The sequence below is a fragment of the Pseudomonas sp. TE24901 genome, assembly GCF_054058375.1.
The window spans coordinates 55,053-110,733 of record NZ_JBSSAF010000004.1 but is presented as its reverse complement, the minus strand read 5'-3'; the positions used below and the strand labels follow the sequence as shown (position 1 = coordinate 110,733).

Genomic DNA, 55,681 nt, shown 5'->3' with positions numbered 1-55,681 from the left:
GGGGTTTGGCCTGTTGGCGTTGATGGTTTTCGCCTTGGGCGGCTTCGCCCTGTTGCAGATGGCCAATATGCGCCAGCAATCGGACCAGGTGGAAAACAACTGGCTGCCCAGCGTGATGGCCGTGGGCGAGATGAGCCAGGACCTGCTGCGGGTGCGTGCGCTGACCCTGCGCTTGCTGGTCAACCGTGACCCGCAGGCGCTGGCGCAGAATGAACAGAAGCTGGCCGACCTCAAAAGTGGCCTGCACCACGCCCAAACCCTCTATGAGGCGCTGATCGTGCTGCCCGAGGAGCATGCGCTGTTTGATCGCTTCAAGGCCCAGGAGCAGCAATACCTGCAGCGCCAGGAGCAGGTCATGGGGTTTTCCAAGGCCAATCAGTTGGAAGACGCGATCAAAGTGGTCAACGGTGAGATGAACCAGTTGGCCGACGAAATGGCCGGCACCTTGCACGATCTGGTCGAGTTGAACAAAACCAACGCCAACCACGCGGCCAATCTCGCGCAAAGCGTGTTCAGCCAGTCCCGTAGCTGGGTGGTCGGCATGATTGGGCTGACGGCGCTGATCACCATCGGCCTGGCCGTATGGCTGACCCGCAGCATTGTGCTGCCCCTGGCCCAGTCGCTGAAAGTCGCCCAGAGTGTGGCCAGTGGCGACCTGACCGGTGAGATCAGCGTCAGTGGCAACGATGAGCCGGCACGCTTGCAGCAGGCACTCAAGGGCATGCAGGCGAACCTGCGTGACACGATCCGGCGCATTGCCGAGTCTTCGAACCAGCTGGCGTCCGCCTCAGAGGAACTCAGTTGTGTGACCGAAGACGCCACCCGTGGCTTGCACCAGCAAAACCAGGAAATCGAGCAGGCGGCGACAGCGGTCAACCAGATGACGGCGGCGGTGGAAGAGGTGGCGAGCAATGCGGTGGCCACCTCCCAGGCGTCCCGTGAGTCCGACCGTATTGCCCAGCATGGGCGCCAGCAAGTGCATCAGACTGTGGTGTCGATTGAGGCGCTGGCCACCGATGTGACCGACAACGTGACCCAGGTCGAGGATTTGGCGCAGAAGGTCTACGGGATCAGTAAGGTGCTGGATGTGATCCGCGCGATTGCCGAGCAGACCAACCTGCTGGCGCTGAACGCGGCGATCGAGGCGGCACGCGCCGGGGATGCCGGGCGAGGTTTTGCGGTGGTGGCCGACGAGGTGCGCGCCCTGGCCCATCGCACCCAGCAGTCGACCCAGGAAATCGAGCTGATGATCAGCGGCATTCAGCAAGGCACCGATCAGGCGGTCAGCTCCATGCAGCAAAGCAACAGTCGCGCACGTTCGACCCTGGACATCGCCAAGTCGGCGGGCACGGCGCTGGAGGACATCGCCTCGGCCTTTACCCTGATCAATGAGCGCAACCTGGTGATTGCCAGTGCCTCTGAGCAGCAGGCGGCGGTGGCGCGGGAGGTGGATCGCAATTTGATGAACATTCGTGACCTGGCGCACCAGACGTCTACCGGGGCGAATCAGACCAGTGCGGCGAGCCAGGAGCTGTCGCGGTTGGCGGTGGATTTGAACACCATGGTGGCGCGGTTTTCGGTGTAGTGCGCAAGGTCTCGTTGGGCCGATCGCAGGCAAGCCAGCTCCCACACTGACCGCATTCCTTCAGGATGTACTCGGTCACTGTGGGAGCTGGCTTGCCTGCGATGCAGACGACTCGGTTTTGAATGCTGTCACCCATAAAAAAGCCCCGAACCAGTCGGGGCTTTTTCATGCGTTCAAGCGACAGGTCTTACTTGCCCTGCCAGCGTTTCAGCACCAGGGTGGCGTTAGTGCCACCAAAGCCGAAGCTGTTGCTCATCACGGTGTCGATTTTTGCGTTCTCGACGGTCTTGGTCAGGATCGGCATATCTGCCACCACCGGATCGATCTCGTCGATGTTGGCCGAGCCGGCCATGAAGTTGCCTTCCATCATCAGCAGGCAGTAGATCGCTTCGTGAACGCCAGCGGCGCCCAGGGAGTGACCCGACAGGCTCTTGGTGGAGCTGATGGCCGGGGCCTTGTCGCCGAATACCGCACGCACGCCTTCCATTTCCTTGGCGTCGCCGACCGGAGTCGAGGTGCCGTGGGTGTTCAGGTAGTCGATTGGCGTATCCACGGTGGACATTGCCATCTGCATGCAGCGGATGGCGCCTTCACCGCTCGGTGCAACCATGTCGTAGCCGTCGGAAGTGGCGCCGTAGCCGACGATTTCCGCGTAGATCTTGGCGCCACGGGCCAGAGCGTGTTCCAGCTCCTCGACCACCACCATGCCGCCGCCGCCGGCGATGACAAAACCGTCACGCTTGGCGTCGTAGGCGCGGGAGGCCTTTTCCGGGGTTTCGTTGTACTGGGTGGACAGTGCGCCCATGGCGTCGAACAGGAACGACTGGCTCCAATGTTCTTCTTCACCGCCGCCAGCGAATACGATGTCCTGCTTGCCCAGTTGGATCTGCTCAACCGCAGTACCGATGCAGTGAGCACTGGTGGCACACGCGGAGGAGATCGAGTAGTTCACGCCCTTGATCTGGAACGGCGTGGCCAGGCAGGCCGAAACGGTGCTGCCCATGGTCCGTGTGACACGGTACGGGCCAACGCGCTTCACGCCTTTTTCGCGCAGGATATCCAGCGCTTCCATCTGGTTCAGGGTCGATGCGCCGCCGGAACCGGCGATCAGGCCGGTGCGTACGTTCGATACCTGGTCATCGGTCAGGCCGGAGTCGGCGATCGCGTCTTTCATCGCCAGGTAGGCGTAGGCGGCAGCGTGGCCGACGAAGCGGTAGATCTTGCGATCGATCAGTTCTTCGAGGGGCAGGTCGATGGAGCCGGAAACCTGGCTACGCAGACCCATTTCGGCATATTCCGGGTTGAAGCGGATGCCAGGGCGACTTGCACGCAGGTTAGCGGTGACGGTCTCTTTGTCATTGCCCAGGCAAGAAACGATGCCCAGACCAGTGATAACGACGCGGCGCATGCGGATAACCCTTAAAAGTTGTCAGTGGAAGTGAATACGCCGACCCGAAGGCCTTCGGCAGTATAGATCTCGCGACCGTCGACAGTCACCGAACCGTCGGCGATGGCCAGGTTCAGCTTGCCCTTGAGGACGCGCTTGATTTGAATGTTGTAGGTGACTTTCTTGGCGCTCGGCAGAACCTGGCCAAAGAACTTCACTTCGCCCGAACCCAGGGCGCGACCGCGGCCCGGCAGGCCTTGCCAGCCCAGGTAGAAACCGACCAGCTGCCACATGGCGTCGAGGCCCAGGCAGCCTGGCATCACAGGGTCACCTTCGAAGTGGCAGGCGAAGAACCAGAGGTTCGGGGTGATATCCAGCTCGGCGACCAATTCACCTTTGCCGTACTTGCCACCCTCTTCGCTGATATGGGTGATGCGATCCACCATCAGCATGTTCGGGGCGGGCAGTTGCGCGTTACCTGGGCCGAACAGCTCACCGCGACTGCAGCGCAGCAGGTCTTCCCGAGTAAAGGCGTTTTGTTTGGTCATGCGAGCTCCTCAATAATCCCATGCGGCAGGGTAGGGCAAATCTTCCCGAACCGACTGAAGCGTTACGCCTCATTCCGGCAGCCTACACATAGACTATTGCGTTGTAGTGAAAGTCACAGCGTCAAGGCACTGAATGTACACTTGTTCACTGAAATTTTAAACCGGGCCTGTTTATCGGCCCGTTCGGGTGCCTAAGACTGCCGCACTTTCGTCTTTGATGCCAGTCGGAGTTGGCTGATGGCGCGGCGCTATTGCACCCAGCGCTGCAGGATTTGCTGCAAATCCGTGCGTTTGAACGGCTTGGCCAGGTAATCGTTCATTCCGGCGGCCAGGCAGGCTTCGCGGTCGCCCTGCAAGGCGTTGGCTGTCAAGGCGATGATGGGCAGGTCGGCGCAGCCGGGCAGTTGACGGATCTGCCGGGTGGCTTCGTAACCGTCGATCAGCGGCAAGCGACAGTCCATCAGGATCGCCGTGAAAATCAGGCTCTCGGCGCTGCGGATCGCTTCGGCGCCGTCGGTGGCCAGGCTCACTTCAAAGCCCAGGCTGCGCAGCATGGCCTCCACCACGGTGCGATTGACCGGGTTGTCCTCCACCAGCAACACATGCCGGCCATCCCCCGCACTGCCTTTGCCATCGGCGTCCAGCGCGATGGTGGGGGAGCTGTGCTGGTCGATCGCCAGCGGAATTTCCAGGGTAAACACCGAGCCCCGGCCTTCTTCGCTCTGGGCGCGCAGCGTGCCGCCCATGCGTTCGGCCAGCGTGCGGGCGATCGGCAAGCCCAGCCCGGTGCCGCCGTAACGTCTTGAAATGGAACTGTCGGCCTGCTGGAACGCATCGAACATCAGCTCCAGGCGTTCCGCGGAAATCCCGATGCCGCTGTCGCGCACGGTGCAGGTGAACCACACCAGTTCGTGGTCCAGGGTCTGCCACTGGGGTTCGACCGTGACGGTGCCGTGCTCGGTGAACTTCAGCGCGTTGCCGATCAGGTTCACCAGGATTTGGCGGATGCGCGTCGGGTCACCCTGCACGCGCAACGACGCCATGCCCGCCGGAATCGGCAGTTCCAGGGCCAGCCCGCGCTGCTGGGCACTGTGCTGGAACGCCTGGGCACAGCTGCTGATCAGGTCGGCGAGGTTGAACGGAATATGTTCCAGTTCCAGCGCGGCGCGCTCGATGCGGGAGAAGTCGAGGATGTCGTTGATCACTTTGAGCAGATGCTCGGTGGACTCGGAGGCCAGTGCCGCGTATTCGGTCTGCTCCTCGGTCATCTCGGTGGTTTCCAGCAACTGCAACATGCCCAGCACGCCGTTCATCGGCGTGCGCAGTTCGTGGCTCATCATCGCCAGGAAGTCCGACTTGGCATTGTTCGCCCGTTCCGCTTCTTCGCGGGTCTGGATCAGTTGCGCCATGGCCTGTTGCTGCTCGCGGCTGGCCTGGTTGAGGCCCTCGGCCAGGTTGTTGATATGCCGCGACAGGTCGCCCAGCTCCGAGTCATCCACAATCGGCAGGGGCGTCTGGTAGTCCCCTTGCTGGATCGCCTTCACCGCGTGGCCCATGGCGCTGATCGGCTGCGACAGGCTGGCCGCCAGGCGCCGGGCGAGCAGGAAGGTAAACAGCAGGGCGAACAGCGCCAGGATGCCGGCCTTGAACAGGATCTCCTGCTGGCGCTGGCTGAAGGCGTCGTTGGACATGCCGACGATCACGCGGCCCAGGTAGTCCGCACGGGGCGCCTTGGGTTCGTTCAGGTTGTCCTGGAAGAAGTCATTGCCCAATTGGATGTGCTGCAGGCGAATCGGCGCCTGGAAGACTTTGACCGACAACGAGCGGTCATGCTTCTCCGACGGCTGTTCGACGTACACCAGGATGTTCTCGGTGCTGTCCTGGATCTCCAGGAAACGCACGTGGGGCGTGGCCAGCGTGGCGCGCAGCAGGCTGTCGAGCACATCATTGTTGCCGGAAATCACCCCGTATTCGGTGGCCGGCGCCAGCTGGTTGGCGATCAGTTGGCCGGTGTGGTCCAGTTCCTGGCGCAGGTCCTGGATACGCACGAAGGTGAAGAAGCTGATCAACAGCAACGTCAGCAACAGCGCCGGGCCCAGAGTGATGAGCTGGGTGCGGGTGTTGATGTCCCAACGACGACGCAAGGTCATGGGCGTTTTTCTCCTTCGGCCAAGCGGGCGGCGACGGCGACTTCATCCACCTGTTCGATGCCCAGTGAGCGCGCGACTTGCGGGTTGCCCACGACTTTGAAGTGTTCCGGGTACAAGGTGCGCGGCCAGTTGGCGGGCGGGTGGTCCAGCAAGCGGTCGAGCACGGCCAGCCAATCCGCCTGGTCGCTGTAGGTGCTGGCCAGGCTGCCGGCCCGCACAAACCCTGCGTTGGGCCCCACCAGCGGCAATTGTTGGGCGTAGCTGCTGAGCAGCAGGTTCTTAGCGGTTTTCGGGTTGTACAGCTGCGGGTCATCGAGGCCCAGCAGCACGTCGCTGCTCTTGAACAGGGTTTGCAACGGCCGACTGTCGCTGATGTTGTCCCAGCGCTGCGGCACGATTTCCAGCCCTTTGGGCGTTGCGTACTGGCGCAGTTCTGGCAGCAGGAATTCACTGTCGGTGCCGTAGAGCACGCCGATGCGCCGGGCCTGGGGCAGGATGTTGGCGATCAGGTTCAACTGGCGCTCCAGCGGCGGGTCGCTCCACAGCAGGCTGATCTTGGCCGGGTGGGCGGTGCCCAGGCGTTGCCGGGCTTGCAGGCGGCTGATGCGCAGCACCAGGGTCGGCGGGCCCTGGGTGTCTTGCAGGCGCCAGTCGAGGCCGGGCAAGTCCAGCAGGATCAAGCGCGTAGTGGCGGGCAGTTGGTTCGGCGCGGGCAGGTCCTTGAGCGCGGTGAATGTGACGTGGTCTTCGGGGCGCTGCTGGGCGAGGGCCTGGGCAAAGGCCTGGACCCCGGCACTGTCTTCGGCGGCGGTCAGCAGGATGTCGGCGCTCCAGGCCGGTGCCGTCAGAAGCAGGCACGCCAGCAGCAGGCCGCGTCGCCACAGGCGTGAAACAAAGAGGAGGGTCATCCGTGACTGATCGCCCATGTCAGAACTCTAACTCCGCGCTGAAGTAGAGCACATGGCGATGGTCGTAATTGTTGTCGGCCCAGGTGGTGGGCTGGTTATCGAGGCGTTCTTGCAACATGCCGGCCAGCTCCACGTTGGCTTTGCCCAGGGCAATGCGCTTGGCCACCCGCAGGTCGACCCGTTCGAAGCGATACTGATTGAGTGCATCGTCGCCATAGTAGAACAGCGCGCTGGACCAGCCCTGGCCCCATTCCCGCAACCAACCGGCCGAGCCACTGTTGCGCGCTGTCTGCAGCTTGTCCAGTGGGTTGCTGGCGGTGGTGTCGACGTAAGCATAGGTCAGGCGCAGGCGGTCGGCGTTGCTCATGCGCCAGTCGAACTGGGTTTCAGCGCCGGTAAAGCGTGAGCTGTTGGCATTGCTGGCAATGTACTGGTTGTTGCGCAGGGGCGAGCTGATCATGTCGGTGATTTCGTCATAGAACAGCTTCACGTCCACATTCAGCCCGAGGTCGGCGAAGAACCCGTTGTAACCTAATTCCCGCGAACGCATCAGCTCTTTATCGAGGTTGCCGGGGCCGCGTGTCACTACAAAATATTGCCCGGAATTCTGCCCGTAGGCCGGCGAGCTGAGGTTGGTGACACGGTAGCTCCAGTTGACGTTGTTCTCGAACATGTCCGGCGAGCGGATAGCTTCGGAATACACCGCGCGCAGGCCATGGCGCGGGTTGATCAAGTAGTTGACCGCCACCCTCGGCGTCAGCGAGTTGCCGCTCAAGTGGGTGTCTTCGTACATCGCGCCGCCTTGCAGCAGCCAGTGTTCGCTGGCCCGCCATTCCAGGTGGGCGAACAGGCGCCAGGTGGTGTCGTCGAGGGTGCCATTGAAGTAGGTGTCGGAATCGGCGCGGTCGTAGCGGTAGTTCATGCCGCTGACCAGGCGCAGGCTGTCGGACAGGCTGAGGGTGTCCTGCACCTCGATGTCGTAGCGGCTTTCGCGGGTGCTCTGGTCGATGTCACCGCACACGCTCTGGCTGGCGCCGTTGCGCCACTGGTCCAGGACCTGATTTGCCAGGGCCTGCTCGGCAGCACTGCCAGGTGGCGCAGAACCCTGGCTGTAGGTGTCCATGTGCCGGGCCAATTGTTCGGCGTAGTTGGGGTTGAGCTGCCACAGGCGGGTCAACTCCGGGCTGAACGACACTTTGGCGTCGCAGGCTTTCCACACCTGCTGGCGATCCCACTGCTGCGCCGAACCCTGGATATACAGGCTGTGCTCCGGGTTGAAGTCGAAATTCCAGCGCAGGGAGCCGGCGTAGTCCTTGGCGGTCACGTCGGAATTGGTACCGCCTTCGGTAATCCCGGCGAAGACCGGTGTGTAGGTGTAGGGGCGCTGGTTGGTGCCTTCCTTCGCGTCCAGTTGCCAGTCGATGCTCTGCTGGGCGTTCAGCGTCTGGCTCACTGCCAGGCTGAAGCGGCTGAGGCGGCGACTGTCGCGGCGGTCGGCGCCGGTGGCATCGCTGTCAAAACCATCGTCCTGCTGGCCCGACAGGGACAGGCGCAAATCGCCGGTTTCCCAGCCCACACCCTGGCTGGCGTAGAAGTCGTTGATCCCACGCTCGCCACGGATAACCTTGACCCGCGTGCCCTGGCTGTTGGCCGGCGAACGCGTGAGGATGTTGACCACCGCCATCAACGCATTGGCGCCATAGCTGACGGTGTTGGGGCCACGGAACACTTCGATGCGCTCGATATCCTCCATGGCCACCGGGATATCGCTCCAGTCCACGGTTGCCAAACCGGCGCGGTACACCGAGCGCCCGTCAATCAGCACCTGCATGCGTCGGGCATCGCTGGCACTGGTGCCGTGGTAGTTCACCGCCGCCTGGTTGCCGGTGGTGTAGCCGACCATCATCCCCGGCACCAGGCGCAGCAGTTCGCTGATATCCCGTGCGCCGCTGGCCTTGATCAGCTCGCTGTCGATCACGGTCATGCTGCCCGGCACGGCGGCGGCCGATTGTTTCAGGCGGGTAGCGGTCAGCACTTGCGGCAGCGGCTGGCTGTCCAGGAACAGGTCATCAGCCAGCGCAGGTGCACTGCACAACAGCATCAACAACACAGATGAGCGGGGAGGAGGGCCCAAATACACGGCACGGCCTTGATAATTACGGATAGCCGCCCATGTTAACCGAGGCGGGGCCTTTTGCCAGTCGCCGCCCTTGCATTTACTTCACACAGGCATGGCATTTTCCGACAAGCGCGTGAATTGACACGGGGGCTGGCCGCAAGCGGGTCGCCCCGTATAATGCCGCCATCGCCACTGGTATGGATTAACGGATTGCATATGACTGAACAGCGCCCTATTGCGGTCCTGGGAGGCGGAAGTTTTGGTACCGCCGTGGCTAACCTGCTGGCTGAGAACGGCCACGCGGTACGCCAGTGGATGCGTGATCCCGAGCAGGCCGAGGCCATTCGCGTCCACCGGGAAAACCCCCGTTACCTTAAAGGCATCAAGGTGCACCCGGCCGTTGAGCCGGTTACCGACTTGCTCGAAACCCTCACCGCCTGCGACCTGTGCTTTGTGGCGCTGCCTTCCAGCGCCTTGCGCTCGGTGCTGGCGCCCCATGCCGAGCGCCTGGCGGGCAAGCTGCTGGTCAGCCTGACCAAGGGCATCGAGGCGCAGACCTTCAAGCTGATGAGCGAGATCCTCGAAGAGATCGCCCCCAAGGCGCGCATCGGCGTGCTGTCCGGGCCGAACCTGGCGCGGGAAGTGGCCGAGCACGCGCTGACCGCCACGGTCATCGCCAGTGAAGACGAGGCCCTGTGCGAGCGCGTCCAGGCCGTGCTGCATGGCCGCACCTTTCGTGTCTACGCCAGCAGCGACCGCTTTGGCGTCGAACTGGGCGGTGCGCTGAAAAACGTCTACGCAATCATTGCCGGCATGGCCGTCGCCCTCGGCATGGGCGAAAACACCAAGAGCATGCTGATCACCCGCGCCCTGGCCGAGATGACGCGCTTTGCGGTGAACCAGGGTGCCAACCCGATGACTTTCCTGGGGTTGGCCGGCGTGGGCGACTTGATCGTGACCTGTTCCTCGCCCAAGAGCCGTAACTATCAGGTCGGCTTCGCGCTCGGCCAGGGCCTGAGCCTGGAAGACGCGGTGACGCGCCTGGGCGAAGTGGCCGAAGGGGTCAACACCCTCAAGGTCCTGAAGGCCAAGGCCCAGGAAGTTGGGGTGTACATGCCGCTGGTCGCCGGGTTGCACGCGATCCTGTTTGAAGGGCGCACCTTGAACCAGGTCATCGAGCTGCTGATGCGGGCCGAGCCGAAAACCGATGTCGACTTTATTTCCACCAGTGGTTTCAACTGAGGAACGCGCCATGAACGACCCGAAAGACGCCCCTAAATACGAGTCCATCCTGCTGCGCATTCTATGGATGCTGGTGTTTGCCCTGGTGTGGCAAGTCGCGCAATTCCTGCTGGGTGCGCTGGTGGTGGTGCAACTGATTTATCGCCTGGTCTACAGCGCGCCCAACCTGGGCTTGATGAACTTTGGCGACAGCCTCAGCCAGTTCCTCGCGCAGATCGGCCGTTTCGGCAGCTTCCATACCGAGCAGAAACCTTGGCCGTTCGCCGATTGGCCGACCCCACGCGCACCTGAAGGCGAAGCTGCTCACAGCGTGCCGCCTGCGCCGCACCCGGCCCGCGATGAAGAGCCAAAACTGTGAAGCTGTGGATCTTGCGTCACGGTGAGGCCGAAGGGCACGCCCGCACCGACGCCGAACGCAACCTCACCGAGCATGGACGTGGCGAAGTCTTGCGCAGCGCTGCGCACCTGATCGGCCAGCCCATCGCCGCCATCATCGCCAGCCCGTATGTGCGGGCGCAGCAGACCGCACATTTAGTGCGCGATGCGTTGGGTTTCGAACCGCAGATCCGTACGGTGCCGTGGCTGACCCCCGAAGGCAACCCGTTGCAGGTGCTGGAAAAACTCGACACCGATGACAATGTGCTGCTGGTCAGCCACCAGCCCCTGGTGGGTAGCCTGATCAGCTTTTTGCAGCACGGCCACCAGCGCCAGCCGCAACCGATGCACACCGCCAGCCTGGCGGAACTGGAGGGCGACTTTCCGCTGGCGGGGCTGATGAGCCTGGTCAGCGTAAAGAATCCGTAGGAACGATCGCCGCTTTTTGTGTGCTATATAGTCAACCAAGCAAGTGCTTGGTTGGCTATCATCGGAACACAAAGGAGCGCGTCCCATGCCTGTCGCTTTTCGTTTGTCGTTGCAGGTCTTCTTCGAACGTGAAGCGCGGCACCCGCGCAAAACCTTTCTCGTGCAGCCCGTTGGCGGCGGGGAGGTGCAAACCCTCACCTGGGAAGAGGTCGGCCAGCAAGCCCGTCGCGCCGCCCACTGGCTGCGCGCCCGAGAGCTGCCCCAGGGCTCGCACATCGCCCTGATTTCCAAAAACTGCGCCCACTGGATCATCGCCGACCTGGCGATCTGGATGGCCGGGCACGTCTCGGTGCCGCTGTACCCCAACCTCACCGCCGACTCGGTGGCCCATGTGCTCACCCATTCCGAGGCGGCGCTGGCGCTGATCGGCAAGCTCGACGATTGGCCTGCCATGGCGCCCGGTATTCCACACGGTTTGCCGACCATCAGCCTGCCGTTGTGCCCGGCTGGCACTTTCGATTTCACTTGGGCCGACTTGCAAAAGTGTTCGCCCATCCAGGACAACCCCGCGCCTGACGCCTCCAGCCTCGCCACCATCATCTATACCTCCGGCACCACGGGCTTGCCCAAAGGCGTGATGCAAACCTTCGGCGCATTGGGTTTTGCCGCCACGCGCGGTACCGAATTATTCGGCCTGGGGGAGGGCGACCGGCTGTTGTCCTACCTGCCGCTGTGCCATGTGGCAGAGCGGATGTTTGTGGAAATGGCCGCGATCTATACCGGGCAAACGGTGTTTTTCGCCGAAAGCCTCGACACCTTCCTGGTCGACCTGCGCCGGGCGCGCCCGACCGCGTTGTTTGGCGTGCCGCGCATCTGGACCAAGTTCCAGATGGGCGTTTACGCCAAGGTCCCGGAAAAGCGCCTGGAAACCCTGCTGCGCCTGCCTTTTATCGGCAAGCGCGTCGGCCATAAGGTGTTGGCGGGCCTGGGGCTGGATGCGTTGCGCATTGCCCTGTCCGGCGCCGCGCCCGTGCCCGAGGCGTTGCTGCGCTGGTATCAGCGCCTGGGGCTGGACGTGCTGGAGGTGTACGGCATGACTGAAGCCTGCGGATATTCCCATGTGTCGCGCCCGGGCCTGCAGACCCTTGGCTGGATCGGCCAGCCATGCCCTGGCGTTGAGGTGCGCATCGACCCGTCGGGCGAGGTGCAGGTGCGCAGCGGCGCAACGATGCTGGGGTACTTCAAGGACCCGCAGAAAACCGCTGAAACCCTCACTGACGATGGCTACCTGCGCACCGGCGACAAGGGCGAGCAGGACGCCGAGGGCCGCCTGCGCCTGACCGGGCGCCTCAAGGAAATCTTCAAGACCAGCAAGGGCAAGTACGTGGCCCCGGCGCCGATTGAAAACCGCCTGGCCGAACATGCCCGCATCGAACAAGTGTGCGTGGTGGGGGATGGCCTGATTGCCCCGATGGGGTTGTGCGTGCTGTCGGCTGTTGGCCAGGCGGAGGCTCGTGAAGTGCTGCAGGGCGCCCTTGAGCGCTGGCTGGAACAAGTCAACCAGACGTTGGACAAGCATGAACGTCTGCAGCACCTGGTGGTGGTCAACGACAATTGGGCGGTGGAAAACGGTTTTATGACCCCTACATTGAAGATCAAGCGCAGCGTGATCGAGGCGACTTACGGTGAACAATTACCGACTTGGAGCGAGCGTTCCGAAACCGTTCTGTGGCAGGATTAGGGCCATCATAAAACCAAAAAGGATTGACCCATGAGTTTGTGGCGCACCCAACCCAACATCGAACAACTCAATGCCATCCAGAAAAACACCATCGGTGAATTGCTGGATATCCGTTTTGAAAGTTTTGATGAAGAGTCCCTGACCGCCAGCATGGTGGTCGATCACCGTACCCACCAGCCCTATGGTCTGCTGCACGGCGGCGCCTCGGTGGTGCTGGCTGAAAGCGTCGGCTCCATGGCGGCCTACCTGTGCATCGACCCCAAAAAATTCTATTGCGTGGGTCTGGAGGTCAATGCCAACCACCTGCGGGGTGTGCGCAGCGGGCGGGTGACGGCGGTGGCGCGAGCGATCCATATCGGCCGCACGACTCAGGTCTGGGACATCCGCCTGACCAGCGATGAGGGCAAGGCCAGCTGCGTTTCACGCCTGACCATGGCCGTGGTGCCGCTGGGCGAACAACCGCCGGCGCGATAGGCATGGCGTGAGTGTCATCATTCCTGGCAGTTACAGTCATTGCTGTGCTGCCCGGGGCTGGTGACAATTCATTTCTGTTTTTGTAGATGGATCCCGTATGTCGCAGCACGTGTTTTTTGCCCACGCCAATGGTTTCCCTTCGGCCACCTACGGCAAGTTGTTTGCTGCCCTGGCTCCGGAATACGCGGTGGCTCACTTGCCGCAGCACGGTCACGACCCCAGGTTCCCGGTGGACGACAACTGGCAGAACCTGGTGGACGAACTGATCCACCACTTGGAGCTGCAACCTGAACCCGTGTGGGGCGTTGGTCATTCCTTGGGCGGCGTGCTGCATTTGCACGCGGCCATGCGTTGCCCGCAGTTGTATCGCGGCGTGGTAATGCTGGATTCGCCGGTGTTGACCCGGGCCGATCGCTGGGTGATTCGCGCGGCCAAACGCTTTGGTTTTATCGACCGCCTGACACCGGCTGGACGCACCCTGGGCCGTCGTGAAGAGTTCACTGACCTGGCTTGCGCACGCAGCTATTTCGCCGGTAAAACCCTGTTTCGCGGGTTCGACCCCGAATGCTTCGACGCCTACCTGCAACATGGCTTGCAACAGGTCGGTGATCGCCTGCGCCTGCGCTTTGACCCGGCCACTGAAATCAGCATCTACCGCGGCGTGCCTCACACCAGCCCCGGCCAGGTGCGCCAATTAAAGGTGCCGCTGGCGGTGGTGCGCGGTCGCCAGAGCCGAGTGGTGATGCGCCACCATGCCAGCGGTGTCGACCGCCTGCCCATGGGTGAGATGCTCACCATGCCCGGTGGCCACATGTTCCCGCTTGAGCGTCCACAGGACACTGCCACCTTGATCAAGAACCTGTTCTCCCGCTGGGAAGCCCGTGAGCGCAGTTGCGCATGAGCACGCCGGTCGAGGAAGTCCGCCTGAGCCTGCCGCATATCGAGCTGGCGGCACACTTGTTTGGTCCCGAAGACGGTTTGCCGGTCATCGCCCTGCATGGCTGGCTGGACAACGCCAATAGCTTTGCGCGCCTGGCGCCAAAACTGACCGGATTGCGCATCGTCGCTCTGGACATGGCCGGCCACGGGCATTCGGCGCATCGTCCTGCCGGGTCAGGTTATGCGTTGTGGGATTACGTCCACGATGTGCTGCAAGTCGCCGAACAGCTGGGTTGGAAACGTTTTGCATTACTTGGCCATTCCCTCGGCGCCATCGTTTCCCTGGTGCTGGCCGGTGCCTTGCCGGAGCGGGTGACGCACTTGGGATTGATCGACGGTGTGATCCCGCCAACCGCCAGTGGCGAGAACGCCGCCGAGCGCTTGGGCATGGCCTTGCAGGCGCAATTGAGCCTGCAGGACAAACGCAAACCGGTGTACGGCAGCCTCGACCGTGCCGTGGAAGCGCGCATGAAAGGGGTGGTGGCGGTCAGTCGCGAAGCCGCCGAACTGCTGGCCCAGCGTGGTTTGATGCCGGTGCCGGGGGGATACACCTGGCGTTCCGACAGCCGTTTGACGCTGGCCTCTCCGATGCGTCTGACGGATGAGCAGGCGATGGCTTTCGTGCGACGCGTCGGTTGCCCCACGCAGTTGGTGGTTGCCGCTGACGGCATGTTGGCGAAACATCCCGAATTGCTTTCTCAGCTACCCTTCACCGTGACCACGCTGCCAGGCGGCCATCATTTGCACCTGAATGACGAGCCCGGTGCGATCCTTGTTGCAGACTGTTTCAATCGGTTCTTCTCCACGCCTTGACTTGGCGGGGTCAACTGCCGAGGCTGGGCGGATTGAAAGGGAGTCAACCATGAACAATCTCAACACTGCTTCGACCTCCAGTGGCCCAGGCGCGTTGATCCGATGAGCGTGCGTAAAGGATGTTTCCGTGTCCTGGGGCTGAGCCTGCTGAGCCCCTTGGTGTTCGCCGCCGACGTACCGGGTAGCGGGGACCTGCCCACCGTGGCCCGTCAGGTCGACGCGCAAATTGTCGACTACCGCCCCGCCGAAGAAAAAGAACGCATCTACCCCATGGGCGCGATCCGCAAGATCAGCGGCCAGCTGCGCTATGAAGGCCAGGCCACGGCGCGCGGGCAAACCACCGCCATTACCTACGAACTGCCGCCCGAGCACACCTCCAGCGCGGCGTTTACCGCAACCCGTGAAGCGCTGCAGGCCAAGGGCGCGCAACTGTTGTTCTGGTGCCAGGCCCGTGATTGCGGCGAAAGCAGCCTGTGGGCCAACGAGGTGTTCGGCAATGCCAAACTGGTGGGCGCCGACGGCCAGCAGGAATACCTGCTGCTACGCCTGGCCGCCCCTCAGGAGAATTCCCTGGTGGCGCTGTATGGCATCACCCGGGGCAACCGCCGCGCCTACCTGCATGTGGAACAGCTGGACGCCAGCGCGCCACTGGGCGACCTGCTGCCCACCTCGGCCACCTTGCTGCGTGAGTTGAAAAGCACCGGCGAGCTGGACTTCCCGGCGCTGGGGGGCGAACCCGATGCCACTTGGCTCACGCTCATTTCCCGTGGCTTGAACCTCGACGCCACCTTACGCGTAAGCCTGACCGGCGCTACGGCCGAGGCCTGGCGCCAGGGCCTGATTGACAGCGGTGTGCGCGCTGCCCGCTTGGAAACCGGCACCGGTGCGGCCAAGGGCCTGCACCTGCATCTGATACGCTAGGCGTGACCGGGCGAACGGACCCGCGCCGTTCGCCTAAGCTCTCTTCCTACAGACACCTTTTCGAGATACCCGATGCTCAATAACGATCGCCTGCTGGTGCAAATCCTGCTGCTGGTGCTGTTTGGAGCCAGCTTCTGGGTGATGGCTCCGTTCTGGTCGGCGCTGTTCTGGGGCGCGGTGCTGGCGTTTGCCAGTTGGCCGCTGATGCGCTTGCTCACCCGTTGGCTGGGAGGCCGTGAGTCCCTGGCGGCGGGCATCCTGACCCTGGGCTGGATGTTGCTGGTGGCGGTGCCGCTGGTGTGGCTGGGCTTCAACCTGGCCGACCATGTGCGCGACGCCGTGGGCCTGATCAAGGACATCCAGGTTGACGGTCTGCCTGAAGCGCCAACCTGGCTCGGTTCGATCCCGTTTATCGGTGAGCGGCTGGTGGCGACCTGGGACAGCATCGACCAGCAGGGGGCGGCGCTGATGGTCAGCATCAAGCCTTACCTGGGGCAAGTGGGTAACTGGCTACTGGCGCGCAGCGCGCAGATCGGCGGCGGCATCCTTGAGCTGACCCTGAGCCTGGTGTTCGTGTTTTTCTTCTACCGTGACGGGCCGCGCCTGGCGACCTTCGTGCATCGCTTGTTGGAACGCCTGATCGGCGAGCGTGCCGGTTACTACATCGAACTGGTGGCCGGCACCGTGCAACGGGTGGTCAACGGCGTTATCGGCACTGCCGCCGCTCAGGCCTTGCTGGCGTTGATCGGTTTCTGGATCGCAGGTGTACCGGGCGCTTTGGTGCTGGGCATCGTGACCTTCCTGCTCAGCCTGATCCCCATGGGCCCGCCGCTGGTGTGGATCCCGGCAACCGCTTGGCTGGCGTGGAAGGGCGACTACACCTACGCGGTGTTCCTCGGTGTGTGGGGCACGTTCATCATCAGTGGCGTCGACAACGTGCTCAAGCCGTACCTGATCAGCCGGGGTGGCAACCTGCCGCTGGTGATCGTGCTGCTGGGGGTGTTCGGCGGGTTGATCGCCTTTGGCTTTATCGGCCTGTTTATCGGCCCGACCTTGCTCGCGGTGGCCTACAGCCTGTTGATGGACTGGAGTGCGACCCAGGCCCAGGGCCGCCGGGAGGATAAATCGATCTGACTGATCGATGGCGGCCTGTCAGGTGCTTATTGGCAAATTGACAGACCGCCATCGCAGGCAAGCCAGCTCCTACAGGGGGCCGTGCCAGCCATTAGGCTCTTGGTAACCACATGACGGCGGTCAAGCCGCCGCCTGGGGTGTCCTCCAGGCTCAGGTGACCGCCGAGGCGTTCCACCGCTTCCTTGGAAATCGTCATGCCCAGGCCGACGCCACCGGAATTGCGGTTGCGCGAACCTTCCAGCCGGAAAAACGGCTCGAACACTGCCTCGCGTTTATCGGCTGCAATCCCGGGGCCGTGGTCGATCACGCGGATCACCAGCGCGCCCTTGCTGTCCGCCAGTTCCACGCGGGCGGTGCCGGCGTAGCGCAAGGCGTTGTCGATCAGGTTGTTGAGGCATGAACGCAGTGCCATCGGCTGCACTTGCAGGGGCGCGCAGGTGCCCGAGAACTGCACGTCGCAGCCCTGGTCCTGGGCGTTTTCACTGAGGGACTCCACCAGCGCCTGCACATCGAGCCAGTGCCGGGTTTCGCTGGTGCGTTGTTCGTGCAGGTAGCTCAGGGTGGCGTCGAGCATGCCGATCATGTCGTCCAGGTCCTGGCGCATCTGGCCTTGCAGCTTGGTGTCCTCGATCTGTTCCAGACGCAGCTTGAGGCGTGACAGCGGGGTGCGCAGGTCGTGGGAGACCGCGCCGAGCATGCGCGCGCGCTGGCTGACCTGCTCGCGAATGCGTTTTTGCATCATATTGAACGTGGACGCCGCCTGTCGTGCTTCCCTCGGTCCGGACTCATTGAGGGGCGGGCTGTCGAGGTCGACGCTCAAGCGCTCGGCCGCCGCGCTGAGGCGCTGGATCGGCCGGCTCAACAGCTTGGCGCCATACCAGGCCGCGATGATCAGCGAGATGAACTGGAAGGTCAGCGGCACCACGGGGCCGCCAAACCATGGGCGAGGGTGTTTCTTATGGATGGGAGTGAATGTTCCGTCCGCCTGCTGTACGAAGGTCTCACCCATCGGTGGCGGCGGCGGGCCATAGTGGTGAAACCAGAAAATGGCTAGCACGTGTGCCAATACGATGGCCACCAGCAATACGCCGAACAGCCTGCCGAACAGCGTATTGAAGGCGTTGCGCATCAGCCGATATCCCGCGCGTCGAACAGGTAGCCTTCGCCGCGCACGGTCTTGATCAACTGCGGTGCCTTGGGATCATCCCCCAGCTTCTGGCGCAGGCGCGAGACCAGCAAGTCGATACTGCGATCAAACGCCTCGATGGAGCGGCCACGGGCAGCGTCCAGCAGTTGTTCCCGGCTCAGTACCCGGCGCGGGCGTTCGATGAATACCCACAGCAAGCGAAACTCGGCGTTGGACAGCGGCACGACCAGGCCATCGTCGGCCACCAGCTGGCGCAGCACGCTGTTGAGGCGCCAGTTGTCGAAGCGGATATTCGCACGTTGCTCGGTGCGATCATCGCGCACCCGACGCAGGATGGTCTGGATGCGTGCCACCAGTTCGCGCGGTTCGAAGGGCTTGGACATGTAGTCGTCGGCGCCCAGCTCCAGGCCGATGATGCGGTCGGTGGGTTCGCAGCGTGCGGTGAGCATCAGGATCGGGATGTCCGATTCGCCGCGCAGCCAGCGGCACAAGGACAGGCCGTCTTCACCCGGCAGCATCAGGTCGAGCACCACCACGTCGAAGGTTTCGGCCTGCATGGCTTGGCGCATGGCGGCGCCGTCGGTCACGCCGACGGCAAGAATGTTGAAGCGTGCCAGGTAATCGATCAGCAGCTCGCGGATCGGCACATCGTCATCGACGATCAGGGCGCGGGTGTTCCAGCGCTTTTCGTCGGCGATCACAGCGCCCTTTTGCTCGTCGTTCACTGAGACTGAAGAAGTATGCATAGTGCGATCATCTGCCTGGTTGTTGCTGTCAGCATAGGCGTCCAGCCCCATGGCTGGAAGTGCTGGACGGTCGGTCATGGGGGCGAGGCTAGCCGGGGGGCGTGTTGAGGGCATGTCGTGAATGTATCGGGCTCGATACAATTGGCGAAAATGGCCGCCACAAGGCGGTCTGTCAGTATTTACCGATCATCGGATCCCGCAACGGCGCCGCTTGCGCTACAATCCGCGCCGATTTCGACTTGCCTGAGAGCCCATTCCAATGTCCGTCTGCCAGACTCCTATCATCGTCGCCCTGGATTACCCCACTCGTGACGCCGCACTGAAGCTGGCTGACCAGTTGGACCCCAAGCTTTGCCGGGTCAAGGTCGGCAAGGAACTGTTCACCAGCTGCGCCGCCGAAATCGTCGGCACCCTGCGTGACAAAGGCTTCGAAGTATTCCTCGACCTGAAATTCCACGATATTCCCAACACCACCGCCATGGCGGTCAAGGCCGCGGCCGAAATGGGCGTGTGGATGGTCAACGTGCACTGTTCCGGTGGCCTGCGCATGATGAGTGCGTGCCGTGAAGTGCTGGAACAACGCAGCGGCCCTAAACCCCTGCTGATCGGTGTGACCGTGCTGACCAGCATGGAGCGCGAAGACCTGGCCGGTATCGGCCTGGATATCGAGCCGCAGGAGCAGGTCCTGCGCCTGGCAGCCCTGGCGCAGAAAGCCGGCCTTGATGGCCTGGTATGCTCGGCGCTGGAAGCCCAGGCCCTGAAGACCGCCCACCCATCACTGCAACTGGTGACCCCGGGGATTCGTCCTGCAGGCAGCGCCCAGGATGACCAACGCCGCATCCTGACCCCGCGCCAGGCGCTGGACGCAGGTTCCGATTACCTGGTGATCGGTCGCCCGATCAGCCAGGCTGCCGACCCTGCCAAGGCATTGGCTGCAGTCGTCGCCGAAATCGCCTGACGGTCACCGATTTAAAATGTGGGAGCGGGCTTGCTCGCGAAGGCGGTGTGTCAGTCAACGAATGAGTAGACTGATCCACGGCCTTCGCGAGCAAGCCCGCTCCCACAGTTAGATCCAGGGGATGTCAGCTGACCTTGAGCACCAGCTTCCCGAAATTCTCGCCGTTGAACAGCTTCATCAGCGTTTCCGGGAACGTCTCCAGCCCCTCCACGATATCTTCCTTGCTCTTGAGCTTGCCCTGGGCCATCCAGCCCGCCATCTCTTGACCGGCAGCGGCAAAGTTCGCCGCATGGTCCATCACCACAAAACCTTCCATGCGCGCGCGATTGACCAGCAATGACAAATAGTTGGCCGGGCCTTTTACGGCTTCCTTGTTGTTGTACTGGCTGATCGCACCGCAGATCACCACACGCGCCTTCAGTGCCAGGCGGCTGAGTACCGCGTCGAGAATATCGCCGCCGACGTTATCGAAATACACATCCACGCCTTTGGGGCATTCGCGCTTGAGGGCGGCGGGCACGTCTTCGCTTTTGTAATCAATCGCGGCGTCGAAGCCCAGTTCGTCCACCAGGAACTTGCACTTGTCGGCGCCCCCGGCAATGCCCACCACGCGGCAACCTTTGAGCTTGGCGATCTGCCCGGCAATGCTACCCACCGCGCCAGCTGCGCCGGAGATCACCACGGTTTCGCCTGCCTTCGGCGCCCCCGTGTCCAACAGGGCGAAATAGGCGGTCATGCCGGTCATGCCCAGTGCAGACAAATAACGTGGCAGTGGGGCGAGTTTCGGGTCGACTTTATAGAAACCGCGTGGCTCGCCGAGGAAGTAATCCTGCACGCCCAGAGCGCCGTTGACGTAGTCCCCCACCGCAAATTTCGGGGTGTTCGAGGCAATTACTTTTCCTACGCCCAGTGCACGCATCACCTCGCCGATACCGACGGGAGGTATGTAGGACTTGCCCTCATTCATCCACCCGCGCATGGCCGGGTCCAGGGACAGGTATTCGTTGCGCACCAGCACCTGCCCATCGCCGGGCGTGCCCACCGGCACTTCCTGGTAGGTGAAGGTGTCCCGCGTGGCCGCGCCGACCGGGCGTTTGGCGAGCAGGAACTGGCGGTTGGTCTGGGCAGTCATGGCAAGGACTCTGTTGGAAGTGAACCCAGAGTGATAGACCCTCAACCGTGGGAGGGCAAGCTCAGCCAGGGGAGCGAATGCCCGGCGATAGGCATTGATGATAGTGCGCCCGGCAGCTTTATCACTGCGGTTCATGCAGCGCCAACCGGCCTTCTGATAGTGCTGACGTGCCCGTCCCGGGGTTGGCTAGACTCGACCCACGGTTATTTCTTGCATAGGACATCTCCCCATGAGCATGACGTTTTCTGGCCAGGTGGCCCTGGTGACTGGCGCTGCCGCCGGTATTGGCCGCGCCACGGCGCTGGCATTTGCCGCCGAAGGCTTGAAAGTAGTGGTTGCCGACCTGGATGTGGCGGGCGGTGAGGGCACCGTCGCGCTGATCCGGCAGGCTGGTGGCGAAGCACTCTTCGTGCGCTGCAACGTCACCCTGGAGGCGGACGTGCAGCAGTTGATGGCACAGACACTCACGGCCTATGGTCGTCTGGACTATGCCTTCAACAATGCCGGAATCGAGATCGAGAAGGGCAAGCTGGCCGACGGCAGCCTGGACGAGTTCGATGCCATCATGGGCGTGAACGTCAAGGGCGTCTGGCTGTGCATGAAGCACCAGCTGCCGCTGCTGCTGGCCCAGGGCGGCGGGGCGATCGTCAACACCGCGTCGGTGGCAGGGTTGGGCGCGGCACCGAAGATGAGCATTTATGCGGCGTCCAAGCATGCGGTGATCGGCCTGACCAAGTCGGCGGCTATCGAGTACGCAAAAAAGAAAATCCGCGTGAATGCGGTATGCCCGGCGGTCATCGATACCGACATGTTCCGCCGTGCCTACGAGGCCGACCCGCGCAAGGCGGAGTTTGCGGCGGCCATGCACCCGGTAGGGCGCATTGGCAAGGTCGAGGAAATCGCCAGTGCCGTGCTTTACCTGTGCAGTGATGGTGCTGCGTTCACCACGGGCCAGGCGCTGGCGGTGGATGGTGGTGCGACGGCCATCTAGGACTGTACGTCGCACGCCATTCGAAAACGTTTTGGGTGGCGTGGGGCATTTCCATAGCTGGCAAAAAGCCGTGATCGATTGTGTGTCATTAAGTAAATAATTCAATTAAATCAATAATTTAGTAAATCTTGGTAGAGGGCCGAACAACGCTTCTGTGCTTAACTCTTGCGGGTTGAATAACAGACAGTTGAAGTGGGTGGCTCATGGATTTAGGGATCGATCGACAGGCTCTTGTACCGGTGGTGCAGCAGATTGTCAGCGCGGTGGCGCAATGGATTCGCAAGAGCGGGGCAGCCCCGGGCACACGTTTGCCGTCCGTGCGGCAGCTGGCGCTCGATAACCTGGTCAGCCAGTCCAATGTGGTCGAGGCATTCGAGCGCATGGTGGCCCAAGGGTTGCTTGTACCTCGGCAGGGTTCAGGCTTTATGGTGGCCCCGCCAGCGGCGTCTCGTGAAACCCAATGGTATGAAGGTGCCGAGCAGGCATGGGGGACTTTTACCGACGGCCCACTGGGCGAGCTGAAGCTGGGGTGTGGCTGGCTGCCGGACGCCTGGCGTGAAAGCGATGACATCAGCTATGCAATTCGCGAGGTCAGCCGTACCGATACTGCAGGTCTGTTCAACTACAGCACGCCGCTGGGGTTGCCGGCATTGCGAGAACAATTGCTCAAGCGCCTGACCCACATGCAGGTGGCCTCTGGCTTGGAGTGCATTCTCACCACCCATGGTGCCAGCCATGCCCAGGATCTTTTGATACGCACGCTACTCAAGGCGGGCGATACGGTAGTGGTCGAGGCCCCGGGCTACGGCAACCTCTTTCGCCAACTGGCCTTTCATGGCGTCCATCTGCTGGAAGTGCCGCGTACCCACGGCGGTCCGGATATCCCGGCGCTGGAGGCATTGTTGCAACACCATCGGCCCAAGTGCCTGTTCATCAACGGGCTGTACCACAACCCCACTGGCACCAGCCTGTGCCGTGAGGTCGCCGAGCGCTTGCTGCAACTGGCTCGCCGCGAAGACTTCCTGATCATCGAAGAAGACATCTATGGCGACTTGCAACACGCCAGTTGCGTGCGGCTGTCGGCGCTGCCCCATGAGGGGCGGGTGATCTATGTGTCGAGCTTTTCCAAGACCCTGAGCAGTGCCCTGCGTGTGGGGTACCTCAGTGCCAGCGCCGCGATCGTTGCCCGACTGGCCAGCCTCAAGACCTTGACCGGCATCGGCACCTCGCGGTTTGCCGAGGCAGTGGTTGCCTCGCTGCTGGCCAATGGCACGTATCGCAAATGGGTGCAGCGCTTGCGCAAGCGCCTGGGCATGCAAATGGCCGCTACCCTGCAAGTGCTGGAGGACGAGGAGTGGCGGGTGTTCGCCATACCCTCGGGAGGTATGTTCCTGTGGGTCAAGCCCGGCGTAGCGGACCCTTCACGGCTGCACGCGCAGGCTCGACGGCTCGGCGTGTTGCTGTCACCCGGTGCGCTGTTCAGCCCCAGTGGTGAACTCAGTGACTGGCTGCGCATCAACGTGGCCTATGCTGATGATCAGCGAGCGCTGGCGTTGTTCCGCGCCATGGGGCCTGCCAGGCCGACCTCGACCATCCTGAAAACGACGAGCGTGTAGCTTTTTGCCATTATTCCGGCGCCAGCGTCTTGTGTCAGTGCCCCGTGGTTGCGAATCTCGCCATTGGTAAATCGGGCTTGATGGCATCTGCCATTGCAAGAGGACTCAAGTGCAATGATTTCGGCCGTGCAACGACGTTTCGCCAACCTCGGGATGGCAAAAAAACTGGGCTTGGGCTTTACCCTGGTGCTGCTGCTGACAGCCTTGGTGGCGGCGATTGGTGTCTGGTCCCTGCAGACCGTCGGCCAGCGTTTCGAAGGCCTCAAGGCGATGTCCTCGCTCAACAGCGGCTTGCTCAAGGTGCGCCTGATCGAGCAGGACTACGCCCTGCATGCCGACCCGAAAGCCGTTGACGCCCTGCACGAGAGCGTCGACGCGCTGGCTGCGCTGGCGGCCAGCCTCAAGGCCCAGTCCGCCGCGAATGTGCCGGTGATGACCGACGTCGAGCAGGCGCTAGCCGCCTATCGCAAGGCGTTCGATGAGTTCGTCGAGTTGACCCAAACCAAGGACCTGGCCCTGGAAATGGCCAGTTGGTCGGTGTCCAGCGTGGCCAACAACCTTGATGTGTTGCAGGCTGGCCTGGCCGACGACGGTGCCTATGGGCTCAAGGAAAGCCAGGGCAAGGAGGGCGCGGAGTTTATCGAGCAGGCAGGGCAGGTCAGCCAGGTGTCGCGGCTGATGCTGCAGGCCATGAACGAAGCGCGGGTGCGTCTGGACCAGAGCCGCAAGGTCGATGCGGACGACGCTGAACAAGGCAAGATCGAACAGGCCGACCAGGCCCTGGCTCAAGTCGAACAACTGAAAACCTCGGTCAAGGATGCCGGCTACCAGACGGTGCTCAATGAAGTGTCCGGGCATATCGCTTCGTTCAGCGAAAAGCTTGGCGAATACACCGGGCTGCTGGCCCAGGAAAAAGTCGTCTACAAGCAATTGCATGATCGCGCCGACCAGGTGGTCAGCCGGGTGAACCAGGCCTATGACGCGGAAGACCAGTCGATGCAGGCGCAATTGAAGAAAAGCGCGGTGCTGATCATCGGTTCGTCGGCCCTGGCCCTGTTGGTGGGGTTGATCGCGGCATGGGTGATTACCCGCTTGATCGTTGCGCCGCTGCGCAGTGTGATCGCGGTGGCCCAGCAAATTGCCGCCGGCGATTTGAGCGGGCGCATGGAGGTCAACCGTCGTGATGAAATTGGCCAACTGATGCAGGCAATGCAGCAGATGGGCAACGGGCTGAGCCAGATGGTCAGCGGGTTGCAGGCCGGGATCGAGCAACTGGCGGCGTCGGCCCATTCACTGTCCAGTGTCACTGAACAGACCAATGTCGAGGTCAGCAGCCAGAAGGAAGAGACCGAGCAGGTGGCCACGGCGATGAACCAGATGACCGCCACCGTGCACGACGTGGCGCGTAATGCCGAAGAAGCGGCCCAGGCTGCACAGACCGCCGACGACAAGGTCGATAGCGGCCAGCAAGTGGTACGCCAGAGCTTGCAGCGTATCGAATTGCTCGCCACCTCCAGCACCAGCGCAAGCGCGAGCATCGAAAGCCTGAGTGCGGAAATCCAGAATATCGGCACCGTGTTGAGTGTGATCAAAAGCGTGGCCGAGCAGACCAACCTGCTGGCACTCAATGCCGCCATCGAGGCGGCGCGGGCAGGGGAGCAGGGCCGTGGTTTTGCGGTGGTCGCCGATGAAGTGCGGGCACTGGCCAAGCGTACCCAGCAATCGACCGAGGAAATCGAGCGACTGGTCAGCACCTTGCGCAGTGCGGCGCAGTCGTCGGTTCAGCAGATCCAGCAGAGTGGCGAGCTGGTGAAGCTGGCGGTCAGCGATGCATTGGAAACCGAGAGCGCACTGGGCAGCATCGCTGCCGCCGTGTCCTTGATCCAGCAGATGAACCAGCAGATTGCTGCGGCGGCCGAAGAGCAGAGCTCGGTGGCCGAAGAGATCAATCGCAGCGTCACCAGCATTCGCGCCAGTGCCGACCAGTCGGCGCTGAGCATGCAAGGCAATGCCGCATCGAGCATCCAGTTGGCGCAACTGGGTACCGAACTTCAGGGCATGGTGGGGCACTTCCGCCTTTGATCGCACCGTGCAGGTGGCGACCAAAGGGCGGGAGGGCGATCAGGCGTTGTTGGCGAGGAACGTCAGCAGTGCTTCGTTGACGAAATCCGGATTCTCCCGGGCCGAAATGTGCCCGGCTTCAGGAATCAGGATCAGGCTGCAGCCGATCAGTTCGGCCATTTCCGCAGATTCGGCAGGGGGACGAGGCTTGTCTTGTTCGCCGCACATCACCAGGGTGGTGTCGGCGTCCAGGCGTGGCAGTTGGTCCAGGATGTCTGCACGGCTGAAGATCAGCCGGCCCAGTGGCACGATGCTGTCCAGCAGGCGTTCCCGCGTGAAGGCTTGCAGTTCGGCGCGAAAGCCCTGGTACAGCGCTGACTCACGGTCAATGCCTGGGCGAAAGAAGATCGGTGCAACCACATCCAGCAACGGCTCGGGAATGGCGCCGGCGTCTTCGATCATCTTGAACAGCGAGAAGTAATACTGGCGCGTGGCCTCGGGCTCGGCACCCAGGTAGGTGTCCATCAGTACCAGGCTGTTGATGCGCTCTGGCGCGAGCAATGCCAGGCGTGCGCCCCACATTCCACCGACCGACAGGCCCACCAGGTTGATCTGCGCAATGTCCAATTGGTCCAGCAGGGCCAGGGCCTGGCGGGCGAGATCGTCCAGGGATCGGGTAGCCGCCGGCAGCGGCCCCGACTCGCCGTGGCCCCACAGCTCAGGAACAATCACACGGTACTGTTGCGACAAGGCTTCGATTTGCGGAGCCCACATGTCGCGGTCCCACAGGTAACTCGAGCCCAGCAGGACGACCGGGCCGGTGCCCTGGTCGACATAATGCAGCGGTTGTCCATCAATCACGGCGACGGGCATAACAGGCCTCTGGCTTCACGGAGTGAGGGGCACTTTTTTACGCTACTCGGGGGCGGGGGGATAGATGCAAAGTGATGGCATATCGTGGCGATGTGCTGTCTGTGGCAGTTGTAGTGAGCGGGCTCGCCCCGCGCGGCGCCGTGCCTGACACACTGCAGTGCCTGATACGACGCGGCGCGGGGCGAGCCCGCTCACTACAATCAGTCGTAGATGACTTTCTTTTTCCAGTCGGCGTCGGCGTCGACCACTTTCAGGCCTTCGGTCAATTCGTTGACCTCATCTTCAGCCGGTTTGCTGTTGGTCAGCACGGTGGAGTTGGCGCGGGCCAATTGTTTCTCCAGCAATTGCAGCTGCGCACTGTAGACCACCGGTTCGGGCTGCTTGCGCAAATACTGCACGCCCCGCTCGAACGCTAGGCGCGCCTGGCCGGGCTGGCCTTGTTGCAGGGCATGTTGGCCGAGGTTGTTGAAGAATTCGATGTGCAGCAGCACCAGGATATGGCGGATTTCCTTGATCCAGTGCTTGGCCTCGTTGGCCGGCAGGAAACCGTCCTGGGCGGCGCGGGTGACTTGGCCGTGCAGGGCTTCGAGCAGGAAACGCACGTCCTTGGCCTTGGCTTCGGTCTGGATCGGCGCGGGCGGGTTGGTCACCGGGATCGATTCGCCCTGGGCGATCAAGGCGCTCAACTCGGTGATGCGCGCCTTGAGTGGGGCACTGGCCTTGTTGAGGTTCAACAGGCGCTGGTTGACGTTCAGCTCCAGACGGGTCAGCAACAGCTTGAGCGCCGGGCTCATCAACTGGCCAGGAAAGGTCTCGGTGATTTCGCCGCAACGACGCAGCCGATCATTGAGTTCGATCTCGGTGCGTTTCTTTTCCAGTTTGTTGTTTTCCACCACGTGGTTCATGTAGCCAATGGCGATCAGTATTACGATCCCGGCTATTACCAGCAGGGTGATCATGAGTGGTGTCACCGGTGTGACCTCTTAATAGGGTTTGCAGTGGAGTGTAGTGACTGAGCCATCTGGCGGATAGGACTGATCGACCAGTTGCCCAGGTAGTTTCTTCTATATAGGTAAGCGTTCCCTGCATAGATGCACATTGCCATCATTTGCTAGTGTGGACTATAACGCCTTGTCGGGCGCCAGAATATAGGCGTCAAAGCCTGGACGGGCAGAATGTGCGCCAAGGCCCGGAAAGCGGGGCGAAGTCATTGATTTTAATAAATTTATCCTTGGGGGTTGACGACCTTTCAATCCATCCATAGAATGCGCGCCACTTAACGCGTAAAGCACACAGCGAAACGCGGTTAAGCAGTGAAGTTGTACGTGTGTCCCCTTCGTCTAGTGGCCTAGGACACCGCCCTTTCACGGCGGTAACAGGGGTTCGAGTCCCCTAGGGGACGCCAATATGCGGGAATAGCTCAGTTGGTAGAGCACGACCTTGCCAAGGTCGGGGTCGCGAGTTCGAGTCTCGTTTCCCGCTCCAAATTTAAGCAGTGTTGCCCTCGGGTGGCACTGAGTGAAACCAGGGCATGGTCTTCGGGCCTAATCTCTGGACACTGAAATACACACCATGTGTTTCAGTTGTGTGTCCCCTTCGTCTAGTGGCCTAGGACACCGCCCTTTCACGGCGGTAACAGGGGTTCGAGTCCCCTAGGGGACGCCATTTTGCGGGAATAGCTCAGTTGGTAGAGCACGACCTTGCCAAGGTCGGGGTCGCGAGTTCGAGTCTCGTTTCCCGCTCCAATTTAAGCAGTGTGGCCTTCGGGCGGCACTGAGTGAAACCAGGGCGTAACCTTCGGGTTTAATCTCTGGACACTGAAACACACACCCTGTGTTTCAGTTGTGTGTCCCCTTCGTCTAGTGGCCTAGGACACCGCCCTTTCACGGCGGTAACAGGGGTTCGAGTCCCCTAGGGGACGCCATTTGCGGGAATAGCTCAGTTGGTAGAGCACGACCTTGCCAAGGTCGGGGTCGCGAGTTCGAGTCTCGTTTCCCGCTCCATATTCAACAAAAACGCCGATCAGAGATGATCGGCGTTTTCGTTTGCGCGTTTTATTGCTTCGGCGGCCTAGGGCCGCCGAACTCAATTCAGCACATGGGTTTCTTGCTTGGGCATGAAGAACCGGGCAAACAACTCGGACTGCGACTTGATGTTCAGCTTGTTGTAGATATTGCGCCGATGAACCTTGATGGTTTCCGCCGACAGCGACAACTTGCCAGCAATCTCCTTGTTGGAGAAACCGCTCAACAGCAACTTGAGCACATCCTTTTCGCGGGCGGTGATCTGCGTGCTCAACTGCACAATGGTTTCCGACCACGCCGGTGGCTCGCTGAGGTTTTTTTCCACTTCGCTTTCAAAGCTCATGCGCTGATGCATCAAGGCCGTGACCCACGGCTTGATGATGTCCAGGATCGTGATCTGCTCCTGGGTGAAGCGTACGTTGCTGCCCAGCGAAATGCACAGCGTCCGGTCGGCGTCGAGCTGCACGTTGTACTGCGCTTCATCGACGGTGATGTATTGCGCGAAATACTGGTGGTAGTACTCGGTGGTCAGGAAGTGTTCCGGCGCGATGTCCAGCAGGTGAAAAAAGCCGGTCTGCGGGTTTTCCCGGTTGGCGATATAAAACGGATCCAGCAGGTACAGCCCTTTTATATAGCGATGAATAAAGGCATCGATTTCTTCGGAGTCCACCACTTCCGGCAGGCTGATGACTTGCACTTGCTGGTCGCTGAACACCACGACCACCCAGTTATCGATCTGCACATATTCATTCAGTACGCGAATCAGCGAGCTCCAGAAGGCTGGGCGATTCAACTGCATGATCAGCTTCCCCGCTGATCGATGCCAGGCCAGGTTATGAAGGTCGAGCGACATTTTCTACCCCTTTAGGGTTAGGGATTTTCAGGTCAAAGGTAAGTATTTGTAGGTATTTACTATTCAACGATGCCCGGTATATTCACCAGCGAGCGAATGAAGGCCATGAGGGCCTATCGTTTTGACAAGGATAGTCATATGAGTAAATCACATTTGCGAGCCATTTTTTTGGCCTCGCTCCTTGCTGTTGGCACCAGTACGGCGACACAGGCTGCAGCGCCTGGGGTGTACCTGTATAACTGGTTCGGCCTTCTCGCCCCGGAAACCCCAAAGCAGTTCGAGCAGAAGACCGGTTCACGGCTGCACATGGATCCGTTCGACAGCGCCGAGATCATGCAAAGCAAAGTCATGGCCGGACGCACCGGGTATGACGTCGTCGTTGCCACCTCCAATACCTTGCCAGGCCTGATCAAGGCCGGCGTCCTCCAGCCGCTGGACCGCAAGCAGCTGAGCAACTATTCCCATATCGACCCCGACATGCTCAACCTGCTGGCGGCGAACGACCCCGGCAACCTCTACGCCGTGCCCTACCTGTGGGGCACCACCGGCATCGGTTATGACGTCGACAAGGTCAAGGCCGCACTGGGCGAGAACGCGCCGGTGAACAGCTGGGACCTGATCTTCAAAGAGGAAAACATCAGCAAGCTCAAGTCGTGTGGCGTGGCCATGCTTGACTCGCCGAGCGAGATCATTTCGATCGCCCTGCATTACCTGGGGCTGCCCAGCAACAGCCAGAACCCTGAGGACTATCAGAAGGCCCAGGCACTGCTGCTGAAAATCCGCCCTTACATCGTCTACTTCGACTCATCGCGCATCGATGCCGACCTGGCGGACGGCAACATTTGCGCCGTCGTCGGCTGGGCCAACGGCGCGCTGGCGGCGCAAGCCCTCAACGAGAAGAACAACACCGGCCGCACCATCGCCTACAGCCTGCCTCGCGAAGGCGGCCTGGTCTGGTCGGAGAACTTCGTGCTGCTCAAGGATGCCCCGCACGCCAAGCAAGGCATGGCTTTCATCAACTACATGCTTGAGCCGCAAGTGATTGCCAAGAGCTCGAACCACACGCTGTACCCCAACGCCAACAAGGACGCCACCGAGTTCGTCGAGCAGAAGCTGCGCGACAACCCGTGGATCTACCCAGACAAAAAGACTATCGCCGAGCTCGTTCCACTGGAGCCCTTGCCCTTGAAGTTGGAGCGCATCCGCACGCGTGTCTGGACCAAGGTAAAAAGCGGCACCTGATCTGCGTTTCACACGCTGTGCCGGCTTCAAGACATTCCAGGGAGGGAAGAATCATGCGCCGAGGCGATTGCCCACGCGGCTTGGAGCCGGACGACTACAAAGCCTACAAGGAAATAGAGGAACAGATTGGGCACTGCACACCTGAGCAGGCCTGGGCCATGTATTTCGTTTCCACCGGGATGGTGCGCGAATACATCACCTTGGCCGTGATGGAACATATCGGCCGGGGCAATAAAGCCTTGTTGTTCGAATTCCCCGAGCTGGCGCTGGTGGAGCGGGGCGGTCTCGCACCCAATTGATCCTTCCAACAAAAAAGCCCGCCATCATGGCGGGCTTTTTGTTTTCATCGCGTGATCAGAGCTTTGGCAACTGCCCGACACGGCCCATCATCTCGGTGACAATCTGCAGGTCCAGCAGGAACTGGTCGACGGTCTTGAACTCGCTGTCGGTGTGCCCGGTGTACTTCACTTCTGGGCGCGCCAGGCCAAACTGCACGCCGTTGGGCAGCTCATGCACGGAGGTTGCACCGGCCGAGGTGCCAAATTCGTGCTTCATGCCCAGGTTCTCGCTGGCCACTGCCAACAAGGCCTTCACCCATTCGCCTTCCGGGTTGCGATACATCGGCTCGGCGACGGAGTAGGTGAAGCCCACCTTCACTTTGGTTTTCTTGTCCCAGGCACTGAGTTTGTCAGCAATTTCGGCCTTGAGTTTTTCCGGTGACTTGCCCTTCGGCACACGCAGGTTGACCGCCAGCTTGAAGGCTTTGTCATCCTGGCCCACAAACGTCAGCGACGTGGTCAGCGGCCCCATGAAGGCATCGGAGAAACCCACGCCCAGTTTATTGCCCAGGTAGTCCAGGCCCCAGTTGTCGGCGGCATAGTGCGCCGCATCGGTGATGTGGTTGTGCTTGAGTGCCACCTTGCCCTCAAGGCTATGGATCAGGCCCAGCATTCGCGCGACAGGGTTGACGCCGGCTTCCGGTTCCGAAGAGTGCGCCGAGACGCCCGTGACCGTCAGTTTGACCTCCTTGTCGACCACTTTGGCGTCGACCTGGAAGTTGCCGCCATTGCGCTTTGCATACTCAGCGCCGGCCTTTTGCAGGTTGGCAGCCAGCTCGGCCGGCTTATCGCTGAGCAGGGTCGCCACCGACGCCGATGGAATCTGGTTGGTGGCCATGCCGCCGGTCATCGAAATGATTTCTGCGCCTTTGCCTTCGCCTTTGCGCACCGGGAAGGTCGCCATGACCGTGCCGTAGCCTTTTTCGGCGATGACCACCGGGTAACCGCCGTCCAGCGCCAGGTTGTACTGCGGCGTCGGGTTGTGTTCGAAGTAGTAGGGAATCGCGTCGCCGTTGGTTTCTTCGGTGGTGTCCACCAGCAGTTTGAAGGTGCGCGCCAGCGGCAGCTTTTCTTCCTTGATCACCTTCATGGCGTACATCGCCACCACGATGCCGTTCTTGTCATCCTCGGTGCCACGGCCATACATGCGGTCGCCGATCAGCGTGACCTTGAACGGGTCGAGCTTGGTGCCGTCTTTGAGCACCCAGTTCTCCGGCGTCACCGGCACCACATCGGCATGGGCGTGGATGCCCACCACTTCATCGCCGCTGCCTTCCAGGGAGATTTCGTACACGCGGTTGTCGATGTTGCGGAAGTTCAGGTTGAAGGCTTTTGCCAGGTCCTGGATCTTGGCGGCGATCTTGAGGAATTCCGGGTTCTTGTACTGCGGCACGCCTTCAATGTTGAACGTGGGGATTTCCACCAGCTCGCGCAGGGTTTCGGTCGCGGCCTTGCCGTACTTCACCCGCGTGTAGATGCCCAGCAGGCGGTTGATTTCGTTCTGCTGGTCGGCGTTCAGCGTCTGGTTGCCGAGGAACCCATTGATTGCCGGGCCCACGTCGCTGGTTTTTCCTAAGTCGCCCTTGGTCAGGGCGCCGAGGAAACCGCGAAAATCGCTGACCGATGTTTCGTTGAACTGCTGCAGAATCTGCGCGCTTTGCTCTGGGGTAATGTTGGCAAAGGCCGCGTTGGACAGAGTCGACAGGCTGGCCGCGAACAGGGTAGCCGCCACCAGTTTTTTGAGTGGAAAGTGCATGGAGAGATGCATTCCTTTGCAGATGGTGAGTGGGAAATTTCTGATTAATCTGTCAGAAACATTTCCACACACTACCATTAGTCAGGTGTTCTTGGTCAATGCTGGCCAGGATGGGGCTCTGGGTACTCCTCGGTCACGTTCAAGGCTCTAGCGTAGGGGCCATCCCACAATTGCTCGTGTAATTCCCCGACACGCTTGGCCATCGCCTCGCTGCGCATCACCACTTCCAGGTTGCGCGAGTTATCCAGATAACCACCCAGCCAGTTACTGGTGCCCACCCACGCCACTTGCCCATCGATCTCCATCGTCTTGCTGTGGATCACCCGTGCATAGGGGATAAACCCTTGCTTGGCTTCGGGCAGGGTGACGATTTTGACCTGCACGTTAGGCAGCACGGCCAGGCTTTTGAGGTAGGGCAGTTCCAGCTTGTCGGTGTTCCAGTTGGACACCATCAGCTTGATCGCCACCCCCCGCGCCGCAGCAGCGCGCACGGCATTATCGATCACTGCGTAGTACGGACGTGTCCGGTCAGGTCCGTAGGACAGCGGTGCATAGTCGAGCAATTGCACACGCACTTCTTTTTTCGCCTCGCCCAGTAAGCGTGGCAGTTCCAGCTGTGAGTCACCCACGCCCGGCGGGTTGTAGCGTTGCGGGCTGGCGATTAGGTAGTTGCCGGTGCGCGCAGGCTCTGCGCCTTTTGCCGGCAGCGGCACGGGCTTGTGCGCTGCCAGGGCGGCCTGGGCGTTCCAGTCTTGGTTGAATATGGCCTGCACCTGGCCGACCACGCTGGCGTCGCTGATGCGCAGGCCGGTTTCGTGGATTTGTTCCAGTGAGCGCCAGTCGAAATTCTGGCTGCCGATAAACGCCTGCTTGCCATCCACCACCATGTACTTGGCGTGGATGATGCCGCCGCTCAGTTGCCCGTAAGGCAGTACGCGGAAGGTCAGGTTGGGGGTTGCGCGCAAGCGTTCCAGCGTGGAGGCTTCCGACAGCTTGATGCCTTTTTCTTCCAGCAAAAAGCGAATCTTCACACCGCGTTTGCCTGCGGATTCCAGGTGTTCGATCACCTTGTCCATCACCGAACCTGGGTGATCGGCCGCGTAGAACTGGCCGATGTCGATGGAGGTTTTTGCGCCGTCGAACAGCTCGATCCACACGGGCCCAGGTTGACGCAAATCGGCGGTACCCAGCGCGGTGTCCACGGGCACGGTGTGCACCAGTTCAAAACCCGCAATTGAAAAGTCCGCCTGGGCAAGCGGACTGAGGAGCAAACCGGCAAGGCCTGCGATACGCAATTTCAAGGGAATGGGCATAGGGATCTCTTCGTAAAAAATGGCGGGCGCATTGCGCGCCCGCCCGAACCATTACGCGGTGCGGCTGTGCAGCGGGGTCGGTACCAGGTGTGGGACTTCACCCTGCACACGGGCACCGGTGGCTGCGCGGATCAGCAGAATTTTCAGCTGGTCGTTGATGCGCTCCAGGCTGTCCTGGAAGAAGTTGTGGAACACCACGCAGAACAGCGCGATGGCGATCCCCAGGCCGGTGGCGAACAAGGCCGTACCGATACCACCGGAGATCTGGCCCGGGTCGGACACGCCGGCACTGGCCAGTGCCTTGAAGGTGTCGATGATGCCCAGGATGGTCCCGAGCAACCCCAGCAGCGGGGCGGCAGTGGTGATGGTCTCGATGATCCACAGGCTGCGGGCCAGCGGCGCGCGGGTGGTCAGGTACTGGGTTTCGATCACGTCATCCAGGTCCTTGCGCGAGCCGTGGCTGGCTTTTTGCGCCAGCACCGGCCGCACCATGGTCAACGGCAGGCTGTCGCGACGGGTCAAGCTTTCCGGCAGGTCGCGTTCGCTGTGCACGTTGGCGCCCAGCACCTCGGTCAAGGCGCGCGCTTGACGGCGCACATAGGCGAAGAAAATCCCGCGTTCGATGGTGATAAAGATCGCGATGGCCATCGCGGCATACATCACATAAAACGTGATGTCGTGGAGCACATTCATGTCCATGTTCACTTACCTCGCAGTTAGAAATTGGCTTCCAGGGAAACCGTCACGGTGCGTTCCAGGCCCACGATGTACGCCGGGTCGCCGTCGCGGAAACCGCCGTAGGTGGCCGAGTTGGTCTTGGTGGTGTACACGCCGTCCAGGTACTTCTTGTCGAACAGGTTGTCGACGTTCAGGCGCAGGGTCGCGTCCTTGACCACCTTCTTGTCCACCGGCAGGTAGATACCGGCGCCGGCGTTGAAGACGGTGCGCCCGGAGATCGCCTCGTCGTTGGTCAGGTCGCCGTAGAGCTTGCTGGTGTACTTGCCGCCGAAGGTGCCGTAGAAGCGCCCATCGTCGTAGCCGATGTTGGCGGCCAGCATGTTTTTCGGCACGTTGGCGAACTGCTTGCCACTGGTGGGCAACAGGATGGCCTTGCCGGCGTTGTAGACGGTCAGGTCATCTTGTTGCTCGGCCTTGGTGTAGGTGTAGGAGGTGTAGTAGTTGAAGTGGTTCGGCAGCAGGCCGCTCCATTCCAGCTCCAGGCCGCTGTTGTTGACGGCACCGGCGTTGATGTCGGCGAAGTCGCCGTTGATGTCTTTGGACGACACCTGGCGATCCTTGAACTGCATGTAGAACAAGGTCGCGGCCACGGTCATGTCTTCATCGGTGTAGCGCCAGCCCAACTCGTGGTTCCAGCTGGTTTCCGGCTTGGCGTCGATGGAGCCGGCACCTTTGTCGTACAGCACGTAGTTCTGCGGGATACGCATGTTGCGCGACAGGCTGTAGAACAACTGGTCACGTTCGTCGAGCTGGTACTTGAGGCCGACGTTGGGCAGCAGCTTGTTGTAGGTCTGGTTACGCTTCTCGGCCTGCTCGGTGAGGCTGCCATGGTTGGTGCCATCACGCTCGACGTTCATGTAGGCCAGGCCCGCCACCAGGGTCCAGTCCGGGTTGATGTACCAGGTGTCCTGGGCCCAGACTTTTTGCGCCGGGGTGACGGTGAAGCGGTCGCGACCCTGCACGGTGTTGCCGTTGGCATCGACCACGGCGTTGCCGTCTGGCCAGGTGTCGGTTGGCTTGCCGTTGCTCTTGAGGGCAATGAACGGTTGGGTCTGGCTCTGGCGCGCACGCTCATACCAGTAGCCGAATTGCAGGCTGTGTTCTTCCAGGTCCCAGTTCAGCTTGGTGGTGATGCCCGGGCGCCAGGTCTGGGTGCGGGAAGGGCGGTAGTACACGCCGGTGGTTGAGGAACCGTCGGCGTTGTACTGCGCCGCGGTCGGCAGGTTGCTCAAGTCGAACACGCCGCCCGCGTTGGAGCCGCGGTTCAGCGCGTAGCTGTTCGAGCCCACGCCGCTGCCGTTGCCCCAGTAGTAATACGGGATCACCGACAACGCCAGGTTGTCAGCCAGTTTGAATTGGGTATTGAGCACCCCCGTGAAGGTTTGGAAAGGGTTCTGCGCCAGGGCGTAGTAGCTGTTGACCTTGCCGTTGCTGCCTACGGTCGGCGTGGCAGGGTACGGGTCGTACTTGCGGCCGTTCTGCTGGAACTGGCCCTTGGTGAGCTGGCTGTAGCTGTTGTTGTCCTGCTCGTGGTACTTGAGGATCAGGTTGGCGGTGTTGCCGTTGCCGGCGTCGAAGAAACTGTTCCACTCCACCTTGTCCGCCCGCACGGCGCCCGAGCCGCGCCACATGTCACCTTCGGTATGAGACACCGACAGCCAGTTGCTCAGGCCGTTGATCTCGCCGCTGTTGAGCCGGGCAAAGGTCTTGCGGGTGGCGTTGCTGCCCATGACCTGTTTGACGAACGCGCCGGTTTCCTTGGTCGGGCGAATGGTCACGATGCCGATGTTGCCGCCGCTGGAACCGATGTGCGGGCCGTCAGCTTCCGCCGAGCCTTGGGTGACGAAGATCTGCTCGATGTTTTCCGGGTCGCCCAGCAGGTTGGAGTAGAGCGCGTAGTTGCCGGAGTCGTTGATCGGCATGCCGTCCACCGACATCCCCACCTGGTCGGAGTTGAGCCCGCGCATGGTGAAGCGGAAACCCGACAGGCCGGTGTTGTCTTCGCTGGAGATGTTCAGGCCCGGGGTGTACTTGAGCTTGTCGATCGCGTTACCGGTGGCGGTCTGCTTATCCAGCGCTTCCTTGGTCACGGTGGAGCGGCCCTTGATGCTTTCTTCCTGCACCATGTAGCCGCCACCTGCCGTGGCCTTGCCTTGAACCCCAATCGTCCCGACGTCGCTGTCGTTGGTGTCGGCCATGACCATTCCATGGCCCATGCTTGCGGCAACGAGTGCCAGATGAATCCGTGTGAACCTCATCACTGTCGTCCTGGTGTCGGGTGCTTATTGCACGCTGTAGTTGAAGGTGGCGGTGAAGCGCTGCTCATTGCGCCCCCCGAAGGCTTGCTCGGGGAACGGCTTGACTTGCTTGATACGACGCAAGCTGTTGGTGGCGGCCCGGTTGAGCAACATGCTCGAGGCCTGGGTCTGCAAGCCGGAATCCAGAACGCGACCCTGGCGGTCCACCAGCAGCCAGATCACCACTTCGCCGCTGGGGCGTTCGAGGGAGGCCTGGCGCCCGGTGGGGTACTGCTTGTAGGTGTCCAACTCGTTGCGCAAACCCTTGAGGTAACCGCCTTCCAGCGCCTGGCCGTCGACCTTCGGCGGCGCCGGCGGTGCGGGTGTCGGCGCGGCCTGGGCCACGGCGGCGGGGGCCGGTTTGGCGGCCACCGGTGGCGGCGTCGGTGTTGGGGTTGGCTTGGCGACCACGGGCTTGGGCACAGGTTTTGGCTTGGGCTCAGGCTTGGGTTTTGGCTGCGGTTTGGGCGGCGGCGGCGGCGGGGCCGGCTCGGCCTCTTCGTCCTCGATCACCGGCGGTGGCGGCTCTTGTTCCACCACCGGTTCCGGGATGACTTCCGGCTCGGGTTCGACCAACGCCAGCTCGACCGCCGACTCGTCGTACTTGGGTTCGACCTTCAAGGTCTGGGACTGGATACCCAGTGCAATCAGCACCAGGGCGATCAGGGCCGGGACACTGCCCAGCAGCTGACGCGCACGAAACAGGACGTACATGATCAGGACTTACGCGTGGCAATGGACACGGAGGTGAAGCCACCCAGGCGCAGGGTGTCCATCACTTCCACCAGGCGCGAAACCTCAACGCCCTTGTCACTATTGACGATGATCGTCGACTTGGTATCGGGCTTCTCGGCGGCCTTCAATGCCGGTACCAGGGCGTCCACCGTGAGGTCCTTGCCGTCGAGTTGCAGCTGGCCTTCCAGGCCCAGCGTCAGGATGAATTTGTTCTGTGGTTTGAGCTGCTGCGAGCTGCTCGCGCTGGGCAATTGAGTCTTCATGCCGAGGGCCGGAATCACGTTCAAGCTCACGAGTACGAAAAACACCAGGAGGAACATCATCACGTCGATCATCGGGATCAATTCGATGTGTGCCTTGCGCTTCTTGGGTTCATCCCAGGTTCTCATTCCGCTACCCCGTCGTTGAATTAGGGGCGACACGCTAACAACCAAAAATGACCGATTGGTTAACTTTAATTGACGTTTTTAGGGCTCTAGGACGCGTCTTTCAGACGATTTACCTTGCAGTTTTATGACGTAATGCAAATGACACACAGGGGCTACATTCTTGAAGAATTTATCTCGAGAGCACCTCTGTATGCCGACCGCACTGCCTCATTTGGCGACTCCGCGACTACTATTGCGGGCGCTGGAAATGACCCAGGCCGAGACCCTTTTTGGCCTCGCCAACGGGCCGAAAATCGCCGACAACACCGCGAACATTCCGTCGCCCTACACGCTGGAAACGGCGCAGGAATTTATTGGCGCGATGGGCGATAAATTTCGTGCGGGCGACCTGCTCAGCCTCGGGATGCACCTGCGGGAAAGTGGCGAGCTGATCGGCATGGTCAGCTTGCGTCTGAATGCGCGGCATCACTATGGCCACCTCGGTGGTTGGGTCGCGGCAAGCTGTCGAAACCAGGGCTATGCCGCCGAGGCGGCGAGTGCGGTCACGGGTTACGGGTTCACGCAGCTCGGACTGCATCGGGTGGGCAGCCAGTGCTTTGGTCGCAACAAGGAATCGGCACGGGTGATGGAAAAAATCGGCCTGCGCTATGAGGGTTGCATGCGCGGGGCGTTTCTCAAGAACGGCGTGTATGAAGACTTGCTCGGTTTCGCCGCGCTGCGCGAAGACTGGGAGGCGCGCACATGAGCGGCGAGGTGAACCATGGCCGTCGGCGCATTCTCACGGGGCTGGCGGTTGCTTCGGCTTTTTCGATCCTCAGCCCGTTTGCGCGCAGTGCCGGGGTCGACTATCCGTTCACCCTGGGCGTGGCTTGCGGTGACCCGTTGCCCGATGGGTTTGTGATCTGGACGCGCCTGGCGCCGCTGTTCAATGCCGGGGATGGTCGAGGCGGGTTGAGCCGCCCGGTGCCAGTGCGTTGGCGGGTGGCCAGCGATGCGGCCATGACGCGCATTGTGAAGCAGGGCGAAGCCACGGCGACGGAACGCTTTGCCCATTCGGTGCATGTGGAAGTGGCGGGGCTGGAAGCGGGCAGGCCGTACTGGTACCAGTTCGAAGGCCTGGGCGCGCAGAGCCCGGTAGGCCGTGCGTGTACTACGCCGCCTATGCAGGCGATGGTGTCGGCGCGGTTAGGGTTTGTGTCGTGCTCGCACTGGGAACGCGGTTACTTCAGCGCGTATCGCCACCTGGCGGCTGAGCAGCCGGACCTGGTGTTTTTCCTCGGTGACTACATCTACGACAGTTCCTATGCGGCTGATTCGGGCAAGGTCATTCGCCCCCATGGCAGCGGCAATGCAGTGAGCCTGAGCGACTATCGCAACCGCTATGCCCTGTACAAAACCGATCCGGACCTGCAGGCCCTGCACGCTGCTGCACCGAGCGTGGCGACCTGGGATGATCACGAAGTGCAGAACGACTACGCCAACCGCTGGTCCCAGGACCCGAAGATCCCGGTGGCGCAATTCCTCAAGCAGCGGGCAGCCGCCTACCAGGCCTTCTACGAACATATGCCACTGCGCGCCAGCAGCCTGCCGAAGGGGCCGGACATGCGTATCTACCGGCGCCTGGACTACGGCCGACTGGCGCGATTCCACGTGTTGGATGGCCGTCAGTACCGCTCCGAGCAACCGTGCATCCTCGCCAATGGCAGCCACCAGGGGCACATCGCCGACAACAGTTGTACCGACCTGCGCGACCCTCGTCGCACGATGCTCGGCTGGGAGCAAGAGGCGTGGTTGGACCGAGGTTTTGCCGAGTCCCCTGCGCAGTGGAACGTGATCGCACAGGACCTGCTCGTCGCCCCGTTGATCCAGCGCGACCTGACCAACCACAAGCCGGGGCGCTGGACGGATGGATGGGATGGCTACATGGCCAATCGTGAGCGCATGCTGGCGTCCATCCAGCGGCACCGTCTGAAGAATCCGGTGTTCTGGGGCGGCGATATTCATTCGTTCTGGGTCACGGACCTGCATGCAGACGCCGGTGACCTGGACTCGCCGGTGTTGGCGACCGAGTTCGTCGGTTCATCGGTGACCTCCGACGGCCCGCCCTATGAGCCGTACAAAGCCATTCTGCCGCTCAACCCCCATGTGAAGTTTTTCGACAGCCGCCAGCGGGGGTATGTCTCGGTGGAGTTGCAGGAGCAGCGCATGCTCACCCACCTGCGTGCGATCAGCGACCCGCGTGACCCATTGGCCACGCTCTCCACCCTGCAGTCCTTCGTCGTCGAGCCCGGCCGCCCCGGCGCCACGGTTCTGTAGGAGCCGGCAAGCCGGCTCCTACGGGATTGGGGCGATCAAACGGCAATGTTGTCATTGATGCTGTAACGCACCGACAGCGCCCCCTTTTTCTCGGACAGGGCCAGGATGGTCACTTGGCCCAGTTCGCCCAGCGCCTGCACATGGGTGCCGCCGCAGGCATAGGCAGGTAATTCGCCGAAGCCGACTTCGCGGGTGCCGTCTTCCAGGGTCATATGGCGCGGGTAATCCGCGGCGATCCACTGATCGACCTGACGCTGAAGGGCTTCGGCGTCCATGGCTTGTGCCGCTTCCCCACGGATGAAGGTGATCTTGCCCTCGCCAGGCCAGTGGTGCGCCTTGATCGGCATCCAGCCCAGGCGTTCACCGGCGTTGCCGATCAGATGCCCGGCTGAATGCAGGCGCGTGTGCAGGGCGCGGCGTTGTGCATCGACCCGCGCGGTGATCGGGCCGGGTTGTACAGGTTGATCCACGTAATGCACCACGCGATCGGCTTCCTGAGTGACGCGCAGCACCTGGCTGTCACCGAGCCAGCCGGTGTCGAACGGCTGTCCGCCACCCTGGGGGTGAAAAATTGTCGACTGCACGATGACCGCAAACTGATCCTCGTGGGGCGTGCAGCTCAGCACCTCCAGCTCGGCGGTCAGGTGGTCGTGGGTAAAAAACAGGCGCTCGGTCATCGTCTACATCCGCATCAGGGTTCTGTGGGCAGTATAAATAGTGCGCAGATGGGTGATAATCCGCTCAATTATCAATGGACCTGTGCGTCATGAGCATCAATCTTCCTTTGCCACTGTTGGGCGAGATGGCGATTTTCGTCAAGGTGGTGGAAACCGGCAGTTTCTCCGAAGCGGCGCGACAATTGAGCGTTTCTCCATCGGCGGTGAGCCGCAGCATCTCGCGCCTGGAGAAGGCACTGGCCACGCGGCTGCTGCAGCGCACCACACGCAAATTGCGTTTGAGCGAAGGCGGTGAAGAGGTGTTCAAGCGTTGCCAGGAAATGGTCAACGCGGCTCGCTCGGTGATGGAGATCAGCGGTCAGTTCACCCACGAGGCGGAAGGCCTGGTGCGGGTCAGCGTGCCCAAGGCGGTGGGGCGGTTCGTGGTGCACCCGCATATGCCGGAGTTCCTGCGGCGCTACCCCAAGGTGGATGTGCAGTTGATCCTTGAAGACCGCCAGGTGGACCTGATCGACGACAACGTCGACCTGAGCATCCGCATCACCGACAGCCCGCCACCGGGGTTGGTCGGGCGGCAGTTGCTGCCCATCGAGCATTTGCTGTGCGCCACGCCGCATTACTTGGCCGAACACGGCACACCGAGTCACCCTCATGATCTGCTTGAGCACAGTTGTATCTACCTGGGAGAGACACCGGGGGATTCACGCTGGAAATTTCGCCAGGGCGGCAAGGCGGTGACGGTGGGTGTACGCGGGCGGTATGCGGCGAACCACACGGGCGTGCGGCTGGATGCAGTGTTGCAGCATGTGGGGATTGGCAGCTTGCCGTATTTCACCGCGCGCCATGCGCTGGAGGAGGGGAGCCTGGTGCAGGTGTTGCCGGCGTGGGACTTTATCGCCTCGTACCATGGCGAGGCCTGGCTGCTGCATTCGCCCACGCGGTACCTGCCGCCCAAGCTGCGGGTGTTTATCGATTATCTGGTGGAGTGCATGGCGCGCGAACCTACACTGCGCCGAAGGTAGAAATGCGGTAAAACTGTGGGAGCGGGCTTGCTCGCGAATACGGTGTGTCAGTCGCTGAGAATAATGACTGATCCACCGCATTCGCGAGCAAGCCCGCTCCCACATTTAGATTGCCCTGCGGTCTAAAAGTCAGTGCTTGCTCTGGTCGTCCGACATGGCCAGCAGCTGCTTCTCCTGGTTCCAGTCGAACGGCTCGTCGTTCTGCTCGGCTTCGAAGCGACGCTCTTCCAGGGCCTGGTACAGGTCCAGCTCTTCGTCGGGCATGAAGTGCAGGCAGTCGCCGCCAAAGAACCACAGCAGGTCGCGCGGCACCAGGTGGGCGATTTGTGGGTAGCGCAGGATGACTTGGCTCATCAGGTCCTGGCCCAGGTACTGGCTTTCGATCGGGTCGATCGGCAGCAGGGCGCGCAATTCGTCGAAACGCTCCAGGAACAGCGAGTGGCTTTCCTCGGGAACCTGTTCGGCTTCGCCGACGGCAACCAGGATACTGCGCAGGTGGTCGAGCAAGACGAGATGATCGGCAACGACGTTGGACACGAGATAAGTCCTCTAAAGCAAAAACGGGCGCGAGAGTATATGCCTCTCGCGCCCGTTTTTATATCACCGCCGGGATCAGCGGACTTTACCTTCTGCCTGGGTCAGCTCTTCCTTGCTGAAATCATCCACGTCGATCACCTTGCGTCGTGCCGCTTCGGCGTCACGCAGGGTCTGCGCTTCAGCCGGTTGCAACACGCCAGCGTGCAGCGCGGCATCGATGGCATGCTCGCCAGCCGCCGGTTTGACCTGGCCGCTCTTGAGGCCCTGGTGCAGTTTTTTCTGCAGGGGTTGGCTGGCGCCAAGCAAGTCGTACGCGTGTTGCAGGGCTCCCACCGGATCGTCCGTCGATTGTGGACGGTAGCAACCGGCCAACAATTCTTCGAGAGTCGGGTCGCCCTTGGCCCGGCCGATCACCGCAGCCACTTCGGCATCCAGCACATCGGACGGCCCGGTGTGGCGACGGCCGAACGGGAACACGATCACCCGCAGCAGGCCACCGAGCACCTTGTTCGGGAAGTTGCTCAGCAGTTCATCCAGCGCACGTTCCGACTGGCCCAGGCTTTCTTCCATGGCCCAGGTGAACAGCGGCTCCAGATGGTCCGGCGAATCCAGGTCGTGGTAACGCTTGAGCGCGGCCGACGCCAGGTACAGGTGGCTCAGCACATCGCCCAGGCGCGCCGACAGGCGTTCGCGGCGCTTCAGTTCGCCGCCCAGCAACATCATGCTCAGGTCGGCAAGCAGGGCGAAGGCGGCGGCCTGGCGGTTCAGCGCACGGAAGTAACCCTGGCTCAAGCGGTTGCCCGGCGCTTTCTCGAAATGACCGATGCCGAGGTTCAGCACCAGCGTGCTGGCGGCATTGCTCACGGCAAAGCCGATGTGCTGCATCAACAGGCCGTCAAACTCCTTCAACGCCTGGTCATGGTCTTCACGACCGGCCAGGGCCATCTCCTTGAGCACGAACGGATGGCAACGGATGGCGCCCTGGCCGAAGATCATCAGGTTGCGCGAGAGGATATTCGCGCCTTCCACGGTGATGAAGATCGGCGCACCTTGCCAGTTGCGGCCCAAGTAGTTGTTGGGGCCCATGATGATGCCCTTGCCGCCGTGCACGTCCATGGCGTGGCTGATGCATTCGCGGCCGCGTTCGGTGAGGTGGTACTTGAGGATCGCCGACAGCACCGAGGGTTTTTCACCCAGGTCCACGGCATTGGCGGTGAGCATGCGCGCGCTGTCCATCAGCCAGGCGTTGCCGCCGATGCGCGCCAGGGCTTCCTGGATACCTTCGAAGGCCGACAGCGGTACGTTGAACTGCTCGCGCACCTGGGCGTATTGGCCGGTCACCAGGCTGGTGAACTTGGCCGCGCCAGTGCCGACGGCAGGCAGCGAAATAGAACGCCCGACCGACAGGCAGTTCATCAACATCATCCAGCCCTTGCCGAGCATCTCCTGGCCGCCGATCAGGAACTCCAGCGGGATGAACACATCCTTGCCGGAGTTGGGACCGTTCATGAACGCGGCGCCCAGGGGCAGGTGGCGGCGGCCGATTTCTACGCCCGGGGTGTCGGTAGGAATCAAAGCCAGGCTGATGCCCAGGTCTTCTTCCTCGCCCAGCAGGTGGTCCGGGTCATGGGCCTTGAAGGCCAGGCCCAACAAGGTCGCAACCGGGCCAAGGGTGATATAGCGTTTTTCCCAGTTCAGGCGCAGGCCGAGGGTTTCCTTGCCTTCCCATTCACCTTTGCAGATCACACCCGTGTCGGGCATGGCGCCGGCATCGGAGCCGGCCAGCGGGCCGGTGAGCGCGAAGCAAGGGATATCGTCACCACGGGCCAGGCGCGGCAGGTAATGGTTGCGTTGTTCGTCGGTGCCGTAATGCAGCAGCAATTCGGCCGGGCCGAGGGAATTGGGCACCATCACGGTGGAGGCCAGGTCACCGCTGCGGGTGGCGAGTTTCATGGCCACTTGAGAGTGGGCGTACGCGGAGAAACCCTTGCCGCCATATTCCTTGGGAATGATCAGGGCGAAGAAGCCATGGGTCTTGATGTGCTCCCAAGCGGCGGGCGGCAGGTCCATGGCCTGGCCGATTTCCCAGTCGCTGACCATGGCACAGAGTTCTTCGGTGGGGCCGTCGATAAAGGCCTGCTCTTCTTCGGTCAGTTGCGCCTTGGGGTAGGCCAGCAATTTGTCCCAGTCGGGGCGACCGCTGAACAGCTCGCCATCCCACCATACGGTGCCGGCGTCGATGGCATCGCGCTCGGTCTCGGACATGGGCGGCAGGACTTTCTGGAACCAACTGAACAGCGGCTTGGTGAAGTATTGGCGGCGCAGGTCCGGCAGCAGCAGCGGTGCTGCGACAGCCGCCAGCAACACCCAGAAGATCAGCAGCAGCCAACCCGGTGCGTGGCTCCAGGCGCCCATCGCCAGCAGGTAGACGGCGACCACACCCAGGGCGGGCAGCGGCGCGGTGCGGCGGTGTGCCAGGTAGGCAATGCCGACCACCAGAACCAGTATCCACAACAACAGCATATTCAATCCTCCGTGAAACCAGGGGCGAAACCACCAAGGAGCTTAGTCGGCATCCGAAAAAGCGCGGTGATCGGGGTGTTACGAGTTGTACGGGAAGCACCGGTCGGCAGGCGCCGACATTTGGCCGAATCGTCGTTATCTACAGGGCAAACCTGTCGTTACACTCCAGGCTTGCTTCGGAGATAACGCCCATGGATACGTACCTCAGTCCCAGCCGCTTCATCGATAGTGACCACCCTGCGGTGGTGGAGTTCGCCGAAAAACATCGCGGTCCCAGCGCAGATTTGCGTGACCAGGCAGTCAGTCTCTACTACGCCGTGCGTGAGGCGATTCGCTATAACCCGTACACCTTCAGCCGTGACCCAGGCACCCTCAACGCCAGCTTCGCCCTCGCCACCGGTGAGAGCTACTGCGTGCCCAAGGCCACCTTGCTCGCCGCCTGTGCCCGCCACTGCGGCATACCGGCGCGCATCGGCCTGGCCGACGTGCGCAACCACCTGTCGACGCCGCGCCTGATCGCGTTGCTCAAGAGCGATGTGTTCGCCATGCATGGCTACACCGAGCTGTACCTGCGCGGACGCTGGGTCAAGGCGACCCCGGCGTTCAACAGCCAGCTGTGTGAACTGTTCGACGTGCCGCCGCTGGCGTTCGATGGCCTGCATGACAGCGTGTTCCACGCGTTCAACCGCCAGGGCCAGCGCTCGATGGAATATGTGCTGGACCACGGGCAGTTTCCCGACGTGCCCGAGGCGTTTTTCTTCGCCCATATCCGCCAGTGTTACCCGCACCTGTTTGCCGAGGACATGCCAGAGCTGCTGGGCGACATGCAGAGCGATTTAAGCCGCGCGTGAACCGGCGTATGCTGCTGCGTTCATCAAGCCATGTTCATCAACGATAAGGCGCGGTCATGCTGAAAATCTGGGGTCGTAAAAATTCATCAAACGTCAGGAAAGCACTCTGGTGCGCCGAGGAACTCGGCCTGGACTATGAGGCAATTGATGCGGGCGGGGCTTTTGGTGTGGTCGACACCCCGCAATACCGGGCACTGAATCCCAATGGCCGGGTGCCGATGATCGAAGACGGCGACTTTGTGCTGTGGGAGTCCAACACCATCGTGCGCTACCTCTGCGCGAAGGAAGGTTCCAACTGGTACCCCACCGACTTGAAGGCGCGTGCCAACGCTGAAAAGTGGATGGACTGGACCACGTCCACCCTCGCCGAACCGTTCAAGATTGTGTTCTGGGGCATCCTGCGCACCCCGGCCGACAAGCAGAACTGGGACAGCATCAACGCCGGGCGCCAAACCTGCATCGATGTGCTCAAGACCGTCGACCAGGCCCTCGCCACACAGCCGTATCTGTCGGGCAACGAGATCGGCATGGGCGACATCCCCCTGGGCTGCTTTGCCTACGCCTGGTTTGAAATGCCCATCGAGCGTCCGTCGATGCCTCATTTGGAGGCCTGGTACCAGCGCCTGCAACAGCGCCCGGCCTATCGCAAAGCGGTCATGACCGCGTTGACTTAATACTGACTATTAATACAGGTGACTGTACTTGTGCGGCGCGGGCAGCCAACATGGTTGTCATGCGCCGCCGTTGAATACGCGCGCTGCGCCCTCATCTATTCTTCCAATTCCCTTCTTTGGTGCGTAATCCGATATGAGTTCCGCTCTGTCCATCCGGCAGCTAACCAAAACCTACGGCAACGGTTTCCAGGCCCTGAGTGGTATCGATCTGGACGTTGCCGAAGGTGACTTCTTCGCCTTGCTCGGCCCCAACGGTGCCGGCAAATCCACCACCATCGGTATCCTCTCGACACTGGTCAACAAGACCAGCGGCACGGTGAATATCTTTGGTCATGACCTGGACAAATCCCCGGCGGCGCTCAAGCGCTCCATCGGCGTGGTGCCCCAGGAGTTCAACTTCAACCAGTTTGAAAAGACCTTCGACATCGTCGTGACCCAGGCCGGTTACTACGGCATCCCGGCGAAAGTCGCCAAGGAGCGCGCCGAGCAGTACCTGACCCAGCTGGGCCTGTGGGACAAGCGTGATGTGCCTTCGCGTTCACTGTCCGGTGGCATGAAGCGGCGCCTGATGATTGCCCGCGCCCTGGTGCACGAGCCGCGCCTTCTGATCCTCGATGAACCAACGGCCGGTGTGGATATCGAGCTGCGCCGTTCGATGTGGACCTTCCTCACCGAGCTGAACGAGAAGGGCATCACCATCATCCTCACCACCCATTACCTGGAAGAGGCTGAGCAGCTGTGCCGCAACATCGGCATCATCGACCATGGCACCATCGTCGAGAACACCAGCATGCGTAACCTGCTGGGCCAGTTGCATGTGGAAACCTTCCTGCTCGACTTGAAGAACAACCTGTCGGCGCCGCCGCAGCTGCTCGGCTACCCGAGCCGCCTGGTGGACAGCCATACCCTGGAAGTCCAGGTGGACAAGGCCATGGGTATCACGGCGCTGTTCACTCAACTGGCAGCCCAGAGCATCGAAGTGCTGAGCCTGCGTAACAAAACCAATCGCCTTGAGGAGTTGTTCGTGTCCCTGGTGGAGAAAAATCTGGCGAAGGTGGCGGTATGAGTTCCGAACTGCAACCCAACATCGTCGCGCTGCAAACCATCGTCTACCGCGAAGTGAAGCGCTTTACCCGGATCTGGCCGCAGACCTTGCTGCCGCCGGCGATCACCATGGTCTTGTACTTCGTGATCTTCGGTAACCTCATCGGTCGCCAGATCGGCGACATGGGTGGCTTCACCTACATGGAGTACATCGTGCCGGGCCTGATCATGATGTCGGTGATCACCAACTCCTACGGCAACGTGGTTTCCAGCTTCTTCGGCAGCAAGTTCCAGCGCTCCATCGAGGAACTGATGGTATCGCCGGTATCGCCGCATACCATCCTGATCGGCTACACCCTGGGCGGTGTGCTGCGCGGCCTGATGGTGGGGGTGATCGTGACCTTGCTGTCGCTGTTCTTCACCCACCTGCAGGTGCATCACTTGGGGGTCACCTTGCTGGTGGTGGTGCTGACGGCAACGATCTTCTCGCTGCTGGGGTTCATCAACGCGGTATTTGCACGCAACTTCGATGATATTTCGATCATCCCGACCTTCGTGCTGACGCCGCTGACCTACCTGGGCGGGGTGTTCTACTCCATCACCCTGTTGCCGCCGTTCTGGCAAACCGTGTCGCTGGCCAACCCGGTGCTGCACATGGTCAACGCCTTCCGCTACGGCATCCTGGGGGTGTCGGACATCAAGATCAGCGTGGCGATCACCTTCATGCTGGTCGCGACCGTGGTGCTGTATATCGGCTGTGCCAAGTTGCTGGTGAGCGGGCGTGGGATGCGCACGTAAGCACTGACCTCAACACGGTCAAAAAATGTGGGAGCGGGCTTGCTCGCGAATGCGGTGTATCAGTCAATGAATGTATCAACTGACTGACCGCATTCGCGAGCAAGCCCGCTCCCACATGGGTTTTGTGTGAGGCCTTTATTTCTTGAGGGCTAGCTCGATCAGGGCGTGCAGCTCTTGCACCGAGAGCGGTGCGGTCGAGAACAGGATGCGAAACACCGTCGGCGCGGCGAGCAGGTTGATCAAATGATCCACGCTCGGCGGGGTCGGGTCCGGGTAACGATCGACAATTGCCTGCAACTGCCCGCTCAGGATGCTCACACAGTAGCCGGGCGTGATCATGCACTGCAGGTCACGCATCATGTTGCGCCCCGGCTCCGAACTCATTTCATCCAGGTATTGCTCGGCCCAGGCCTGCAGGTCGCCACGCAGGCTGCCGGTATTGGCCGGCTCGCTGTCCGGGCGCATGCGTGCCAAGGCGACATCCGCCAGCAACACGGAAAGGTCGCCCCAACGTCGATAGATGGTGGAGGGCGTGACGCCCGCGCGCGCAGCAATCATCGGCACCGTCACGCTGGAGCGCTCGTGAGCCTCCAGCAGTTCGCGCGTGGCGTTGTGCACTGATTCCTGGACCCGGGCACTGCGGCCCCCCGGGCGAAGACCTTCTTTAATAGCCATGCCTAAAACCTTAACACAAAGAATTTGCTTTAAGCGCTTTCCGGTAGCACACTCTGCAAAAGCAAAATGTTAGCTTTAGCGGAGCGTGCCGATGTCCAGTCCTACTTCCAACCGTTCGAACCTGGCGTTTCTGGTCGTCACGGTGTTGACCTTTCTCGCCGCCTCCAGTGCGCCGACGCCGCTGTATCAGGTGTATCAGGACAATCTGCATTTTTCGGCGGCGATGCTGACGGTGATCTTCGGCGTGTACGCCGTGAGCCTGCTGGCGGCGCTGCTGACCGTGGGCTCGCTGTCGGATTACCTGGGGCGCAAGCCGGTGATTTTCGTCGCTTTGCTGCTCAATATCGTGGCCATGCTGCTGTTTATCAACGCTGACAGCACCGCCTACCTGATTGCTGCACGCGCCCTGCAAGGTTTCGCCACCGGCACGGCGACGGCGGTATTGAGCGCCACATTGCTCGACACCGACCGCCTGCGCGGCCCTATGCTCAACAGCCTGGCGCCGTTGCTGGGCATGGCCAGTGGCGGCTTGGGCAGCGGCTTGCTGGTGGAATTCGCGCCACACCCGACCCAGCTCATCTACCTGGTGATGCTCGCCTTGATGGTGTTGCAGGCGTTGTACGTGTGGCGTTTGCCCGAAACCGTCAGCCGTATCCCGGGGGCCTTGAAATCCCTCGCACCGACCCTGCATGTGCCCGCGCAGGCCCGCCGTGCGTTGTGGCTGGCGATGCCCCTGAACGTGGCGGTGTGGGCGTTGGGTGGGTTCTTTTCTTCCCTGGCGCCTTCGCTGGTGCGGGCGGCAACGGGTTCGACCTCCCACTTGATCGGCGGCGGCCTGGTGGCGGTGGTGACCTTGAGCGGCGCGGTGATGATCTACCGTTTGCGCGAGTACCCGGCTGACAAAGTCATGCGCTTGTCCGCGCTGTTGCTGGCTGTCGGCGTGGCGTTGCTGTTGGTCGCCGTACAGAGCGCCAGCCTGTGGCTGTTCTTTGTCGCCAGTGTGATCGCGGGCTTTGGCTTTGGCGGCGGCTTCATGGGCAGTATTCGCAGCATCGTCGGGTTGGCGTTGCCCCATGAGCGGGCGGGCTTGATGTCGGCGTTCTACGTGCTGAGCTACCTGGCGTTCTGCCTGCCGGCGCTGTTGGCCGGCAACCTGAGCCGGGTGTTTGGCCTGATCGTGACCACCGACGGCTATGGCGCCGTGTTGATCGTGCTAGCCCTCGGTGCCTTGGGCGGCTTGCTGATGCAGGATTCGGCGCGGGCCAGGGCGACGACAGGCGCGTGATGGGTAATAATCGCCACCCGTACCGCCTGATCGAGGTTCACGCATGAAGATCATCCGCAGCAAGGACTTCACCGGCAGCCGTGCCTGGGAGGCGCTGGACATCGCCAACATGAACGGCATCACCACCCGTCTGCACTGGACCGACCAGCCGTATCGCTGGCACATCAACGACGGTGAAGAAGTCTTCGTGGTGCTCGATGGCCGGGTGCACATGCATTACCGCGATAACGGCTTTGAGCACGTGGCAGAGCTGGCGGTGGGGGATATCTTCTACGCCAGTGTCGGCACCGAGCATGTGGCGCATCCACAAGGCCCGGCGCGAATCCTGGTGATTGAGTGCGAAGGCAGCGTTTGATCGTATATCTGCAAAGTAGATAACAGATAGAGATATTACCCGTTATATAGATATTCGATAGGGTTCTATGATGGTCTCAACCTCATGCGAGGAAGAGGAATACCACCATGACCTGCTCGACTACCCTCCGCTACAAACCCTTCAGTCACCTGACCCGACCACGGGAAGTGATCCGCCAGTTCACCCCCAACTGGTTTGCCGCCACCATGGGCACCGGTGTACTGGCGTTGGCCTTGGCCCAGTTGCCCGTCAACGTGCCAGGCCTGCATGCCATTGCCGAAGCGCTGTGGATGTTCACCATCGGCTTGTTCGTGTTGTTCAGCGCCCTGTACACCGCCCGCTGGGTGATGTTCTTCCACGAGGCGCGGCGGATTTTCGGGCACTCCACCGTCTCGATGTTCTTCGGCACCATCCCGATGGGTTTGGCGACTATCCTTAATGGCTTGCTGCTGTTCGGCCTGCCGCGCTGGGGCAACAGTGTGATCGCCCTGGCCGAAGTGATCTGGTGGCTGGACGTGGCGATGGCCCTGGCCTGCGGCGTGCTGATCCCGTTCATGATGTTCACTCGCCAGGAGCACAGCATCGACCAGATGACCGCCGTCTGGCTGTTGCCGGTGGTTGCCGCCGAAGTGGCCGCCGCCAGCGGCGGCTTGCTCGCGCCGCACTTGGCAGACGCCCATTCGCAACTGGTGATGCTGGTGACCAGCTACGTGTTGTGGGCGTTTTCGCTGCCGGTGGCGTTCAGCATCCTGACCATCCTGATGCTGCGCATGGCCCTGCATAAATTGCCCCACGCCAATATGGCCGCCTCCAGCTGGCTGGCCCTGGGCCCCATCGGCACCGGCGCCCTTGGCATGCTCTTGCTTGGCGGTGACGCACCGGCGATCTTTGCGGCCAATGGCTTGCCCGGTGTCGGTGAGATGGCCAACGGCCTGGGCCTGGTGGCGGGCATCACGCTGTGGGGGTTTGGTTTATGGTGGATGCTGATCGCCGTACTGATCACCATGCGTTACCTGCGCGCCGGTATCCCGTTCAACCTCGGCTGGTGGGGCTTTACCTTCCCGCTGGGGGTGTATGCCCTGGCGACGCTGAAACTGGCGAACGTGCTGCACCTGGGTTTCTTCAGTGTGATGGGCAGCGTGCTGGTGGTGGCCTTGGCGCTGATGTGGCTGATTGTTGCCAAGCGCACGGTGCAGGGTGCCTATAAAGGTGAGCTTTTTGTTTCCCCATGCATTGCAGGACTAGGGAATAAGTAAGCGGGATTAGGTAAAGTCGTGGCCTGTTTTTAATAAAAGCCCAACAGGCCACGCAGGTACATGGACGATGAGCCACCCCTCGCAATTCACTTTGCTGCGCACACGGCGCTTCTTGCCGTTTTTCGTCACCCAGTTGCTGGGCGCCTTCAACGACAACATCTTCAAGCAATCGCTGATCCTCGCCATCCTCTACAAGCTCACCATCGACGGTGACCGCTCGATTTGGGTCAACCTGTGCGCGCTGCTGTTCATCCTGCCGTTCTTTCTGTTTTCGGCGCTGGCCGGGCAGTTTGGCGAGAAATTCAACAAGGACGCGTTGATCCGCGCGATCAAGATCGGCGAGATCGTGATCATGGCCGTGGGCGCGACCGGGTTCATGTTCAACCACCTGGAGTTGATGCTGCTGGCGCTGTTCGCCATGGGCACCCACTCGGCGCTGTTTGGCCCGGTGAAATATTCGATCATGCCCCAGGCCCTGCATGAAGATGAGCTGGTCGGCGGCAACGGCCTGGTGGAAATGGGCACGTTCCTGGCGATCCTGGCCGGCACCATTGGTGCCGGGATCATGATGTCGTCTACCCATTACGCACCGGTGGTGTCCGTGGCAATCGTCGGCGTGGCGGTGCTGGGTTACCTGGCCAGTCGCAGCATTCCACGGGCGGCGGCGTCGACTCCGGGGCTGCGCCTGAACTGGAACATCTTCAGCGAATCCTGGGCTACCTTGCGCCTGGGTCTGGGGCAGACACCGGCGGTTTCGCGTTCCATCGTTGGTAACTCGTGGTTCTGGTTTGTCGGCGCGATCTACCTGACGCAGATCCCGGCGTACGCCAAAGAGTGGCTGTACGGCGACGAAACCGTGGTGACGCTGATCCTCACGGTGTTCTCCGTGGGCATCGCCTTGGGTTCCATGCTGTGCGAGAAGCTTTCCGGGCGCAAAGTCGAAATCGGCCTGGTGCCGTTCGGCTCGTTCGGCCTGACCGTGTTCGGCCTGTTGCTGTGGTGGCATTCGGGTGGTTTTCCGCAGAACGTGCAGGCCAATGACTGGCTGGCCGTGCTCGGTTACGGCCAGGCCTGGTGGGTGTTGTTCGATATCCTCGGCCTGGGGGTGTTCGGCGGCTTCTATATCGTGCCGCTGTACGCGTTGATCCAGTCGCGCACTGCCGAGAACGAGCGGGCGCGGGTGATCGCGGCCAACAACATCCTCAATGCCCTGTTCATGGTGGTGTCGGCCATCGTGTCGATCCTGCTCCTCAGCGTGGCCAAGCTGTCGATCCCCGAGTTGTTCCTGGTGGTGTCGCTGCTCAACATCGCGGTCAACACCTACATCTTCAAGATCGTCCCCGAGTTCACCATGCGTTTCATGATCTGGCTGCTCAGCCATTCCATGTACCGCGTGGAGCATCGCAACCTGGAAGCCATCCCGGATGAGGGTGCCGCGTTGCTGGTGTGCAACCACGTGTCGTTTGTCGATGCGCTGTTGATTGGCGGCGCAGTGCGTCGGCCGATTCGCTTTGTCATGTACTACAAGATCTACCGCTTGCCGGTGCTGAACTTTATCTTCCGCACTGCCGGGGCGATTCCGATTGCGGGGCGCAACGAAGACATCCAGATCTACGAAAAGGCTTTCACGCGGATCGCGCAGTACCTGAAGGAAGGGGAGTTGGTGTGCATCTTCCCGGAGGGCAAGCTGACGACCGACGGTGAGATGAACGAATTTCGTGGTGGCGTGACGCGCATTCTGGAAGAGACCGCGGTGCCGGTGATTCCGATGGCGCTGCAGGGGTTGTGGGGGAGTTTCTTCAGTCGCGATCCGAAGAAGGGGTTCTTTCATCGGGTCTGGTCGCGGGTGGTGTTGGTGGCGGGTGAGCCGGTGGACGGGCCGACGCCCGCGCGATTGCAGGAGGCGGTAGGCGGGTTGCGGGGGAACGTCAGGTAGGTTCGTGCTGAATGAGATGGCCCCTTCGCGGGCAAGCCCGCTCCCATATTTGAAATGCATTCCAAATGTGGGAGCGGGCTTGCCCGCGAAGGCGGTAGTGCTTCAAGCGCTGATCTTGAGCCCTACCAACCCGCAAATGATCAACGCCACACTGGCCAGCCGGAACAGCGCCATGGATTCCCCGAACAGGATAATCCCGGCGATCACCGTGCCCACCGCACCCACGCCGGTCCAGATCGCGTAGGCCGTGCCCAGCGGCAGTTCCTTCATCGCCAGCCCCAGCAAACCCAGGCTGATCGCCATGGCCGCAATGGTCAGGGCAGTGGGCAAAGGCTTGCTGAAACCGTCGGTGTACTTCAGGCCTACGGCCCAGCCGACTTCAAACAAACCCGCAAAAAACAGAATGATCCAGGACATGATGACCCTCTCTACAGACGTGGGGTCGTCCCCGGATTAGGCGCTTGAGAGCGTCGCGAGGTCGTCCCCGCGAAGCTCGGTAGAGTGCCGAATATTGATCGGACGATCAAGTTTACGGCGTGGTTTCCAGTGCGCGACGGTCTTCCTTTTCGCTCATGCGGCGGAAGTAGGTCGAGAGCAATGCCCCGGAAATGTTGTGCCAGACGCTGAACAGCGCACTGGGCACCGCCGCCAACGGCGAAAAATGCGCACTGGCCAAGGCGGCGCCCAGCCCGGAGTTCTGCATGCCCACTTCCAGCGCCAACGACTTGCGCTGCGCCAACGGCAAACCGAACAGGCGGCCGGTGAAATAACCCAGCAGGTAGCCAAAGCTGTTGTGCAGCATCACCACCGCCATGATCAACAGGCCCGACTCGGCGATCTTCGCCTGGCTCGCGGCAACCACCGCCGCGACGATGATCACGATGCTCACCACCGACACCAGCGGCAAGACCTCCACCGCATGGCGCACGCGCTCGCCGAGCAAACGTTGCGCCAGCACGCCGAGCACGATGGGCAGCAGCACCACTTGCAGGATCGACCAGAACAGCTCCATGAACGAAACGGGCAGCCAGGCCGAGGCCAGCAGCCAGATCAGTGCGGGTGTCAGCAGCGGGGCGAGGAGGGTGGTGACGGCGGCGATGGCCACCGACAGCGCCAGGTCGCCTCGGGCCAGCCAGGTCATCACGTTGGAGGAGGTGCCGCTTGGGCAGCAACCGACCAGGATCACGCCGACGGCAATTTCCGGCGGCAGGTGGAAGGCCTGGCACAGCAACCAGGCCACGCCGGGCATGATCACGAAGTGCGCGACCACGCCCAGGGCAACGCGCCACGGGTGGCGGGCGACCTCGGCGAAGTCTTCGAGTTTGAGGGTCAGCCCCATGCCGAACATCACCAGGCCCAGCAGCGGCACGATGGCGCCCTTGAGGCCGATGAACCAGCCCGGTTCGAGGAACGCCAACACGGCAAAGATCAACACCCAGTAGGCGAAGGTATTGCCGACGAAGCGGCTCAAGGCGGCGAGTGCGCGCATGGGGATGTCCTTGTTATTGGTTTCTGGAAGTGGAATGCAATCAAATGTGGGAGCGGGCTTGCTCGCGAATGCAGTGGACCAGTCAATGTATCTGGTGACTGAAGCACCGCATTCGCGAGCAAGCCCGCTCCCACATTTTGATCTCCGCAGGCCTTAGATCCCTTGCGGGGTCTCTTCACCGCCCAACGCTTCAACCAGCGCCGGGATGAAGTCGCCGAACGTCAGCATCATCAGGGTAAAGCTCGCATCCAACTGGCCCAGGGCTTCGT

At 61.6% G+C, this 55,681-nt stretch carries 51 protein-coding genes, 6 tRNA genes and 2 pseudogenes (2 of these 59 only partly in view); 35 read left to right on the top strand and 24 right to left on the bottom strand.

Annotated features, from left to right (window positions below):
• Positions 1-730: pseudogene (locus ACVWVP_RS09205) on the top strand (MCP four helix bundle domain-containing protein) (its annotated part extends 41 nt beyond the left edge of the window); the annotation flags it as partial.
• Positions 722-1,585 carry a methyl-accepting chemotaxis protein gene (locus ACVWVP_RS09200; RefSeq protein ID WP_372339920.1) on the top strand — a complete coding sequence of 288 codons (864 nt, stop codon included), beginning with the start codon at positions 722-724 and terminating at the stop codon, positions 1,583-1,585. The pseudogene ACVWVP_RS09205 and the gene ACVWVP_RS09200, both read left to right, overlap by 9 nt.
• A gap of 187 nt (positions 1,586-1,772) precedes the next feature.
• Here ACVWVP_RS09200 and fabB read toward each other — a convergent pair whose 3' ends face one another.
• From fabB to ACVWVP_RS09175, 5 genes are all read right to left on the bottom strand, one after another.
• Positions 1,773-2,993, bottom strand: a complete 1,221-nt coding sequence (fabB, locus tag ACVWVP_RS09195; RefSeq protein ID WP_178921937.1) for a beta-ketoacyl-ACP synthase I — start codon at positions 2,991-2,993, stop codon at positions 1,773-1,775.
• Positions 2,994-3,004: 11 nt separating this feature from the next.
• Positions 3,005-3,520: a 3-hydroxyacyl-[acyl-carrier-protein] dehydratase FabA gene (gene fabA / locus ACVWVP_RS09190; protein ID WP_178921935.1), complete on the bottom strand. Its 516-nt coding sequence runs from the start codon at positions 3,518-3,520 to the stop codon at positions 3,005-3,007.
• Positions 3,521-3,768: 248 nt separating this feature from the next.
• Complete coding sequence (locus ACVWVP_RS09185) at positions 3,769-5,670, bottom strand: ATP-binding protein (RefSeq protein ID WP_178921933.1); 1,902 nt, start codon at positions 5,668-5,670, stop codon at positions 3,769-3,771.
• Positions 5,667-6,596, bottom strand: coding sequence for an ABC transporter substrate-binding protein (locus ACVWVP_RS09180; protein ID WP_178921931.1), 930 nt, complete (start codon positions 6,594-6,596; stop codon positions 5,667-5,669). The genes ACVWVP_RS09185 and ACVWVP_RS09180 overlap by 4 nt, the downstream gene beginning before the upstream one ends.
• Position 6,597: 1 nt before the next feature.
• Positions 6,598-8,718: a TonB-dependent receptor plug domain-containing protein gene (locus ACVWVP_RS09175; protein WP_372339918.1), complete on the bottom strand. Its 2,121-nt coding sequence runs from the start codon at positions 8,716-8,718 to the stop codon at positions 6,598-6,600.
• Positions 8,719-8,913: 195 nt separating this feature from the next.
• Here ACVWVP_RS09175 and ACVWVP_RS09170 point away from each other — a divergent pair, with 195 nt between their 5' ends.
• The 9 genes from ACVWVP_RS09170 to ACVWVP_RS09130 all read left to right on the top strand — a co-directional run bounded on the left by ACVWVP_RS09170 (position 8,914) and on the right by ACVWVP_RS09130 (position 16,765).
• A complete protein-coding gene (locus ACVWVP_RS09170) occupies positions 8,914-9,939 on the top strand; it encodes an NAD(P)H-dependent glycerol-3-phosphate dehydrogenase (RefSeq protein ID WP_178921927.1) in 1,026 nt (341 codons plus the stop codon).
• Between the two features lie 10 nt (positions 9,940-9,949).
• A complete protein-coding gene (locus ACVWVP_RS09165; RefSeq protein WP_176996478.1) occupies positions 9,950-10,297 on the top strand; it encodes a DUF4389 domain-containing protein in 348 nt (115 codons plus the stop codon).
• On the top strand, positions 10,294-10,743 hold the full coding sequence (gene sixA, locus ACVWVP_RS09160; RefSeq protein ID WP_176996477.1) for a phosphohistidine phosphatase SixA: 450 nt from the start codon (positions 10,294-10,296) through the stop codon (positions 10,741-10,743). The genes ACVWVP_RS09165 and sixA overlap by 4 nt, the downstream gene beginning before the upstream one ends.
• A gap of 85 nt (positions 10,744-10,828) precedes the next feature.
• Complete coding sequence (locus tag ACVWVP_RS09155) at positions 10,829-12,484, top strand: AMP-binding protein (RefSeq protein ID WP_457405369.1); 1,656 nt, start codon at positions 10,829-10,831, stop codon at positions 12,482-12,484.
• Positions 12,485-12,514: 30 nt separating this feature from the next.
• On the top strand, positions 12,515-12,958 hold the full coding sequence (locus ACVWVP_RS09150) for a hotdog fold thioesterase (RefSeq protein WP_176996475.1): 444 nt from the start codon (positions 12,515-12,517) through the stop codon (positions 12,956-12,958).
• A 97-nt stretch (positions 12,959-13,055) separates the two neighbouring features.
• Positions 13,056-13,859, top strand: coding sequence for an alpha/beta fold hydrolase (locus tag ACVWVP_RS09145; protein WP_178921921.1), 804 nt, complete (start codon positions 13,056-13,058; stop codon positions 13,857-13,859).
• Positions 13,856-14,710 carry an alpha/beta hydrolase gene (locus tag ACVWVP_RS09140; RefSeq protein WP_259173243.1) on the top strand — a complete coding sequence of 285 codons (855 nt, stop codon included), beginning with the start codon at positions 13,856-13,858 and terminating at the stop codon, positions 14,708-14,710. The genes ACVWVP_RS09145 and ACVWVP_RS09140 overlap by 4 nt, the downstream gene beginning before the upstream one ends.
• A 102-nt stretch (positions 14,711-14,812) precedes the next feature.
• Positions 14,813-15,631 (top strand): DUF4892 domain-containing protein, encoded by an 819-nt coding sequence (locus ACVWVP_RS09135; protein ID WP_457405366.1) that lies wholly within the window; start codon positions 14,813-14,815, stop codon positions 15,629-15,631.
• A gap of 72 nt (positions 15,632-15,703) precedes the next feature.
• The gene (locus ACVWVP_RS09130; RefSeq protein ID WP_176996471.1) at positions 15,704-16,765 is read left to right on the top strand and encodes an AI-2E family transporter; all 1,062 of its coding nucleotides are present in this window, start codon (positions 15,704-15,706) and stop codon (positions 16,763-16,765) included.
• A gap of 91 nt (positions 16,766-16,856) precedes the next feature.
• Here the strand turns inward: ACVWVP_RS09130 and ACVWVP_RS09125 are convergent, their stop codons facing one another.
• Positions 16,857-17,894 (bottom strand): sensor histidine kinase, encoded by a 1,038-nt coding sequence (locus ACVWVP_RS09125; RefSeq protein WP_178921915.1) that lies wholly within the window; start codon positions 17,892-17,894, stop codon positions 16,857-16,859.
• Positions 17,894-18,658 carry a response regulator gene (locus tag ACVWVP_RS09120; protein ID WP_178921913.1) on the bottom strand — a complete coding sequence of 255 codons (765 nt, stop codon included), beginning with the start codon at positions 18,656-18,658 and terminating at the stop codon, positions 17,894-17,896. Before ACVWVP_RS09120 ends, ACVWVP_RS09125 begins: the two co-directional genes overlap by 1 nt.
• A gap of 259 nt (positions 18,659-18,917) precedes the next feature.
• On the opposite strand from ACVWVP_RS09120, the gene pyrF reads away from it, so the two are divergent.
• Complete coding sequence (gene pyrF, locus ACVWVP_RS09115; RefSeq protein WP_010211681.1) at positions 18,918-19,616, top strand: orotidine-5'-phosphate decarboxylase; 699 nt, start codon at positions 18,918-18,920, stop codon at positions 19,614-19,616.
• A 124-nt stretch (positions 19,617-19,740) separates the two neighbouring features.
• On the opposite strand, the gene ACVWVP_RS09110 is transcribed toward pyrF, so the two are convergent.
• On the bottom strand, positions 19,741-20,748 hold the full coding sequence (locus tag ACVWVP_RS09110) for an NADP-dependent oxidoreductase (RefSeq protein ID WP_178921911.1): 1,008 nt from the start codon (positions 20,746-20,748) through the stop codon (positions 19,741-19,743).
• Between the two features lie 229 nt (positions 20,749-20,977).
• Here ACVWVP_RS09110 and ACVWVP_RS09105 point away from each other — a divergent pair, with 229 nt between their 5' ends.
• The 4 genes and pseudogenes from ACVWVP_RS09105 (at position 20,978) to ACVWVP_RS09090 (ending at position 25,437) form a co-directional block, all read left to right on the top strand.
• Complete coding sequence (locus tag ACVWVP_RS09105) at positions 20,978-21,739, top strand: SDR family oxidoreductase (RefSeq protein ID WP_178921909.1); 762 nt, start codon at positions 20,978-20,980, stop codon at positions 21,737-21,739.
• Between the two features lie 203 nt (positions 21,740-21,942).
• A complete protein-coding gene (locus tag ACVWVP_RS09100) occupies positions 21,943-23,355 on the top strand; it encodes an aminotransferase-like domain-containing protein (protein ID WP_457405362.1) in 1,413 nt (470 codons plus the stop codon).
• Positions 23,356-23,469: 114 nt separating this feature from the next.
• Positions 23,470-24,579 (top strand): annotated as a pseudogene (locus tag ACVWVP_RS09095) (HAMP domain-containing protein); the annotation flags it as partial.
• Positions 24,556-25,437, top strand: a complete 882-nt coding sequence (locus ACVWVP_RS09090) for a methyl-accepting chemotaxis protein (protein WP_372339919.1) — start codon at positions 24,556-24,558, stop codon at positions 25,435-25,437. The pseudogene ACVWVP_RS09095 and the gene ACVWVP_RS09090, both read left to right, overlap by 24 nt.
• Positions 25,438-25,476: 39 nt before the next feature.
• Here ACVWVP_RS09090 and ACVWVP_RS09085 read toward each other — a convergent pair whose 3' ends face one another.
• Together ACVWVP_RS09085 and ACVWVP_RS09080 are read right to left on the bottom strand one after the other, a co-directional pair.
• Positions 25,477-26,289, bottom strand: coding sequence for an alpha/beta fold hydrolase (locus ACVWVP_RS09085; RefSeq protein WP_457405360.1), 813 nt, complete (start codon positions 26,287-26,289; stop codon positions 25,477-25,479).
• Between the two features lie 200 nt (positions 26,290-26,489).
• Positions 26,490-27,260: a hypothetical protein gene (locus tag ACVWVP_RS09080; protein ID WP_178921901.1), complete on the bottom strand. Its 771-nt coding sequence runs from the start codon at positions 27,258-27,260 to the stop codon at positions 26,490-26,492.
• 358 nt (positions 27,261-27,618) lie between these two features.
• On the opposite strand from ACVWVP_RS09080, the gene ACVWVP_RS09075 reads away from it, so the two are divergent.
• The 6 genes from ACVWVP_RS09075 to ACVWVP_RS09050 all read left to right on the top strand — a co-directional run bounded on the left by ACVWVP_RS09075 (position 27,619) and on the right by ACVWVP_RS09050 (position 28,292).
• Positions 27,619-27,694 (top strand) — tRNA-Glu (locus ACVWVP_RS09075).
• A gap of 4 nt (positions 27,695-27,698) precedes the next feature.
• Positions 27,699-27,774: transfer RNA gene (locus ACVWVP_RS09070), tRNA-Gly, on the top strand.
• A 104-nt stretch (positions 27,775-27,878) separates the two neighbouring features.
• Positions 27,879-27,954: transfer RNA gene (locus tag ACVWVP_RS09065), tRNA-Glu, on the top strand.
• Between the two features lie 4 nt (positions 27,955-27,958).
• Positions 27,959-28,034, top strand: a tRNA-Gly gene (locus ACVWVP_RS09060).
• 103 nt (positions 28,035-28,137) lie between these two features.
• A tRNA-Glu gene (locus ACVWVP_RS09055) sits at positions 28,138-28,213 on the top strand.
• A gap of 3 nt (positions 28,214-28,216) precedes the next feature.
• Positions 28,217-28,292 (top strand) — tRNA-Gly (locus ACVWVP_RS09050).
• A gap of 82 nt (positions 28,293-28,374) precedes the next feature.
• Here the strand turns inward: ACVWVP_RS09050 and ACVWVP_RS09045 are convergent.
• Positions 28,375-29,166 (bottom strand): response regulator transcription factor, encoded by a 792-nt coding sequence (locus ACVWVP_RS09045; RefSeq protein WP_457405358.1) that lies wholly within the window; start codon positions 29,164-29,166, stop codon positions 28,375-28,377.
• Between the two features lie 138 nt (positions 29,167-29,304).
• Between ACVWVP_RS09045 and ACVWVP_RS09040 the strand changes: the two genes are divergently transcribed.
• On the top strand, positions 29,305-30,408 hold the full coding sequence (locus ACVWVP_RS09040) for an extracellular solute-binding protein (RefSeq protein WP_259173235.1): 1,104 nt from the start codon (positions 29,305-29,307) through the stop codon (positions 30,406-30,408).
• Positions 30,409-30,461: 53 nt separating this feature from the next.
• Positions 30,462-30,707 (top strand): hypothetical protein, encoded by a 246-nt coding sequence (locus tag ACVWVP_RS09035; protein WP_176996459.1) that lies wholly within the window; start codon positions 30,462-30,464, stop codon positions 30,705-30,707.
• A gap of 55 nt (positions 30,708-30,762) precedes the next feature.
• Here ACVWVP_RS09035 and ACVWVP_RS09030 read toward each other — a convergent pair whose 3' ends face one another.
• The 6 genes from ACVWVP_RS09030 to ACVWVP_RS09005 form a co-directional block, all read right to left on the bottom strand.
• A complete protein-coding gene (locus tag ACVWVP_RS09030; RefSeq protein WP_259173234.1) occupies positions 30,763-32,502 on the bottom strand; it encodes a dipeptidase in 1,740 nt (579 codons plus the stop codon).
• A gap of 95 nt (positions 32,503-32,597) precedes the next feature.
• Entirely contained in the window at positions 32,598-33,815 is a 1,218-nt protein-coding gene (locus ACVWVP_RS09025; protein ID WP_457405353.1) for a phospholipase D-like domain-containing protein, read from the bottom strand.
• Positions 33,816-33,866: 51 nt separating this feature from the next.
• Positions 33,867-34,514 carry a MotA/TolQ/ExbB proton channel family protein gene (locus tag ACVWVP_RS09020; protein WP_457405350.1) on the bottom strand — a complete coding sequence of 216 codons (648 nt, stop codon included), beginning with the start codon at positions 34,512-34,514 and terminating at the stop codon, positions 33,867-33,869.
• A 17-nt stretch (positions 34,515-34,531) separates the two neighbouring features.
• Entirely contained in the window at positions 34,532-36,811 is a 2,280-nt protein-coding gene (locus ACVWVP_RS09015) for a TonB-dependent receptor (protein WP_259173231.1), read from the bottom strand.
• Positions 36,812-36,835: 24 nt separating this feature from the next.
• Positions 36,836-37,564: an energy transducer TonB family protein gene (locus ACVWVP_RS09010; protein ID WP_176996454.1), complete on the bottom strand. Its 729-nt coding sequence runs from the start codon at positions 37,562-37,564 to the stop codon at positions 36,836-36,838.
• A gap of 2 nt (positions 37,565-37,566) precedes the next feature.
• Positions 37,567-37,974 carry an ExbD/TolR family protein gene (locus ACVWVP_RS09005; protein ID WP_005786670.1) on the bottom strand — a complete coding sequence of 136 codons (408 nt, stop codon included), beginning with the start codon at positions 37,972-37,974 and terminating at the stop codon, positions 37,567-37,569.
• A 190-nt stretch (positions 37,975-38,164) separates the two neighbouring features.
• On the opposite strand from ACVWVP_RS09005, the gene ACVWVP_RS09000 reads away from it, so the two are divergent.
• Together ACVWVP_RS09000 and ACVWVP_RS08995 are read left to right on the top strand one after the other, a co-directional pair.
• Positions 38,165-38,719, top strand: a complete 555-nt coding sequence (locus ACVWVP_RS09000) for a GNAT family N-acetyltransferase (protein ID WP_178921885.1) — start codon at positions 38,165-38,167, stop codon at positions 38,717-38,719.
• Positions 38,716-40,290 (top strand): alkaline phosphatase D family protein, encoded by a 1,575-nt coding sequence (locus tag ACVWVP_RS08995; protein ID WP_457405347.1) that lies wholly within the window; start codon positions 38,716-38,718, stop codon positions 40,288-40,290. Before ACVWVP_RS09000 ends, ACVWVP_RS08995 begins: the two co-directional genes overlap by 4 nt.
• Before the next feature lie 35 nt (positions 40,291-40,325).
• Here ACVWVP_RS08995 and ACVWVP_RS08990 read toward each other — a convergent pair whose 3' ends face one another.
• Positions 40,326-40,967: an alanyl-tRNA editing protein gene (locus ACVWVP_RS08990; RefSeq protein WP_457405345.1), complete on the bottom strand. Its 642-nt coding sequence runs from the start codon at positions 40,965-40,967 to the stop codon at positions 40,326-40,328.
• An 89-nt stretch (positions 40,968-41,056) separates the two neighbouring features.
• On the opposite strand from ACVWVP_RS08990, the gene ACVWVP_RS08985 reads away from it, so the two are divergent.
• Positions 41,057-41,989, top strand: a complete 933-nt coding sequence (locus ACVWVP_RS08985; RefSeq protein WP_178921879.1) for a LysR family transcriptional regulator — start codon at positions 41,057-41,059, stop codon at positions 41,987-41,989.
• A gap of 129 nt (positions 41,990-42,118) precedes the next feature.
• Here ACVWVP_RS08985 and ACVWVP_RS08980 read toward each other — a convergent pair whose 3' ends face one another.
• Both ACVWVP_RS08980 and ACVWVP_RS08975 read right to left on the bottom strand, forming a co-directional pair.
• Positions 42,119-42,526, bottom strand: coding sequence for a PA2817 family protein (locus ACVWVP_RS08980; RefSeq protein WP_178921877.1), 408 nt, complete (start codon positions 42,524-42,526; stop codon positions 42,119-42,121).
• 75 nt (positions 42,527-42,601) lie between these two features.
• Positions 42,602-45,049, bottom strand: a complete 2,448-nt coding sequence (locus tag ACVWVP_RS08975; RefSeq protein ID WP_457405342.1) for an acyl-CoA dehydrogenase — start codon at positions 45,047-45,049, stop codon at positions 42,602-42,604.
• A gap of 191 nt (positions 45,050-45,240) precedes the next feature.
• Here ACVWVP_RS08975 and ACVWVP_RS08970 point away from each other — a divergent pair, with 191 nt between their 5' ends.
• The 4 genes from ACVWVP_RS08970 to ACVWVP_RS08955 all read left to right on the top strand — a co-directional run bounded on the left by ACVWVP_RS08970 (position 45,241) and on the right by ACVWVP_RS08955 (position 48,416).
• Positions 45,241-45,900, top strand: coding sequence for a transglutaminase-like domain-containing protein (locus tag ACVWVP_RS08970; protein WP_178921873.1), 660 nt, complete (start codon positions 45,241-45,243; stop codon positions 45,898-45,900).
• A 56-nt stretch (positions 45,901-45,956) separates the two neighbouring features.
• A complete protein-coding gene (locus tag ACVWVP_RS08965) occupies positions 45,957-46,574 on the top strand; it encodes a glutathione S-transferase family protein (RefSeq protein ID WP_178921871.1) in 618 nt (205 codons plus the stop codon).
• Between the two features lie 133 nt (positions 46,575-46,707).
• Complete coding sequence (locus ACVWVP_RS08960) at positions 46,708-47,640, top strand: ABC transporter ATP-binding protein (RefSeq protein ID WP_176996445.1); 933 nt, start codon at positions 46,708-46,710, stop codon at positions 47,638-47,640.
• Complete coding sequence (locus tag ACVWVP_RS08955; RefSeq protein WP_178921870.1) at positions 47,637-48,416, top strand: ABC transporter permease; 780 nt, start codon at positions 47,637-47,639, stop codon at positions 48,414-48,416. The genes ACVWVP_RS08960 and ACVWVP_RS08955 overlap by 4 nt, the downstream gene beginning before the upstream one ends.
• A gap of 135 nt (positions 48,417-48,551) precedes the next feature.
• Here ACVWVP_RS08955 and ACVWVP_RS08950 read toward each other — a convergent pair whose 3' ends face one another.
• Positions 48,552-49,091, bottom strand: a complete 540-nt coding sequence (locus ACVWVP_RS08950; RefSeq protein WP_259173225.1) for a TetR/AcrR family transcriptional regulator — start codon at positions 49,089-49,091, stop codon at positions 48,552-48,554.
• A 91-nt stretch (positions 49,092-49,182) separates the two neighbouring features.
• Here ACVWVP_RS08950 and ACVWVP_RS08945 point away from each other — a divergent pair, with 91 nt between their 5' ends.
• The 4 genes from ACVWVP_RS08945 (at position 49,183) to ACVWVP_RS08930 (ending at position 53,923) form a co-directional block, all read left to right on the top strand.
• Positions 49,183-50,376, top strand: a complete 1,194-nt coding sequence (locus ACVWVP_RS08945; protein ID WP_457405339.1) for an MFS transporter — start codon at positions 49,183-49,185, stop codon at positions 50,374-50,376.
• 43 nt (positions 50,377-50,419) lie between these two features.
• A complete protein-coding gene (locus tag ACVWVP_RS08940) occupies positions 50,420-50,731 on the top strand; it encodes a cupin domain-containing protein (RefSeq protein WP_176996441.1) in 312 nt (103 codons plus the stop codon).
• 107 nt (positions 50,732-50,838) lie between these two features.
• The gene (locus ACVWVP_RS08935) at positions 50,839-51,987 is read left to right on the top strand and encodes a TDT family transporter (protein ID WP_457405335.1); all 1,149 of its coding nucleotides are present in this window, start codon (positions 50,839-50,841) and stop codon (positions 51,985-51,987) included.
• A gap of 67 nt (positions 51,988-52,054) precedes the next feature.
• Positions 52,055-53,923, top strand: coding sequence for an MFS transporter (locus tag ACVWVP_RS08930; RefSeq protein WP_259173222.1), 1,869 nt, complete (start codon positions 52,055-52,057; stop codon positions 53,921-53,923).
• 102 nt (positions 53,924-54,025) lie between these two features.
• Here ACVWVP_RS08930 and sugE read toward each other — a convergent pair whose 3' ends face one another.
• The 3 genes from sugE to rdgC form a co-directional block, all read right to left on the bottom strand.
• Positions 54,026-54,340 carry a quaternary ammonium compound efflux SMR transporter SugE gene (gene sugE, locus ACVWVP_RS08925; protein ID WP_017136389.1) on the bottom strand — a complete coding sequence of 105 codons (315 nt, stop codon included), beginning with the start codon at positions 54,338-54,340 and terminating at the stop codon, positions 54,026-54,028.
• A 112-nt stretch (positions 54,341-54,452) separates the two neighbouring features.
• Complete coding sequence (locus ACVWVP_RS08920; RefSeq protein WP_176996438.1) at positions 54,453-55,412, bottom strand: bile acid:sodium symporter family protein; 960 nt, start codon at positions 55,410-55,412, stop codon at positions 54,453-54,455.
• A gap of 153 nt (positions 55,413-55,565) precedes the next feature.
• Positions 55,566-55,681, bottom strand: partial view of a recombination-associated protein RdgC gene (rdgC, locus tag ACVWVP_RS08915; RefSeq protein ID WP_010211632.1) — the 3' portion only. The gene runs 805 nt beyond the window's last position; only the last 116 of its 921 coding nucleotides appear in the window; the start codon falls outside the window, past its right edge — the gene reads right to left on this strand; it ends in the stop codon at positions 55,566-55,568.

Bases quoted from the DNA above. Each gene is read 5' to 3' on its own strand.
- ACVWVP_RS09200 (WP_372339920.1), top strand. From the start codon at position 722: ATGCAGGCGAACCTGCGTGACACGATCCGGCGCATTGCCGAGTCTTCG.
- fabB (WP_178921937.1), bottom strand. From the start codon at position 2,993: ATGCGCCGCGTCGTTATCACTGGTCTGGGCATCGTTTCTTGCCTGGGC.
- fabA (WP_178921935.1), bottom strand. From the start codon at position 3,520: ATGACCAAACAAAACGCCTTTACTCGGGAAGACCTGCTGCGCTGCAGT.
- ACVWVP_RS09185 (WP_178921933.1), bottom strand. From the start codon at position 5,670: ATGACCTTGCGTCGTCGTTGGGACATCAACACCCGCACCCAGCTCATC.
- ACVWVP_RS09180 (WP_178921931.1), bottom strand. From the start codon at position 6,596: ATGGGCGATCAGTCACGGATGACCCTCCTCTTTGTTTCACGCCTGTGG.
- ACVWVP_RS09170 (WP_178921927.1), top strand. From the start codon at position 8,914: ATGACTGAACAGCGCCCTATTGCGGTCCTGGGAGGCGGAAGTTTTGGT.
- ACVWVP_RS09165 (WP_176996478.1), top strand. From the start codon at position 9,950: ATGAACGACCCGAAAGACGCCCCTAAATACGAGTCCATCCTGCTGCGC.
- ACVWVP_RS09155 (WP_457405369.1), top strand. From the start codon at position 10,829: ATGCCTGTCGCTTTTCGTTTGTCGTTGCAGGTCTTCTTCGAACGTGAA.
- ACVWVP_RS09150 (WP_176996475.1), top strand. From the start codon at position 12,515: ATGAGTTTGTGGCGCACCCAACCCAACATCGAACAACTCAATGCCATC.
- ACVWVP_RS09145 (WP_178921921.1), top strand. From the start codon at position 13,056: ATGTCGCAGCACGTGTTTTTTGCCCACGCCAATGGTTTCCCTTCGGCC.
- ACVWVP_RS09140 (WP_259173243.1), top strand. From the start codon at position 13,856: ATGAGCACGCCGGTCGAGGAAGTCCGCCTGAGCCTGCCGCATATCGAG.
- ACVWVP_RS09135 (WP_457405366.1), top strand. From the start codon at position 14,813: ATGAGCGTGCGTAAAGGATGTTTCCGTGTCCTGGGGCTGAGCCTGCTG.
- ACVWVP_RS09130 (WP_176996471.1), top strand. From the start codon at position 15,704: ATGCTCAATAACGATCGCCTGCTGGTGCAAATCCTGCTGCTGGTGCTG.
- ACVWVP_RS09125 (WP_178921915.1), bottom strand. From the start codon at position 17,894: ATGCGCAACGCCTTCAATACGCTGTTCGGCAGGCTGTTCGGCGTATTG.
- ACVWVP_RS09120 (WP_178921913.1), bottom strand. From the start codon at position 18,658: ATGCATACTTCTTCAGTCTCAGTGAACGACGAGCAAAAGGGCGCTGTG.
- pyrF (WP_010211681.1), top strand. From the start codon at position 18,918: ATGTCCGTCTGCCAGACTCCTATCATCGTCGCCCTGGATTACCCCACT.
- ACVWVP_RS09110 (WP_178921911.1), bottom strand. From the start codon at position 20,748: ATGACTGCCCAGACCAACCGCCAGTTCCTGCTCGCCAAACGCCCGGTC.
- ACVWVP_RS09105 (WP_178921909.1), top strand. From the start codon at position 20,978: ATGAGCATGACGTTTTCTGGCCAGGTGGCCCTGGTGACTGGCGCTGCC.
- ACVWVP_RS09100 (WP_457405362.1), top strand. From the start codon at position 21,943: ATGGATTTAGGGATCGATCGACAGGCTCTTGTACCGGTGGTGCAGCAG.
- ACVWVP_RS09090 (WP_372339919.1), top strand. From the start codon at position 24,556: ATGCAGGCAATGCAGCAGATGGGCAACGGGCTGAGCCAGATGGTCAGC.
- ACVWVP_RS09085 (WP_457405360.1), bottom strand. From the start codon at position 26,289: ATGCCCGTCGCCGTGATTGATGGACAACCGCTGCATTATGTCGACCAG.
- ACVWVP_RS09045 (WP_457405358.1), bottom strand. From the start codon at position 29,166: ATGTCGCTCGACCTTCATAACCTGGCCTGGCATCGATCAGCGGGGAAG.
- ACVWVP_RS09040 (WP_259173235.1), top strand. From the start codon at position 29,305: ATGAGTAAATCACATTTGCGAGCCATTTTTTTGGCCTCGCTCCTTGCT.
- ACVWVP_RS09035 (WP_176996459.1), top strand. From the start codon at position 30,462: ATGCGCCGAGGCGATTGCCCACGCGGCTTGGAGCCGGACGACTACAAA.
- ACVWVP_RS09030 (WP_259173234.1), bottom strand. From the start codon at position 32,502: ATGCACTTTCCACTCAAAAAACTGGTGGCGGCTACCCTGTTCGCGGCC.
- ACVWVP_RS09025 (WP_457405353.1), bottom strand. From the start codon at position 33,815: ATGCCCATTCCCTTGAAATTGCGTATCGCAGGCCTTGCCGGTTTGCTC.
- ACVWVP_RS09020 (WP_457405350.1), bottom strand. From the start codon at position 34,514: ATGGACATGAATGTGCTCCACGACATCACGTTTTATGTGATGTATGCC.
- ACVWVP_RS09015 (WP_259173231.1), bottom strand. From the start codon at position 36,811: ATGAGGTTCACACGGATTCATCTGGCACTCGTTGCCGCAAGCATGGGC.
- ACVWVP_RS09010 (WP_176996454.1), bottom strand. From the start codon at position 37,564: ATGTACGTCCTGTTTCGTGCGCGTCAGCTGCTGGGCAGTGTCCCGGCC.
- ACVWVP_RS09005 (WP_005786670.1), bottom strand. From the start codon at position 37,974: ATGAGAACCTGGGATGAACCCAAGAAGCGCAAGGCACACATCGAATTG.
- ACVWVP_RS09000 (WP_178921885.1), top strand. From the start codon at position 38,165: ATGCCGACCGCACTGCCTCATTTGGCGACTCCGCGACTACTATTGCGG.
- ACVWVP_RS08995 (WP_457405347.1), top strand. From the start codon at position 38,716: ATGAGCGGCGAGGTGAACCATGGCCGTCGGCGCATTCTCACGGGGCTG.
- ACVWVP_RS08990 (WP_457405345.1), bottom strand. From the start codon at position 40,967: ATGACCGAGCGCCTGTTTTTTACCCACGACCACCTGACCGCCGAGCTG.
- ACVWVP_RS08985 (WP_178921879.1), top strand. From the start codon at position 41,057: ATGAGCATCAATCTTCCTTTGCCACTGTTGGGCGAGATGGCGATTTTC.
- ACVWVP_RS08975 (WP_457405342.1), bottom strand. From the start codon at position 45,049: ATGCTGTTGTTGTGGATACTGGTTCTGGTGGTCGGCATTGCCTACCTG.
- ACVWVP_RS08970 (WP_178921873.1), top strand. From the start codon at position 45,241: ATGGATACGTACCTCAGTCCCAGCCGCTTCATCGATAGTGACCACCCT.
- ACVWVP_RS08965 (WP_178921871.1), top strand. From the start codon at position 45,957: ATGCTGAAAATCTGGGGTCGTAAAAATTCATCAAACGTCAGGAAAGCA.
- ACVWVP_RS08960 (WP_176996445.1), top strand. From the start codon at position 46,708: ATGAGTTCCGCTCTGTCCATCCGGCAGCTAACCAAAACCTACGGCAAC.
- ACVWVP_RS08955 (WP_178921870.1), top strand. From the start codon at position 47,637: ATGAGTTCCGAACTGCAACCCAACATCGTCGCGCTGCAAACCATCGTC.
- ACVWVP_RS08950 (WP_259173225.1), bottom strand. From the start codon at position 49,091: ATGGCTATTAAAGAAGGTCTTCGCCCGGGGGGCCGCAGTGCCCGGGTC.
- ACVWVP_RS08945 (WP_457405339.1), top strand. From the start codon at position 49,183: ATGTCCAGTCCTACTTCCAACCGTTCGAACCTGGCGTTTCTGGTCGTC.
- ACVWVP_RS08940 (WP_176996441.1), top strand. From the start codon at position 50,420: ATGAAGATCATCCGCAGCAAGGACTTCACCGGCAGCCGTGCCTGGGAG.
- ACVWVP_RS08935 (WP_457405335.1), top strand. From the start codon at position 50,839: ATGACCTGCTCGACTACCCTCCGCTACAAACCCTTCAGTCACCTGACC.
- ACVWVP_RS08930 (WP_259173222.1), top strand. From the start codon at position 52,055: ATGAGCCACCCCTCGCAATTCACTTTGCTGCGCACACGGCGCTTCTTG.
- sugE (WP_017136389.1), bottom strand. From the start codon at position 54,340: ATGTCCTGGATCATTCTGTTTTTTGCGGGTTTGTTTGAAGTCGGCTGG.
- ACVWVP_RS08920 (WP_176996438.1), bottom strand. From the start codon at position 55,412: ATGCGCGCACTCGCCGCCTTGAGCCGCTTCGTCGGCAATACCTTCGCC.